Genomic DNA, 55815 nt, shown 5'->3' with positions numbered 1-55815 from the left:
TCCCTCGAAAACCTCTGCCTTGGCCTTGGCGATCTCGTCCAGGTTGCGGAAGAAGCCGAGGTGAGCGGCCGCGATCAACGTGACGATGGCGACATGCGGCCGGACCATCTTGACCAGCGGCCGGATCTCGTCGGGATGGTTCATGCCGATCTCGAAGACGGCATAGTCGCAATCCTGCGGCATGCGCGCCAGCGTCAGCGGCACGCCCCAGTGATTGTTGAACGACTGGGCCGATGCATGCACCGTACCGACCGCGGAGAGAGCGTGGCGTAGCGCTTCCTTGGTGGTGGTCTTGCCCGCCGATCCGGTCACGGCAATGACCCTGGCCTTTGAGCGTGCGCGCGCCGCAACGCCGAGCTTTTCCAGAGCGACAAGCACGTCCTCCACCACGATCATCGGTGCAGTCAGCCGCCCCAGCGACGGCAGCTTGCCCTCGGCGACGACCAGCACGCCGGCGCCCGCCTTGATGGCAGCCGTGACGAAATCATGGCCGTCCATGGCCTCGCCCTTGATGGCGAAGAAAGCGTCTCCCGGCTGCAGGCTGCGGCTGTCGATGGAAATGCCGGCGATGCCTTCAGGCATCGGACCGAGCGGCCGGCCATCCATGGCGGCAACCAGCGCCTCGGAGGTCCACAGATAGCTCACGCCGCTTGCTCCCGCAGCGCCGAGCGAACTTCCTCATGATCGGAAAAATGCAGCGTCTCGGTGCCGATGGTCTGGCCTTCCTCATGGCCCTTGCCGGCCACGATCAGCGTGTCGCCAGCGTGAAGCATCCCGACCGCCTCGTGGATGGCCTTGCGCCGGTCGCCGATCTCGATGGCGCCGGGTGCGGCCTCCAGGATCGCGGCGCGGATCGTCTCGGGTACTTCCGAGCGGGGATTGTCGTCGGTGACGATGACCACGTCGGCCAGTCTTGTGGCGATCTCGCCCATGATCGGCCGCTTGCCTCGGTCCCGGTCGCCGCCGCAACCGAATACGACGATGACGCGGCCGGTGGTAAAGGGGCGCACCGAAGCCAGCACGTTTTCCAGCGCATCCGGCTTGTGCGCGTAGTCGACATAGACCGGCGCGCCGTTGGCGGCCGTCCCGACAAGGTCGAGCCGTCCCGGCGCGCCCTTCAATTTCTCCAGCGCCATCAACGCCTTGGCAACAGATGTTCCAGTCGAAATGGCGAGGCCGGCCGACACCAGCGCATTTGCAATCTGGAAGTCGCCGGCCAGCGGCAAGTCGACTTCATGGAGAACGCCGTCCGCTTCGACCTCGGCGCGCTGGCGGTGGCGCTCGTGCTCGACCCGCTTCAGCCGCAGGAAATCGCCGTGGCGGCCGACCGTCAGCACATTCAGTCCCCCTGCCCGCGCCGCCTTGATCGTCGGCTCCGACCACGGGTCGTCGGCAAAGATGACCGCCGGCGCGCCCTTCGGCAGCAGCGCGTCGAACAGACGCAATTTGGCGCGATGATAGTCCTCGACCGTCGGATGATAGTCCATATGGTCGCGGCCGAGATTGGTGAAGCCGCCGGCCGCAAGCTTGACGCCGTCGAGCCGGCGCTGGTCGAGGCCATGGCTGGACGCTTCCATCGAGGCGTGGGTGACGCCGGCCTCCGCCAGCTCCTTGAGCAGCCTGTGCAGTGCCACCGGATCCGGCGTGGTCAGCGAGCCATATTCGTTGCGGCCCGGCGCCACCACGCCGGTCGTGCCGATCGAGGCGGCGGCGAAACCCGCCTGCTCCCATATCTGCCGGGTGAATGCGGCGACCGAGGTCTTGCCGCTGGTTCCGGTCACCGCGACCATGGTTTGCGGTTGCATGCCGAAAAAACGTGCAGCACTCAGCGCCAGTGCAAGGCGCGGATCGTCTACGACAAGAACCGGGATTGGCAGCCCGGCGACGGCACTGCCCTTGCCGACCACGATCGCTGCAGCGCCTCGGCTCGCGGCATCGGCTGCGTAGGCTGCGCCATCCGCCTTGGAGCCGCTGAGCGCGAAAAAGACGACGCCCCGTGTTACCTGGCGGGAATCCGACGAAATCCCTGTAACCTCCATATCGAAGGAAGCTGTCCCTTCGACAGGCAGGATACCGGCTAGATTTTTCAGCTTCATCGAACCCCGTTCATCGCAACAAAATAGCGCGCAGTTGCCGGCGCGCCCCAAGAATCACTGATAGGAAACCAGCGTTGCACCATTTTCATGGCTGAAATCTGGCTTCACGCCAAGCATGGAAGCCGCACGTCGGATGATGTTTGCAGCCATGATGCCCGCGTTCGAGGCGGCCGTAGCACCCATGCCGGGCTTTTCCGGCCTCGGTTCGTCGGCGATCGTAAGCACTATGTATTGCGGATCGTCCATCGGGAAAGCCGCAACGAAGGCGTTGAAATTCTTTTCCTTCGAGTAACGGCCGTTGACAACCTTCTCCGCCGTTCCCGTCTTGCCGCCCACCCGGTATCCTGGCACCCGTGCATTGCGGCCGGATCCCTTTTCGGCATTGAGTGCATAGAGATAGCGCATGCCCTCGACCGTCTTGTCGCTGACCACTTTCTTGGCCACCGCCATCGCCTGCTCCTGCGTGCGCGGCAGGAAGGTCGGGTCCATCAGATAGCCGCCATTCATCAGCGCGGCGCAGCCGACCGCTGTCTGCAGCGGCGTCGTCGACACACCGTGGCCGAAGGCGATGGTGATCGAATTGACCTGCTTCCAGACCTTGGGCTCGGTCGGCCGAGCGACTTCCGGCAGTTCGGTCTGCATCTTCTCGAGGATTCCCAGGCGATGCAGGAATTCGCGGTGTCCGTCGATGCCAACCGCTTCGGCTTCCTTGGCAGAGCCGATATTGGAGGAGTAGATGAACACTTCCGGCACCGACAGTACCCGGCCCTTGCCATGGAAATCATGGATGGTTTGATGGCCGATCCTGATCGGGCGCGACGCGTCGAAACGGCTTTGCAGCGTTATCTTGCCGGAATCGAGCGCCATGGCAGTGGTGAAGCTCTTGAAGGTCGACCCCATTTCATAGAGGCCGGCCGACATACGGTTGAGCCGGTCCTTGTCCTGCGCGTTATAGGGGTTGTTCGGATCGAAATCCGGAACCGACGCCATCGCCAGCACCTCGCCGGTCTTGACGTTGAGCACGACGGCGCCCGCCGCGATGGCGTGGTACTTTTCCATGCCGGTGGCGACCTCGTCGCGCACGATATGCTGGACGCGCAGGTCGATCGAGAGCTGCACCGGCTTCAAATCCTTGGCCACCGCGAGGCCCGACGCCTGAAGATCGCTCAAGCCCTGTTCGTCGATGTATTTCTCCATGCCGGAGATGCCCTGATTGTCGATGTTGGTGAGGCCGACAATGTAGGACGAGGTTTCGCCGGCCGGATAGAACCGGCGCTTTTCGGTGCGAAAGCCGAATCCGGGGATGCCGAGTTGCATGATGTCGGCCTGCTGCTTCGGCGTCAGTTGCCGCTGCAGCCAGACGAACCCGGCGCCGCTCTTCAGCTTGTTATATGTCTGCTCGTAGTCGATCTCGGGAAGCACCGTCGACAGCTTTTCGATCGCCTCGTCGGCATCGACGATGCGGCGCGGTTCGGCAAACAGCGACGCGGTCTTGATGTCGGTCGCCAGCACTTCGCCGTTACGGTCGACGATGTCGGGTCGCGATGCCGTCACCCGGCTCTGCGGGCCGCCCGACAGGTCGGGATTCTGGAAACCCAGATAGACCAGCCGCCCGGCAATGGTCGAATAGATGCCGAAGAACACCGCCATGGTCATGACGATGCGGGTCCTGCCCTTGCCACCGGTCGCCTTGCGGGCACCTTCGACCACGATCGATCCGCCTGCACCGGCCTGTGAACCGCTCTTCAGCAGCCTGCCAATCTTTGGAAATCTGGCAGCCATTGGAAATCCGGTGATCATTGGACGATGCCTCCGGTCACCACGGGATCTTTGCCGCCGATATCGGCCATGCCGCCCAGCCGCTGCGATGAAAGGTCCTCGATGTTGACGGGTTTCGCCGGCAGATCGTCCAGCCCGACGATCTGCCGCGCATTGACCGGCTCGAGTCCGAGTTGCGATTTGTAGATTTCGGTGAGCTCCTGCAGGCGCGACGGCTGGGTAAGCAGGCTCCAGTCCGCCTTGAGCAGGTCGATCGTGTCCTCCTCATAACGGATCTGCGCCTGGATCTTGTGCACTGCCGCCAGTTGCTCCTCGGCCTCGCGCTTGGTCTTGTAGGTCAGGGCAGCCGCCGAAACCATGACGGCGATCAGGACTATGTCGCTGGTACGAAACACGTGCTCACCTCTCTCCCGGTCGATCGGCGCCGGGAAGCTTTGGGCCAGGCAGTTTTGGCAGGCCGAAAATCGAAAAATCGCCGGCGCGCGCCGGCGCCTCTGTACGGATCGCAGCGCGCAGCCTTGCCGAGCGCGCCCGCGGATTTGCCGTTATCTCGGCATCGCCAGGCGTCACGCCGCCGCCCTTCTTGGTGAAGGTGGCGGTGCGCGCCTGGGCCTCGGGGAGATGCCGCGATCCGGTCGCTGTATCGGCTCTGTCGGCGATGAAGCGCTTGACGATGCGGTCCTCGAGGGAATGGAAGGTCACCACGGCAAGCCGCCCGCCCGGTTTCAGCACGCGCTCGGCGGCAAACAGTGCCTTGGCCAGTTCGCCGAGTTCGTCATTGACGAAGATGCGCAGCGCCTGGAAAACGCGGGTGGCCGGATGGATCTTGTCTTTTGGCGCGCGACCGATATGCGTCTCGATGGCATCGGCAAGATCGAGCGTGCGCTCGAAGGGGCGTTTTTCGCGACGGCTCTCGATCATGCGGGCGATGCGCCCGGCATGGCGTTCCTCACCGAGAAAACCGAAGATGCGGGCAAGATCGCCCACCTTGAAGGTGTTGACGACGTCGGCGGCGCTCAGGCCCGCCTGCGCCATGCGCATGTCGAGCGGCCCATCGGCCCGGAACGAAAAGCCGCGCTCCGGCTGGTCGATCTGCATGGAGGAGATGCCGATGTCGAGCACGACGCCATCGGCACTTTCAACCTGCTCGTCGAGCGTCGAGAACGGTGCCTGGACAAGCCTGAGCTTGCCGCCGGACTGCTGTTCAAGGGCCCGCCCCGCCGCGATCGCATCCGGATCGCGGTCGATGGCGACGACCGAGGCTCCGCTTGCCAGAATGGCCTTGGTGTAGCCGCCGGCACCGAACGTGCCGTCGACGATCACCTCGCCTTTTGTCGGGGCCAGCGCCTCCAGAACTTCGGCAAGGAGGACCGGAATGTGACGGGCTGGTCCGCCAGCGGCATGAACTTCATCGCCGTCGCCCGCCATCATTCCGGCCGCTCCCCGGGCTTCGTCCCCTGCCGAAGCTGCAAAAGCCGGGCGCGTGCTTCCGTCCCGTAGGCGCTGAGCCGTCCCGGCTCCCAGATCTGAAAGAAATTGCCCCGGCCAACGAAGGCCACTTCCGCTGAAATGCCGGTATGCTCGCGAATGAAATCGCTCATCGTGATACGGCCGTCCTGGTCGAGCTTCAGAAACGTTCCATCGCCATGGCAGAAGAACGACATGTCGTCCGCCGTCTGCAGGAACGGGTCTTCCTGGGCGATACGCTGCTCGTAGCGATCGAGCAGGTCGAGCCCACCGACATCCATCGCCGGGCGATCCAGGCAGCGTAGCGCATAAAGTTCCGAATAGCCGCGTTTCTGCACAACGGCACGGAAATGCGCCGGCACGGACACTCGTCCCTTCGCATCGATCCTGTTCACCGCGTTCGACAGAAACCGGTCCATTACGCGTTACGGCCGCTTGCGCCGCCGCACCCCTCTGCATCTTCCTGTCCGCGCCGCCCCAGCCCGGTCGACGTCCAAAACCCGCTTCGTTGTGACGGGCGAACGCAGGCAAACGCGCAGCCGCCGCGGCTGCCCGATTGGCGTACGCTTCACCCTGACACGGAACGAAGGCTTGAGTATCGGAATGGGATATCATGGGGTGTTATGGGCGTCAACGGGAACAGTCTTCAAAACGCGCCTGCCACGACTGGGGAGAGCAGCTTTGACGGCACTCCGGTCTTTATCCTCCATTAAGCCTAACGAAGCGTTTAGGGCCGTCTGGTCCAACCGGAGGCGGCTTGCTGCGGATCGCTGCCGCGCATAGCCTCGGCATCTCCTTTTCCGGTCAGTAACGAGGTTTGAAATCATGTCCGAAACAGCCAAGTCACGCGCCGCGGCACTTCCCCATCTGCGCCGCGGCGGGCTGGCCAAGGGCGACCCGATCCCCTTGCCCCTGACGATGGCCGCCATCTTTCATGCGCCCGGCGACGCCACCGGCTTCGATCAATATGGCCGCTTCAGCAATCCGACCTGGGATGCGGTCGAGCACATGCTGGCGCATCTGGAAGACGCCTCATGCGTCGCCTTTCCCTCGGGGATGGCTGCCATCTCGGCGGTATTTTTCGGCCTGCTCAAAGCCGGCGACCGTATCCTGCTGCCGTCCGACGGCTATCACACGACGAGAGCGCTGGCAGAGCGCTTCCTGAAGTCCTTTGGCGTCGCTTATGATGTCCGGCCAACATCAAGCTTCCTCGACGGCGGCTTCGATAGGTATCGGCTTGCGTTCGTCGAAACGCCCGCCAACCCAGGACTGGATATATGCGACATCGCAGCCGTCGCCGAAGCCGTGCATAGAGCGGGTGCGGTGCTTGTGGTCGACAACACGACGATGACGCCTTTCGGCCAGCGCCCGCTCGATCTCGGCGCAGATATCGTCATTGCCGCCGATACCAAGGCACCAAACGGCCATTCCGATGTGCTGTTCGGCCATGTCGCCAGCCGCGACGCGGACATTATCTCGAGGGTGACCGACTGGCGCGAGACGTCGGGCGCTATCCCCGGGCCGTTCGAGGCATGGCTGGTGCATCGCGGCCTCGAAACGCTGGACGTGCGCTTCGACCGCATGTGCGCTTCCGCCGAAATGATAGCGCGACGGCTGAAAAACCATCGCGCGATCAGCGGCTTGCGCTTTCCGGGACTGGAGAGCGATCCATCGCACAATCTTGCCCGCGCCCAGATGGAGCGCTTCGGCTTTCTCATCTCGTTCGTGCTCGCCTCGGAGGACAAGGCCGAGGATTTCATCAACAATTGCGCCTTGATGCAGGCCGCGACATCGTTCGGCGGCGTGCACACTTCGGCCGAACGGCGATCAAAAAGGGGAGATGCCGTTCCGCCCGGCTTCGTTCGCCTGTCGATCGGCTGCGAGCCGGTGGAAGAGCTTTGGCAGGCGATCGAGGCGTCGCTGGACGCAATCGGTGGCTGAATCGGCAATCACGAACTTAGATCGTCGGCCGCGATCTTGCGCCGGCCGTGCAGCACGCGAACGATTTCGATCGCCTCTTCACTGACGCGGTACAGGGTGAGGTATTCGCCGACGATCAGGTGACGGATGCCGGGCGCGATGTCTTCGCGCGGTGCACCTGAGAAGGGATAAGTGGCCACTTGCTGCCAGCGGGCTTCGATCCGATCGAGCAATCGATCGGCTGCAGCCTCGTTGTCTTGCGCAACATGAAGCCAGATCGCGATTAAATCCTCTTCCGCATTTGCGGTTCGGATGATGGGCAGCAAATTCATGCCGCGCTGTCGGGTTTCAATCGTCTCCGCGCTTCGGCCTTTATTTCGTCGATCGACGCAAACCGTCCCGGTCCGCTGTCGATCCCCTCCTGCACCAGCTTGCGCAATTCCTCGACCGTGTAGCCGAGCAGGTCGCGCCGGTCCTTCCATTGCCTCAGCGCGTCGCGGATCACCTCGCTTGCCGAGGCATATTCGCCGGCGGCGACCACGTCGTCGACCGCCGCCGCCAATTCCGGCGACAGCGTGATGCTGCGTTTATCGACCTGTCCCATGACGCGCTCCTGAATACCGTCATCCAAATGGTACGATTTAATCGCACCATTTTCAAGGAATGCCGCGCTTAATTGCGGGTCGAAAAGTGAATCAACGGCTGCGCCCGAAGACGCACCTGCTGATATCAGGAGATTTCCTTTTATCGGGGAAAACTGCCAGCTGGCCTGTAAGCCGGGTTCTGTATGGCCCTCGCCCCTTACGGGGCGAGAACGTGGCGGCCATTCATCTTGGGCGCATGTTGCCATGCGCCTCACGCAACCTACCCGGACGGTGAGCCGGAAACAGCCCTCGAGGGTTTCCCCTCGCACCGCCCCTATTCGGTCTTGCTCCCGGTGGGGTTTACCGTGCCGCTCCTGTTGCCAGTCGCGCGGTGGGCTCTTACCCCACCCTTTCACCCTTGCCACGATTGGATCGTGGCGGTTTGCTTTCTGTGGCACTTTCCCTGGGGTCGCCCCCGCCGGTCATTAACCGGCACCGTGTCTCCATGGAGCCCGGACTTTCCTCACCCGCAGCCTTTCGGCTTCGCGGGTGCGGCCGCCCGGCCAGCTGGCAAGGCGTATAAAGGGGTTCAGGCCCGAAAACGCAAACGAAAAAGCAAGTTGTCGCTTGTCAGGCGGGCGCTCCAAGTGCTGCCAGCTGCACCTTGACCTTGCCGCAATAGGCTGCGGACACCGGGTTCATCCGTGTGGCGGCGTGGCCGGCATTGTATTTCAGGATCGTGCCGCAGGTCGTGCCGCCGCCGAGATCCCGCGCCATGGCAAGGTACTTCATGCCGTATTTGATGTTGGTATCGGGATCGTAGAGACCCTGAACCGAACCGCTATAGCCCATCATCCTTGCCGTCGCCGGCTTGATCTGCATCAGGCCGATCTCGCCGGCGCTGCCGACCTGGTTCGGCTGGTAGTTGCTTTCGATCTTGATGACGGCGTTGGCGAGCGATACCGGGACGCCATAGCTGGCGGCATAACGCGCAATGATCGCCGAATACTGTCCGCTGCCGCCGACAACCGCCGCCTGGGGCGCTGGCCTGCTCGTCGGAGCGACTGACGCCGTTGCCATGCGGTCGATGCTTTTGCGGTTACGCTTCACATGCAGTTTGGCGATTGTCTTTCTCGCAGCGGTTGGCCTTTTCGCGGAGACTGGCTTTTTCGTCCTTACCGCGGCCGCTTTTTCCACTTTTGCGGTGGCGGTCTTCTCTACTTTTGCACCACCCTTCGGCACGGCGGTTTTGCCGGCTGCGGCACTGAAGCCCTGATCGGCCCGCTGGCTCAGCGGTGCGCTGTTCGCCGCACTGAAGGCAAAAGTCATTACACCGGCAGCAATGGCTGCCGTTAAAACGGTCAATTTCTGCATGTGATCCTGTTCTGTTTGATCTGCACAAAGAACTTCGCGCAGATACCCTCAATCAACATCGGAACATCTGGGGGGATAGACGTCCGACAATCTGTACGGATCGCCTTTGACGACGGAATTGGCGCCAAAGAAGGCGACGCAAGTCACTTTGAGTAACAGATTGTAACTTTTAAGCTGGCAAAAGATTATTTGAGAGAGGCTATCCTTACGGAAGCGAGCAGCCTTTCCAGCGTGCGGATCGTCGATCCGTCAGCCATGCCATCGACCAGGCGCTGCCGGAAATGCCGCTGAAACGCCTCGACCACGATTTCGGTCTGCCGGTCGAAAGTGCTGGTGATCTCGACGCCATAACCATAGAGCGCCAGCATCGACTGCAGCGCCTCTACCTCGGCGCCGGTATCGCCTGGCTTCAGCACGGCGCCGCGCCGGATCGGTGCTGCTGGCACAACATGGCCGATACCGGCGGCAAATAAGGCCTTCCATGGAAATTTCTCGCCTGGATCGACCTTTCGCCCCGGTGCCACGTCGGAATGGGCAAGCACCCGCTGCGCCGGAATGGAATGGCGCTCGACGATGCCGGCGCACAGGCCGATCACCGCGTCGATCTGCGGTTTTGGAAAGTTGCGATAGCCGAGCGTATGCCCCGGATTGACGATCTCGATGCCGATCGAACAGGAGTTGATGTCGCTCTGTCCGAACCACGAGCTCTTACCGGCATGCCAGGCGCGGTCGCTTTCCCTTACCATCTGAACAAAGCGGCCGTCCTCATGGACCAGGTAGTGCGACGAGACCTCGCTTGCCGGATCGCACAACCATGCCTCGGCACCGGCGCCGGTAGCCATGCCGGTGTAGTGCAGCACGATCATATCGGGTCCGAGCGTCCCGCGCCGTGGTCCGAAATTCGGCGATACCCTGACCTCGGCGCTCGGCTCATCGGGCGGAAAGCCGCTCATGCGTGCCGCAGGCCTCGCTCGATCATTTCATAGGCCGCGTTGATCGCCGCCAGCCTGGTCGTCGCGATCTTGATGAATTCCTGCGGCAGGCCGCTTGCGATCAGCCGGTCCGGATGATTGTCGGAGACCAGCTTGCGGTAGCGCCTGCGGACCTCCTCGAACGGCTTGCCACGCTCGATGCCGAGCACAACATAGGGATCGGCGGCACCCAGATCGACATGCCGGGCCAGGATGCTCTGGTAATGCGCCTCATCGATGCGGAATATCTCGGCGATGCGATGCAGGAATTGGCCCTCGCGCTCATGCACCAGCCCGTCGGCCTTGGCGATGTGGAACAGCCCGTCGAGTATGTCCTCGAGCATCAGGCAGTTCGAATGGCCCGAACCGCAAAGCTGCGCCATCCGCTCGGCATAGGTCTCGAAACCGGCAATATCGCGTTTGGCCAAATCGTAGAGCCGCGCCACATTGCGCCTCTGTTCCTTCGGCACCTCGAATATTTCCTGGAAGGCGCGCACCTCGTCTTGCGTGACGATGCCGTCTGCCTTGGCCATCTTGGCCGACAGGGCGATCATCGCCACCGAGAAGGCGACGCGCCGGCGCAGATCGGCATCGCCGGAGAAAACCGTGCGCACGGCCTCGACCACTTCGGCGACGCCTGACGACGCTGAAGATGAAACGCGTGTGACGAAGTCGCCAAGGCGGTCCCAAATCGACATGGGGGCTTCATAGGGCCAACCACCCATCGCTATCAAGCCAAGACAGTGCCGCAGGGGCTGGCCCAATCGATTTGGCGCAATGCCTGAGGCGGCTGGCGCCAGCGCTCACGTCGTCGCACTCGGCCGCCAGGCGCTGGTATCGTAAGCAGCAGAAAGGCCGGCCTGTGAGGCCAGCCTTTCCTTGGTTGTCACATTGACTACTGAGCCGGAGCAGCCGGCGCGGGCGCCGGAGCCGGAGCCGGAGCCGGCTCGGCAGGCTTGTTGGCGTCAGGAGCAGCCGGCTTCATCGTCTGGTCGGATGCCGGCGGGTTGGTGCTCTGCGTCGTGGTGTTGTCGGTGCCGCTGTTGCTGCAGGCGGCAAGGCCAAGCAACGCAAGCGCCGACACCGACGCAAGAATGAGTTTCTTCATGATATCTCTCCTCTAATCACGCCTCCGTTACCGGCGGCGGTCGAGGACACAATGCGTAAGCTGCGCATGAGTTTCGTAACGTTGCATTTCTGCCTGTAACATATTCCAATCATTTGACGATTGCCGGTCAGGGCCTCGCGAGCTAACAGATCGAACAGGGAAAAATCCCGGGAGCCGCCGCAGTGACTGCAAAATGGGATTTCTGGATCGACCGTGGCGGCACCTTCACCGATGTCATCGGCCGTGACCCGCAAGGCGGGCTGCATCCAAGGAAACTCCTTTCGGAAAATCCCGAAGCCTATGCCGACGCTGCCATCCAGGGCATTCGCGATTTGCTCGGCGTCCAACCCGGCGCTCCAATCCCCTCCGCTCTGATCGGCGATGTCAAGATGGGCACCACGGTTGCCACCAATGCCCTTCTCGAGCGCAAGGGCGACCGTGTGCTGCTGCTCATCACCAAAGGCTTCCGCGATGCGCTGAGGATTGCCTATCAGGCCAGGCCCGATATCTTTGCCAAGCAGATCATCCTTCCCGAACAGCTCTATGAGCGTGTCGTCGAGATCGACGAAAGGGTTCGCGCCGACGGCAGTGTCGAGCGCCTGCTCGACATTGCTTCGGTACGCCCGGCTATTGAGCAAGCCAAGGCGGATGGCATCGATGCGGTCGCGATCGTCTTCATGCATGCCTGGAAACATCCCGAGCACGAAAAGGCGGTCGCCAAAGTCTGTCGAAAGCTCGGATTCTCGCAGGTCTCGGTCAGTCACGAGGTCTCGCCTCTGATCAAGCTGGTCGGCCGTGGCGACACCACGGTGGTCGACGCCTACCTGTCGCCGATCCTGGCAAGGTATGTGCAAAGGGTTGCGGCGGAACTGGGTGCCGCGCCAATCTCCTCCCTTGTGGGGGAGATGGCTGCGCAGCAGCCAGAGGGGGTCATCTCAGAAGGCCCCGCCAGAGTGTCGAACCCAGTCGAGCCGACCCCACCCGGCGGCTTCGCCGCCACCCTCCCCTCAAGGGGGAGGGAAAGCCCTCGCCTCATGTTCATGATGTCGTCGGGCGGCCTCACCGCCGCCGACATGTTCCAGGGCAAGGACGCGCTGTTGTCCGGCCCGGCCGGCGGTGTCGTCGGCATGGTTGAGACGGCAAAACTCGCCGGTTTCGGCAAAGTCATAGGCTTCGACATGGGCGGCACCTCCACCGATGTCGCCCATTATGATGGTGACTACGAGCGCGCCTTCGACACCGAGGTCGCCGGCGTGCGCATCCGCGCGCCGATGATGCGCATTCACACCGTTGCTGCAGGCGGCGGCTCGATCCTCCATTACGAGGCCGGCCGCTTTCGCGCCGGGCCGGATTCGGCCGGCGCCAATCCCGGCCCGGCCGCGTATAGGCGCGGCGGCCCGTTGGCCGTCACTGACGCCAATGTCATGCTGGGCAAGCTGCAGCCCGAGTCCTTCCCGGCTATTTTTGGACCGGGCCAGGACGAACCGCTCGACGTCCAGACGGTTCGCGAAAAATTCACCGCACTTGCGGCCGAGATCGGCGACGGCCGCTCGCCGGAAACCGTCGCCGAAGGGTTCATCACCATTGCCGTCGAAAACATGGCCAACGCCATCAAGAAGATTTCGGTGCAGCGCGGCTACGATGTCACCGAATACCTCCTGAACTGCTTCGGCGGCGCCGGCGGCCAGCACGCTTGCCTGGTCGCCGATGGGCTCGGCATGGAGGCGGTGCTGATCCATCCCTTCTCAGGCCTGCTCTCGGCATACGGCATCGGCCTATCCTCTGTATTTGCGTCGCGCCAGCAGGCGCTGCTGAAGCCGCTGGCGGACAATTCCAGGCCAGCGATCGATGAACTCATCGCAACGCTGCGCAAAGCCGTCATCGACGAACTCGCCGCGCAAGGCATCAGCCAAGACGCGGTCGCCTCGAGACCGGTGCTGCAGATCCGCTACGACGGCACCGATACCGCGCTGCCTGTGAACTTCGGGCACGGCTCGATTGCGCAGGCCAAGGCGGACTTCGAACTGGCGCACAAGGCGCAGTTCGGTTTCGTCTACGACGACAAGCCGATGATCGTCGAATCGGTCGGCGTCGAGGGTACCGATACCGGCGGCACCGGCCGTGACGAAAGTGATTCAGTTGTTGAAGACATGGCCGCAAGTCCTTCCGGGAACCGGAAAATCTTTGTCGACGGCGTCTGGCGCGACGCCGGCATCTTCCCTCGCGAAACGCTGAAGCCTGGTAACAAGATCGCCGGCCCTGCTTTGATCATCGAGCCGAACCAGACCATTATCGTCGAGCCGGGCTGGCAGGCCGAGATCACCGCCAAGGACCACGTATTGATGCGGCGCGTCGAGAAGAAGCGCCGACAGGCCGCACTCGGCACCGAAGCCGATCCGGTGATGCTGGAGGTCTTCAACAACCTGTTCATGTCGATCGCCGAGCAGATGGGCGTGACACTGCAAAACACCGCCTACTCGGTCAACATCAAGGAACGGCTCGATTTCTCCTGCGCGGTTTTCGACCGGGATGGCGCGCTGGTCGCCAATGCACCGCATATGCCGGTGCATCTCGGCTCGATGGACCGCTCGGTGGAGACCATCATCCGGCTCAATTCCGGCGACGTTCACCCCGGCGACGTCTTTGCGCTGAATGCGCCTTACAATGGCGGCACCCATCTGCCTGATATCACAGTGGTGACACCGGTGTTTTCCCTCCCCCTTGAGGGGAGGGTGGCCGCGAAGCGGCCGGGTGGGGTCCTCGCAGAAGGCACCACAAGTGCGTCGAGCACTGCCGCAACGACCCCCTCCGGCGGCTTCGCCGCCACCTCCCCCTCGAGGGGGGAGGAGATCCTCTTCTACGTCGCCTCGCGTGGCCATCATGCCGACATCGGCGGCACCGCGCCCGGCTCGATGACGCCGCTTGCCACAACCGTCGACGAGGAAGGCGTGCTGTTCGATAATTTCCGCATCGTCGATCGCGGCCGGTTCCGCGAGAAGGACCTGGAGACGCTGCTCACCAACCACCCCTACCCGGCGCGCAATCCGCACCAGAACATCGCCGACCTCAAGGCGCAGATCGCCGCGAACGAAAAGGGCGTCGCCGAGCTGCGCAAGATGGTCGCGCATTTCGGCCTCGATGTGGTCGAAGCCTATATGGGCCATGTCCAGGACAATGCCGCCGAAAGCGTGCGCCGCGTTCTGGAGCGGCTGCCCGACAGTTCCGAATACGAATATCCGACCGACACCGGCCAAATGATCAAGGTGAAGATATGGGTCGACCGGCGGAAGCGCGAAGCGACGGTCGACTTCACCGGAACGTCGCCGGTGATGAAGAACAATTTCAATGCGCCAGAGCCAGTCGCCCGAGCCGCTGTGCTTTATGCCTTCCGCGTCATGGTCGAAGACAACATTCCGATGAATGCCGGATGTCTGCGGCCGATCAACATCATCATTCCCGACGGCTCGATGCTGAAGCCCGCCTATCCCGCGGCAGTCGTCGCCGGTAATGTCGAGACCTCGCAGCACGTCACCAACGCGCTGTTCGGCGCCATGGGCGCGATGGCCAATGCGCAAGGCACGATGAACAATCTCACCTTCGGCAACAAGCAGTACCAGTATTACGAGACGATCTGCTCGGGCTCGCCGGCTGGCCGGATGAACGACGGCCGCGGTTTTGCCGGCACCTCCGGCGTCCACACCCATATGACCAATTCGCGCCTGACCGATCCGGAAGTGCTGGAACTGCGTTTCCCGGTATTGCTCGAGGATTTTCATATCCGCGAAGGCTCCGGCGGCGAAGGCAAATGGAATGCCGGCGACGGCACTAGGCGCACCATCCGCTTCCTCGAAAAAATGGAATGCGCGATCCTGTCCTCGCATCGCAACCGCCCACCGCGGGGACTGGACGGAGGCGGCGATGGCGAGGCCGGTTCGACCAAGGTCCGCCGCAAGACCGGCGCGATCGAGACGCTGAAAGCCTGCGATCAGACCATCCTCGACGCCGGCGAGGCGGTCATCGTGACGACGCCGACCCCAGGTGGATTTGGCAAGGCCTGAACTCGCGTCAACAGGCTGTCACTGGCCTGTCATCACCCTGCGCTACCCGCTTGCGGCAAAGCAAACGGGGAATCGCCTTGCCATGACGGACATTTCTGGAGAACTGGTTTTTCGCCGCGGCAAGGAAGTCGGCAAGGCCGTCTACCAGAACCGCCCGCTGTCGAAAGCCGGCATCTCCGAGCGCCTGTTCGCCTTCCTGTTCTCCGGCCTCGTCTATCCGCAGATCTGGGAAGACCCCGAAATCGACATGGACGCGATGCAGCTCGGGACGGGCCACCGCATCGTCACCATTGCCTCCGGCGGCTGTAACATCCTTGCCTATCTCACCCGCTCGCCGGAAAGGATCGATGCCGTCGACCTCAACGCTGCCCATATCGCGCTGAACCGGATGAAGCTCGAAGCCGTCCGTCACCTGCCGTCGCAGGGCGACCTGTTCCGTTTCTTCGGCGCGGCTGAGACCGGGCACAATTCACAGGCCTACGATCGCTTCATCGCACCGCATCTCGACCCGGTCAGCCGCCATTATTGGGAGCGCCGCAACTGGCGCGGCCGTCGCCGCATCGCCGTCTTCGACCGCAATTTCTACCAGACCGGCCTGCTTGGCCTGTTCATTGCGATGGGCCATCGCACCGCAAAATTCTTCGGCGTCGACCCGGCCGGCATCATGGACGCTAAGAGCATCGCCGATCAGCGCCGCTTCTTCGACGAAGAGCTGGCGCCGGTCTTCGAAAAACCGCTGCTGAAATGGGCGACATCGCGAAAGGCTTCGCTGTTCGGCCTCGGCATTCCGCCGGCCCAGTACGATTCGCTGATCACCTCGGGTGACGGCACCATGGCCAGCGTGCTGAAGGCACGACTGGAAAAGCTCGCCTGCGACTTTCCGCTGAAGACCAATTATTTCGCCTGGCAGGCTTTCGCCCGCCGCTACCCTAATCCGGGCGAGGCCGCCCTGCCCGCCTATCTCGAAAAGCGCAACTACAAGACGATCCGCAACAATCTCGATCGCGTTGCCATCCACCACGCCAATCTGATCGAGTTCCTTGCCGGCAAGGATGCCGGCTCGATGGATCGCTTCGTGCTGCTCGATGCACAGGACTGGATGACCGACCACCAGCTCAACGGGTTGTGGGCCGAGATCACCCGAACCGCCTCCACCGGCGCCCGCGTCATCTTCCGCACCGCCGCTGAACCCAGTCTGCTGCCCGGCCGCGTCTCGAATTCGCTGCTCGACCAGTGGCGCTACGAGAACGACGCCTCGCGCGAGTTTTCGGCGCGCGACCGCTCGGCCATCTATGGCGGCTTCCATCTCTATGTGAAGCGGTCCGCATGAGCACGACCGACTTGCCGGCCAGCCATGCCGAGCTGATGGACGGCGTCTACCGCTGGCAGCGTCATATCTACGACCTGACCCGCAAATACTATCTGCTCGGCCGCGACCGGCTTATCGCCGGACTGGATGTGCCGGCCGGCGGCACCGTGCTCGAGCTCGGCTGCGGCACCGGCCGCAACATCATCCTCGCAGCCCGCCGCTATCCCGCCGCGCGCTTCTTCGGCCTCGATATTTCGGCCGAGATGCTGGAGACGGCCACTGCCGCCCTCGCGCGCGAAGGCCTCTCCGGCCGCGTCACGCTGGCGCGCGGCGACGCCACGGATTTCGACGCGAAAGCACTGTTCGGCGTCAAAAGTTTCGACCGCATTTTTGTCTCGTATTCGCTGTCGATGATTCCCGGCTGGGAGAAGACAGTGTTCGCGGCTCTTGCTGCCCTGTCACCGGGCGGCTCGCTGCACGTCGTCGATTTCGGCCAGCAGGAGGCCCTGCCCGGCTGGTTCCGCACGCTGCTGCGCGGCTGGTTGAGAAAATTCCATGTCCAGCCGCGTGAAGCCCTGCGCGACGTTCTGGAATCGGAATCTGCGAGAGTTGGTGCATGCCTTCGATTCAGAACACTTTATCGCGGCTACAGCTGGCTCGCCGTGATCAAGATCGCCATCTAATATCAATTTTGGCGTGGAAGGTTTTGGGGCTCCAATCCTAAATGGGGGCCGTGGCTGAAATCAGTTAATTGGCTAAATCACACATTGCCATGTAACCCAAGGAGTGGTACATTATCTCCTCGCCGGAAGCATGGGATGATCATCGGATTTAGAGATGGATGGCTGCGGGCTTTCTTCATGGACGACACCCATTCCCGCAATATTCCGTCCGATCTCGAAAGCCGCTTGTTCCGCAAGCTCCAGATGATTGACGACGCGGCGATCGATCAGGATTTGCGTGTGCCGCCCAGCAACCGTTTCGAGAAGTTGCGCGGCAATCTCGAAGGTTTCCATTCGATCCGTGTCAACAAACAATGGCGGCTGGTCTTCCGCTGGGACGGGGGCCGGGGCGAGGCGTCGGACATCTATCTCGACGACCACAGCTATATATAAGTGAGGTGAGACATGTTGATGACCGCACGCAAGCCAGCAACGGTTGGCGAAATTCTTACGGAAGAATTCATGCAACCACTCGGCCTGACACAGGCGGCTTTGGCCGAAGCTATGAGCGTCCAGCGCAAGCATGTGAACGAATTGTGCAACGGCCGCCGCAACGTGACGGCGGCTACCGCGCTCATTCTGGCGCGGGTGTTTGGCAACAGCCCGGATTTCTGGTTGAACGTCCAGCGCCGTAACGATCTTTGGACGGTTATGAATTCACCCGACGAGCGGGCGCGTGTTGATCGCGCCAAGCCTTTGGCGACAGCCGCATAGACAAGACTGCGACCGCCGCATTCCTCAGTGCAGCGCCTTGATCAGCGCCGCCACCATCGCCTGCGGCCGGTAGCCGAGCCTGGCCGGCGTCAGCCCGAGCCGCACCACAACCAGCTGCTCTGAGGGGATGATGGCAACCGTTTGCCCATCATGCCCCTCCATCCAATAGGTGTCCTTGGGCACGCCGGCGGCAGTGCCGGCGCCGGGGTTTTCTTCGTCGCCCGGTCCTTCTATCCATAATTGCCCCTTGCCGTAGACTTTCGAGGCAGTTGCCGGTTCCCGCATCCAGTCGACGAAGCCGGCGGGCAGCATCTCCTGGCCGTTCCAGACGCCGCCCTGCAGCAGGAACTGGCCGAAGCGCGCCCAGTCGCGTGCCGTGGCATAGAGATAGGACGAGCCGACGAAGGTGCCGTGCTCGTCGGCCTCAAGCACAGCGCTCTGCATGCCGAGCGGATCGAACAGCGCGGTCCTCGGCCACGCCAGTGCCTTGTCCTTGTCGCCGATTGCGTCCTGCCACAGCCTGGACAGCATCACCGCCGTGCCGCTCGAATAGGAAAACACCTTGCCGATCTCGCCGGTCAGCGGCTTGGATCCGGCAAAGCCCGCCATGTCCGGTTCGAGATAGAGCATGCGCGTTACGTCGGCGACGTCGCCATAATCCTCGTTGAATTCCAGCCCGCTCGACATCGCCATCATGTCGGCGAGGCTGATCACGGCGCGGCCATCTCCCTTCCAGGGACCGAACAGACCCTGGTTGGTCATCGCCAGCTTGCCCTCCTTCACCAGCGTGCCGACGATCGCCGCATTTACGGTCTTGGTCATTGACCAGCCCAATAGCGGCGTCTTTTCGGAAAAGCCGTCGCCATAACGCTCAGCGACGATGCGGCCGTTCTTGATCACCACGACCGCCCGCATGCCGGCGCCGGTCATTGCTGGATCGTCGAGGACTTTCGCGACCTCGGGATCCTGCGAGGCATCGGCTTTGTCGCCCTCCGGCCAGATCAGATCGGGCAGCGGCGCCGGCGTCGGTGCAGCTCCGGCGACAGCCTTGGCGGCGGCAATATCGCCGTCGGGAACCGAGGCGCAGCCGAGCCCCTCGCGGGCGACCGCGACACTTTTGCCGGGCGCGCCGAACAGGCCCGCCGAAACCGTTCCCTTCTCCTTGTCCACCGACACTCTCATCAGCTTCAGCAGCGGATGACCCGGCGCCTGCACATCGACGGCGAGCACGTCGTTAGCGTCTCGCCCGGCGATGAAGACGTTCGAGCAGACGATCTTGGCGGCATAGCCGGAACCGACGCGGATCAGTTCCGGCGGCGCGAAATACAGCCAGCCGGCGAGTATCGCGGCGGCCAGCACAGCCAAGCCGAGCAGCCATTTGACGAACTTCAAAAGGATCTGCATTTGAGTTCCCCCGGGCGCGCTCGATCTATGTCATCGATTTGCCGCCATTGTTTCGGCAAAATCGCGGCTCTTGTCGAGCGCCGTCAACCGAATATCAACCATGATCGGCGATCACAGGTGCATGTCGCCCAGAAGTGCGCAGCGGTTTTGGGACAACGACATGCATAGACAAAAGAGCTAAGCGCGTCGAAGCGACGCGCTTAGGACAGACCGGGCGATCCTGTGGGGTGACCGTCCGGCGGGGCTTGAATGCATGCGTCCCAAAACTGCGTAACGGTTTGGGAATGCATGAAACGAAGATCCAGGCGCGTCGCGTAAGTCAGTTTCAAACGCGCCGCGCCCGGTCGAGGGGCCACCCGCGGAAAGACCCATCAGCGGCCGGCTGAAACCGGCTCGGGAAGTAGCGATGCGCCGTTTCGCGGTCCTCATCACGCTGATGCTGCTTGGCGCCTGCTCGACGGTCGAGGATCTGACGCCATCGCTGTCGTCGTCCAGCGCCCCGACGGTTGCGGTACGCGCGCCGCGTTTTGCCGATTCCGACCCGCATGAATGGGACAGCGGCGCACCGTGGAGCTATGCCGTCCACGGCACCGACGTCTCCAAATACCAGACATCGATCGACTGGCCGGCGGCCAGGGCCAGCGGTATCTCCTTCGCCTTTATCAAGGCAACCGAAGGCGGAGACCGTTTCGATGAAGCTTTCAACGAGCATTGGAGCCGCACCAGGGCCTCGGGCATCCCCCGTGCCGCCTATCATTTTTTCTACTTTTGCACGCCGGCCGCTACCCAGGCGCGCTGGTTCATCCAGAACGTGCCCAAAGACGGTTCGGCGATGCCGCCGGTTCTCGACATGGAATGGAACCCGAAATCGCCGACCTGCAAGCTGCGGCCCGATCCCGCCACGGTACGCAGCGAGATGAGCACGTTCCTCGAAATCGTCGAAAAATACTACGGCAAGAAGCCGATCATCTACACGTCTGTCGATTTCTTCGAAGATAACGGTTTATCGGGCTTCCGCAATTACCCCTACTGGCTGCGCTCCGTCGCCGGGCACCCGCGCCAGAAATACGGCAGCCATCCCTTCACCTTCTGGCAGTATACCGGAACGGGCGTCGTGCCGGGCATGACCGGAAACGCCGACATCAGCGTCTTCAACGGCTCCGAAGCCGCGTGGAAGAAGTGGTTGCGGCAGAACACCCGTTGACACCAGGCCTGCCGCCTGCTTTTCGACACAGCCAATGACGGATGCCCGCAACCGCTGGTAATCTTCTCGGAAGGATGGCGATGCGATCGCGCTTTGGACTTCTCGCGGCGCTGCTCCTGAGCGCCGTGCCGGCCGCGGCACAGCAATGCGGCGGCGATTTCGAGGCATGGAAGCAGGGCGTGGCGGCGGAGGCCAGGGCGGCCGGCGTCGGCGCTGCCGGCCTTTCTGCGCTGGAAAACGCCACCCTCGATGAAAAGGCGCTGGCACGCGACCGTGCCCAGGGGGTCTTCACCCAGACTTTCATCGAATTCTCGAACCGCATGATCTCGTCGCATCGGCTGAAGCAAGGTGCGGCCAATCTGCAAAAATTTGCCGAGGTCTTTGTCCGCGCCGATCGCGAATACGGCGTGCAGGCGCCGGTCATCGCCGCTTTCTGGGCCCTGGAGACCGATTTTGGCGCCGTGCAGGGCGATTTTCATACGCTGAACGCGCTGGTGAGCCTCTCGCATGACTGCCGCCGTCCGCAGTTGTTCCGGCCGCAGATCGTGCCGCTGCTGATGTTGATCGATCGCGGCGTGGTGCCGGCCGACGTGACCGGTGCCTGGGCCGGCGAGATCGGCCAGACGCAGATGTTGCCTTCCGACTATCTCGGCCACGGCGTCGACGGCGACGGCGATGGCTTGGTCGACCTGCGCGGCAGCGCGCCGGACGTGATCATGAGCACGGCCAGCAAGATCCAGTCGCGCGGCTGGAAGCGCGACCAGCCCTGGATCGAGGAAGTCCGTGTGCCCGACGATTTGCCGTGGGAGCAGACGGGACGCACCAACAAGCTGCCGTTGACGCAATGGAGCCAGTGGGGCGTTACCAGGCCCGACGGTACGCCGCTTCTCGACAACGGCCTGAAGGCCGGCCTGGCGCTGCCCATGGGTCGCAAGGGGCCAGCCTTCCTGACCTACGACAATTTCGATGTCTATCTCGAGTGGAACCAGTCCTTCACCTATGCCCTGACCGCGGCAAATCTTGCCGCCCGGCTGGGGGGCGCGCCGCGATTCGATCCGCGCAACCCCGAACCCGGCCTCAACGGCGACCAGATGAAGGCGCTGCAGACCAAGCTCGAGGCGAAAGGCTATGACGTCGGCACCGTCGACGGCATACTGGGCACCAACACCCGCGAAGCGATCCGCAAGGAGCAGAAGCGGCTGGGCCTGCCGGTCGACGGCTGGCCGACTCCGGAGCTGCTGGCGAGACTGTGAATGGTGAATGGTGAATGGTGAATGGTGAATGGTGAATGGTGAATGGTGAATGGTGAATGGTGAATGGTGAAAAGGAATAGCACCGGAGCCGCACTGAGCACCAGAGGTTACTACTATTCACTATTCACTATTCACTATTCACCGCCTCGCAAGCAGGAAATCGATGAACGCTCGCAACGGCGCGGGAACCTGGCGGGAGCTCGCGTGGTATAGGTAAAAACCCGGAAATCTCGGCGACCAGGCTTCGAGAAAACGGATTAGCTTTCCCGCTTCGATCCATGGCCGGACCTGATATTCCAGCATGTACGCCACGCCGACCCCATCCAGAACCGCCCCGATCATCAGTTCCGTGTCATTGACCGTCAAGCCGCCGCTGACAGCCACTTCCAGGGCACGTTGGCCCCGGGCGAACTCCCAGCGGTAGAGATTGCCGCCGCTGGGCCACTGGAAATTGATGCACTGGTGCTGATGCAGATCCGCCGGGTGACGGGGTATCGGGCGATGCTCCAGGTAGCTCGGCGCGGCCACTGCGGCCATCTCCAGTTCGTCACTGAGTTTTACCGCCACCATGTCCTTGTGCAGCCGCTCACCCAATCTGATTCCGGCATCGAAGCGGCCCTCGACGATGTCGGTGAGCATGTCGTCGACAATGATTGTGAGGGCGATATCGGGATAGGCCCGGCGGAAATCGCCGAGGATCGGCGCGATGAAACGCGTGGCGGCAATGCGCGGAACATTGATGCGCAGCGAGCCTGCCGGCCGGCCGCGTGATGCATGCGCGTCGGCGACGGCCCCTTCCAGTTCGCTGAACGCCGGTGCGATGCGGGCAAACAGCTTCTCGCCCTCAGCCGTCGGCGACATGCTGCGCGTGGTGCGGTTGAGCAGGCGGACACCGAGACGCTCTTCCAGCCCACGTATCGTCTGGCTGAGTGCTGGAGGCGAAATCCTGAGTTTGGCCGCGGCGCGGACGAAGCTGCCCTCTTCGATGATTGCTGCAAATGCCGTGAGTTCGGAAAACTCGGTTCCGCGCATTATGTACCCCAGCCTTAACAAGTCAGTAAGATAATAGGCTATTCTCTGAGCAATAGCATGCCCATAGCTTTCCCTGGAACGCCCGCTCGATCGAGGCGGCCGTAATCAGACGGAAGGAACAGCCATGCATCGTCCACTCGAAGGCAAAACCGCACTTGTGACCGGCAGCTCGCGTGGCATCGGGCGCGCCATCGCCGAGGGGCTCGCGGCCAAGGGTGCTGCCATGGTCGTCAACTATGTCGGCAACGAGAAAGCAGCCAGGGAAGTGGTTGCCGCCATTGAAGGGATTGGCGGAAAAGCCGTCGCCATCCAGGCGGACGTCTCCAGCATCCCCGACATTCGCAGGCTGTTCGACGAAACCGAACGGCAGATGGGGCCGATTGACATCGTCGTCGCCAATGTCGGCGTCGCTGTCATAAAGCCGCTCGTCGAGGCCACCGAAGCGGACTTCGATCACGTGTTCGGCGCCAATGCCAAGGGCACCTTCTTCACGCTTCAGGAAGCGGCGCGCCGCGTTCGCGACGGTGGCCGCATCATTGCCGTCTCCACCGGCGGAACCAGGATGTTCTTCACGCACACGGCGCTCTATCTCGGCAGCAAGGGAGCCGTCGAGCAGTTCGTCCGCGTCCTCTCGCGCGAACTCGGCCCGCGCTCCGTTACCGTGAATGCGCTGTCGCCAGGCTTCACCGACACCGACCTGCTCCCCGAACGGGACCGGGCCGTGGCCGCCGGCATGTCGCCCTTCGACCGGATCGGAGCGCCGCGCGACGTCGCCGATGTCGCGGTTTTCCTGGCTTCCAATGAAGCTCGCTGGCTAACCGGCGAGAACATCCAGGCTGGCGGTGGCGTGGCCTGACTGAATGGTGAATAGTGAATAGTGAATGGTGAATGGTGAATGGTGAATGGTGACGATTCACGGGAGCGGGACGGAACGCAAGAACTACTTCTATTCACTATTCACTATTCACTATTCCACCATTCACTAATCCGCCATCGTCTCCAGGCTGGCGAACCCCTGCGGCGCATCGCCTTCGTCGAATGGCGTCGCCACCTCGACGAAAGTGTCGGGATAGAAGCCGTTGAACCGTGTTCGGAGCGACAGCGAATAGGCGCCGATATGGCCGATCTCGATCCAATCGCCGGTATCGACGGTTTCGGGCAGCCAGAACGGCCGCGACAATATATCGACGGAATCGCAGGTCGCGCCGCAGACCTTGAACGGCACGATGGTCTTGTCCTCGCCATTGCGCGAGCGGATCGCCGGATCGGGGATGAAGCGTGCCGGCAGCGTGATCTTGCCGGTCCATGAATCCGACAGCGACGCCCAGATGCCGTCATTGATGTAGAGCCTTTTGCCCTTGCGCAGCAGCACGCGCACGATCAGCGACAAGCAGCGCGCCACGATCACCCGGCCCGGCTCGGCCACCAGCGGCATCTGGTCGAACTGGTACTCCTGGAGGTCGCCCGACAACCGCGACATGATCTGGCCGAGCGACGGCATTTCCGGCTTGCGGCTGTTCGGATCATGACCGTATTCGGCCGGAAAGCCGCCGCCGACATCGAGCCCGGCGATGTCGAAACCGACGCGGTTGCGCACCCAGTCGGCGGAGGCAAGCGCCCGCTCGTAGGTGTCGGGATCCTCTATCTGGCTGCCGACGTGAAAGCACAGCCCGACCTTGTAGCCCGTCCGGTTCAGCCGTTCGGCCAGTTCGACCGCATTGGCCGGTCCGGCGCCGAACTTCTTCGACAGTTCGTAGGCCGCCGAGCCTTTCGTCTGGATGCGCACGAACACGGTGATGGCGCCCGGATCGATGTCGAGCGCCCGCACCACCCTGGTCAGCTTGGTGATCTCGTCCTCATGGTCGAGCGAAATGACGCGGATGGCGTATTTTTCCAGCGCCAGCCTGATGTCCGACTGCGCCTTCACCGGGTGCATGTAGAGCATCTCGGCGTCGGGCGAGACGGCGCGCACGGCAGCGAATTCGCCGGGCGAGGCCACATCGAAGGCACCGACGCCGGCCTCGACCAAGGCGTTGAGCACGATCTGCTCGCCATTGGTCTTGACCGCATAGGCGGTCTTGCCGGGAAACATGCCCATGAACTGTTTGGCGTCCGCCTTCAGCACCTGCGGGCGGAAGCAATAGATCGGATCGTCCGGGCGAAGCGCCAGCGCTGCCTCGCGGGCATTTTCGAATCGCTTCATGGACGAATCCCTTGACTGAGGCTGCGCACAATTAATCCAAGCTAGCGGCTAATGAAAACAATTCTATGTCTCGCCGCCCTGGCTTCGCGGCGCTACGCCGGTGCTGCACCCCGGTTATGAGGGAGCTAGGCCATCGCTCAGGTTTCGGGTGGCCCTTGCGGCCGGATCGGGTATGGCGTGAACAGACGCCTGAAGAGCAAGGCATCTCGTCTGGGAGGACGACCAATGGCGATAGCTGCCACCACCACGATGCGCGGTCCGATGGTGCTCAAGGACTGGGCGCAGCTTATGCTGCTCGGCGCCATCTGGGGCGGCTCGTTCTTCTTTGCCCGTATTGCGGTAGGGGAACTTCCGCCGCTGGTGCTGGTGCTGTTCCGCGTCACCATAGCTGCGATCGCGTTGCAGCTCTATCTTGCGGTCCGTGGCCCGTCGTTTCGCCTCGCCTTGCCGCATGCCGGCCTGTTCTTCCTGCTGGCGCTCGCCAACAATGTCATCCCTTTCTCGCTGATCTTTGCCGGCCAGACCGAGCTTGGCGCCGGTGTCGCCTCGGTGCTCAATTCGACGACGCCGTTCTGGACGCTGATCCTCGCCAACGCGCTGACCAGCGACGAAAAGCTGTCGTGGAACAAGCTTGCCGGCATCGCCCTCGGTATCGCGGGAACGGCGGTGATGATCGGCCCCGGCCTCGTCGCCGGGCTCGGCGGTCCGGTCTGGGCGAAATTCGCGCTCATCGGAGCATCGCTGTCCTATGCGGTTGCGCTGATGATCGCCCGCCGCTTCAAGGGTGTGCCGTCACCGGTCATTGCCACCGGCCAATTGACCTGCTCGACCATCATTATGATCCCGGTCGTTCTGTTCACCTATGATGCCGCCAATCTGTTTTCGGCCTCGCCGCCGGTCTGGGCGGCGGTGCTGGCACTGGCTCTGCTGTCGACGGCCTTCGCCTACATCCTCTATTTCAATCTCGTCGCCTCGGCTGGCGCCACCAACGCCTCGCTGGTCACGCTCATCGTGCCGGCCAGTGCCATCCTGCTCGGTTTCCTGTTCCTGGGCGAGCGGCTCGAACTGTTCGAACTCGGCGGCATGGCGCTGATCGCGCTCGGCCTCGTCACCATCGACGGTCGCCTGTTCGGGCGGCATTAGAGATAGCGCAGCGAAGTTGTCGCTCCCGATCGTGCGCTATATGGGTGTGATCGCGGGAACAGATGAACCCTGCCATTCCAGACGCCAGATACCGCCTTGCCGGAGATTCTGAACGAGATCGGGAAGGAAGGCGGCAAGGCAGGTCCCGCCGACATGTCTCACGGAAGGATAGACAAAGCCGCTCGCGGCGTCTTGCTTGCGGAGTTGCTTCGCCAGCGCCTGACCGGCAGGATAGGCTAAGACAGTATCCGGATCGAGCACCGGCTCCTTGCTGAACTCAGCACCGCGCAGATCGTGAAACGAGCCTATGAAGTCGGCAACGAGCTCCGCGTAGTCGGTGACATTTTCGAACCGTTCGATCGCGGCAAGCTCGCGCGTCAGATGAAACGAGACCTCGCCGAGCGCGGTTTCGGCATCGAACCCACAGTACCAGACGCCCCTGGCATCATCGTTGAAACGATTGCCGCCCGGACGGGTGTAAGCGAACGCCGCATTGACGAAGGTGTAGCCCGGCCTCCCGAAAACCAGTTCGCGCGGATCGAGGTCTGGCAATCCCCCTTGCTGCGCCTGAAGACGGCCGCTGGTGGCTCCTTCGAGTTCCGCAAGGTCCTCCAAATCTCCATGATTCCTGGCCAACGGCATCAGGACCGGTTCCTTGAGCCTGCCTGTCGAAATGAGCCGGATCGTATCGCGCTGGGAAATGTCAGCGCGCGGCGGAATCTGCATTCAAAGTCCACCGCGCAAAGCATCGATATGTTGGCGAACCTGCAGCAGCTTCGGAATGCCGCCCTCGATCATTACGTCCAGGGGGCGCCGGCCACCATAGAGAGGCCCTTTGTTCGGCAACCGCACCCATTCATCGGCAAGCGCTTCGGAGAACAGAAGCCGCAGTCCCTTGAAGATGCCGATCAGGGCGCTGATGCGTGTCAGCGAATCCTGGGAGAGAACGCCCTCCCACTCGCCTTTCTTCATGCGGAACCAGGTTCTCTCCGACACGTCGCCGATCAAGGTACAGATCTCGGTGCTGGTCAGATGCCAGATGTCTGCGAGCCTGACGATGCCGGCAACAGCAGCTGGCGTGATCCGCGCCCGTGCCGAGGCATCCGCCAGATTTGCCGGCAAAGCCTGATTTGCAGGATCGCGAACCGCATAAGCGACACTCATTCCGACCTCCATCACTTGGCAGGCAATATACTGCCAATTGGCAGAAATTCAAGTCCGGCTATTGCCCACCGCATTCCTATAGCGTGCAGCATCCGGTTGGATGCGCAAAGGACGCTTCGACGCGTCGAATCTTCAGTCGTCCCGAAAATCGATTCCGATTTCTGCCGCGGTAGCGCTGCCATTCTCGTTACTGCCCCGGCTTTGCCACAAATTATTCACAGGTCCCGAGCCGGCTTTTGATAAAGAGTTTCAATGCCTAACGGCAAACGGCAGGTCGCAAATTCCACAATCTCGTCGCATTGCAGCAAAGTTTCTGCTTGCCTGTGGCACAAATGACCCTAGACTCTCGCCATAGCTCTTTAAGAGGAGGCTATGACATGGGACTGACGAGGCCGATCAACGCATTGATGATTTGTGCTGCGTTTGCATTCATTGGCGCCCTCATTATGGGCGTCCTTCCATAAGGCCGCTGAGCGGGGGAAGACCAGCACCGAATACTCCAAACCATTGAAAAGGCCGGGCATTTTGCCCGGCCTTTTGCATGTCCCCGATCTTTGATATTTCAAAAAGGAGCTTGCCGCCTTACGCCGCGGCGGATCCCGCCGCCTCGACTTCGTGCGACCTGATGCCGATCATGTGGCAGATGGCGAAGACCAGATCGGCCCGGTTCATCGTGTAGAAGTGGAAATCGCCGACGCCGCGCTCGACAAGGTCCAGCACCTGCTCGGCGGCCACGGCAGATGCCACCAGCGCATGCGTTTGCGGATCGTTCTGCAGCCCATCGAAACGCTCGGCCAGCCATGCCGGCACCAAGGCGCCGCACCGCGCCGAGAAGTTGGCGACCTGGGTGAAATTGTGCACCGGCAATATGCCCGGCACGATCGGTATGTAGATGCCGGCCCGCCGTGCCCGCTCGACATAGCGCTCATAGAGATCGTTGTCGAAGAAGAACTGGGTGATCGCCCGCGTCGCCCCATTGTCGGCCTTGCGCTTCAGCATGTCGAAATCGGTGGCGAAATCCGGACTCTCCGGATGTTTTTCCGGATAGGCCGAGACCGATATGTCGAAATCGCCGGCGCCCTTCAGCGCATCAACCAGTTCGGCGCCATTGGCATAGCCTTCTGGATGCGGCCGGTAAGCCGCGCCGACGCCCTCGGCCGGATCGCCGCGCAGGGCGACGAAACGCTTGACGCCCATATCGGCGAACTCCCGGATCACCGCATCGACCTCGTGGCGCGCCGCGTCGACACAAGTCATGTGCGCCGCCGGCGTCAGCGTCGTTTCATTGAGGATGCGCTTGACGGTGCGGGCCGTCCGCTCGCGGGTCGAACCACCGGCGCCATAGGTGACCGAGACGAATTTCGGCTTGAGCGGCTCAAGCCGGGTGACCGTGTCCCACAGCCTTGCTTCCATCTCATCGTTTTTCGGCGGAAAGAACTCGAACGAAACCCTGACCTTGTCGCCGATGTCGGGGCGGCGGGAGAAGCGGAACTGGTTCATCAGGCGGTTTCCCCTATCGGATACGCATTGGCCGGTTGTCTGTCGTTGGAAGGCTCGGCAATCAGCATGCGCCGATCGCGGCCGAGCCAGAGTTTGACGGTGAGCTTGGCCTCGTTGCCGCCGCGCGGCTCGAATTCCTGGCTGTCCTCGAGGTCGAGGCCGGCCTCGGAAAACCAGTCGCCAATCTGCCGGTCGGAAAAGCCGAGACGCATATGCGCGTGCTCCTCGCGCAAGAACTCCAGCGCGTGCGGCGCGAAATCGACGATCACCAGCCGGCCGGCCGGGCGCAACAGACGCGCCGCCTCGCGGATGGCGCGGGCGGGATCGTCGAGATAGTGCAGCACCTGATGGATAGTAACGAGATCGAAGGCGTCGCGTTCGACCGGTGGCGCAAAAATGTCGCCCTGGCGCACTTGCGCATTCGAAACGCCGGCCTTGTCGAGATTGGCGCGCGCCACCGTCAGCATCTCGCGCGACATGTCGATGCCGACACCGCGCCGATAGAGCGGCGAAAAGATCTCGAGCAGCCGTCCGGTGCCGGTGCCGAGATCGAGCATCGACTGGAACGGCCGCTTGCCGACGAGCTTGATGAGAGCTGCTTCGACCGCGCGATCCGGCACATGCAGCGAGCGGATATGGTCCCAGCTTGCGGCGTTTACCGAGAAATATTCGGCAGCCCGGTCCTGCCGCTTGCGCTTGACTGCGGCCAGCCGTTCGAGATCACGCTCGACCTGCGGATCGGCGCCGCGGATGCCGGAGACCAGCCTGAGCACGAAATCGCGCGACGCGTCGGAATCCGATAGCCGGAAGAACGCCCACGAGCCCTCCTGGTAGCGGCCGATCAGCCCGGCCTCCAGCAGCAATTTCAAATGGCGCGAGACGCGCGGCTGCGACTGGCCAAGGATTTCGGTGAGATCGGACACGGTCAGATCGCCGCGCGACAGCAGCGCCAATATGCGCAGCCGGCTGGATTCGGCCGCCGCCTTCAATGTATCTACCATCGTGTCGAGAGCGACATGCATGCGAGCATTCTCTTTGAAAAGATATAAACATATGTTTATGTCGGTTTGGATAGGCTTGCAAGCGCTATGTCGCTTCCGGACAAGAAAATGACGCATGCGTGGCGGATCGCGCAAAAACGGACGCATGATCGGGGCGAGACCCATGTTCGAGACGCGCAGCGGCGAAAAGCTCCTGGAAACCGACCCGGCAACGATGCCGCCGGATGGCCATGTCGTCTTCATCGGCCGCATCGCTTCGCCTTGGATCACGCGGGAGGCTTGCCCCAAAAACATGAAGGCCGCGCGGGAGACGGAACAGCCGGCGCACTTGGTCATCGATCCGCTCTATCGGGACGGCCTGCTTGGGCTGGAACGCGCCAGCCACGTGATCGTCCTGTCCTGGCTGCACCATGCGCCGCGGCAACTGATTGTCCAGAAACCCCGCCATGCGGCTGAACCGAAAGGCGTCTTTTCGCTGCGCTCCCCTGCCCGGCCGAACCCAATTGGGCTGCATGTCGCAAAGCTGGTTGCCGTCGACATCAACACCGGCCGCGTCGATCTCGATGCCATCGACGTGCTCGACGGCACGCCGGTCATCGACATCAAGCCTTATTTCGCCTCGACTGATGCCTTTGCCGATGCGACCATCGCTGGGCGGGACGAGCCAGGGCCGGTGGAGTGATGAGCGCGCCGACCGGCCGCCGCCGCGCTATCGCCAAGGCGCTGACAGCGCTGCTGCCGCTGGCGCCCTATGCCGACATGGAGAAGATCCGTGCCGATGCCGGCGCCGTGCATATGAAGACCTTGCCGCCGAGCATTGCCGTGTGGCTGGCGACAATAGCCCACATCCGCCACGCCCACACCGACTACGAAAAGCTGCTGGCCGAAGGCTATGACCGCGATTCCGCGCGCTTCTTCGTCATCGAACAGACCAACAATGTGCTCACCCGCTGGCGCGCCACCCGTCTGCTCGACGATGAGGATGAGGCGTAGAGAATGGCAGGCTCACGCGTCGAGTTCTACGGCGCCCCCCTCGGTCCTGCCGGACATCTCCCCCTCAAGGGGAGATTGGCCGTCATCGTCGCTTCGCCAATTTTCGAAGGATGCAGGAAAGGCACGGTCCCCGAAGCTGCCAATCTCCCCACTTGAGGGGGAGATGTCCGGCAGGACAGAGGGGGGCGCTGTCCCGCCGACCTCAGGTCGGCAACATCGGAACTTTCAAGGCCTGAAATAAAAAAACCGCCTCGGAGGGCGGATCGTTGGAGCCAATTAGCACCACACCCAAATTAGTAGCATAGCTGCCGGCACAAAGCAAGAACAAAGTTGCTGTGTTTTAGGGAAATCGCTTCAGGTTGGCATCGCGGCTTCATTCCAGGCTTGGGTTCCTCGCCCCACGAAAGTGGGGGAGAGGTGGCTCGGCGAAGCCGAGACGGAGAGGGGGAACCGCGCTCTACGAAGGCCCCCTCTCCGGCCGCTTCGCGGCCACCTCTCCCCCACTTTCGTGGGGGCGAGGAGCCCAAGTTACGCCTTGCCTGGAAAACAACTAGGCCCGGTAAATCCACTGCTCAGGCACGCGCACCGAAATCTCCTCGCCGGCCGCGATCGTGCCGGGCTTCTCGACCCAGGCGACGAGCCCACGCAAGCGTTTCGCCGCTTTCGGGAACAGCGGCGCACCGGCCTCTTGGTCGGCCATCCCGGCATTTTCGGCGACCGACCTGCCCGCGATCCGGCAAGGCCCGTTCTGCGCGTCGACCTTGACGGTCGCCCCGCCTTTGAAGAACAGCAGCGTGCCGGATGGCAGCATCGAGAGGTGCGGCAGGCCTTCGATCAGGAGATTGGCGCCGATCCATTCCGGCTTGATCTCGGCGATGCCCATCCGTTCGGCAACGATTGCCAGTTCGTCCGCAGCCACGATCGACAATTGCCGCTCGTTGCGCATCTCGGTGCCGCGCGGATACCAGGGTTCCCGCCCACCGGAGCGCCGCGTCGTGCCGGCATGGAAATCGCCTTCAATGCCGTCGAAACCGAGTTGCAGCGTATCCATCGCTCGTGTCTCAAAACGATCGAATGATGCGAGATAGAGCGCCGCCACCCTCGCGGCGAGTTTTCGCGACGGGACGATCTCGACCGGAGTTTCGGCTTCGGGAAAAAGGTCCAGCATGGGTTCGTGCCTCGCGTGATACGCGCAATTAGCCGCGGTCAGCTCATCAGGTCCAGTCGAAAGCGCTGATGCTCCGATCAAGCGGACTGATGCGATTTGCCAGGCGCGCTCCGATGCTGGTGCCGTTCGCGCCGAGCTAATGCATGTCGCCCAAAAGCATGCCCTCGGGCTTGAACCGAGGGTGTGCAGCGGTTTTGGGACAACGACATGCGTAAAACAAAAATCTAAAGCATGCGCAATAGCGCGCCGCCGATCGAGTAGCCGGCGCCGAAGGCGCAGAGCAGGCCGTAGTCGCCGGCCTTCATGTCGGCATGGTTCTCCGACAGGGCGATGATGGCACCGGCGGCGGCGGTGTTGCCGAGGCGCTCCAGCACCATCGGGGCGCGGTCGTGGTCGACGTCATGGCCGAACGACAGTTTCAGGATCATGGCGTTCATCCGCGCATTGGCCTGATGCAGCCAGAAGCGCCGGATCGCTTGCGGCGTCAGCCCGTGCTCGGCCAGGAATTCGACGATGAACTTGTGGCCGGCGACGGTGACTTCCTTGAACACCTTGTTGCCGATCTGCTTGATCAGATTGCCTTCCAGATCGATCATGTACGGATCGTCCTGGGCAGCGCGGGTATAATAACCGAGATTGGTGCGGATGCTGTTCGACATCTGCGTCCAGGCGCGCGTGTCGAGCACCTCGAAGCGGCCCGGCCGCTTCTCGCCCTGCGCAAGCCCTTCGACGATCATCGACACGGAAGCGTCGCCGAAGATGAAATGCGTCTGCCGGTCGCGAAAATTGAGGTGACCGGTGATGATCTCCGGCGTCGTCACCAGCACGCGCTTGTGCGCCCCTGTCCGCACCAGATTGACGGCGATGTGCAACGCCGCCGCTGCCGAAGAGCAGCCAAGCCCCATATCGAAGCCGGCGCCTTTCGTCCCCAGCGCCTGCTGCATTTCGATGGCGATCGCCGGATAGGGCCGCTGATGGTGCGAGGCCGAGCAGATCACCAGGTCGATATCCCCCGGCTTCAGCCCGGCATGATCGAGCGCCTTGCTGGCCGAAGCGATGCCGAACTCGGCCTCCAGCGACAGCGCATCGTCGGGCCGAGCCGGGAAGCGCGGCGCCATGCGGGTCGGGTCGAGGATGCCTTCCCGTTCGATGACATGGCGGGTCTGGACGCCCGAGGCATGGACGATGAAGGCACTGTCCGATTTCTGTACCAGCGGCTCGCCCGACACCTCGCGGCGGACGTTCTCCATGTCCACCCAGCTGTTGAAGCTGGCGACGAGTTCCTCATTGGTGATCGAAGCTTCGGGGATTTCAACGCCGATGCCGCTGATGATGACGCGATGCATTTCCAGTTCGTCCCGTGCGCAGGCGTTGCGGCTTCATGTCGACGCCGCAAAAAGCTCGGCGCAACCTCTTTTGCACCTAGCCAGTTTATGCCGGCTTAAATCAAGTCCCTGGGACGGGTCTAAAAGTTTCTAAGCGGAACGCCGCGCCACGATGAAGAGACGGGGAAAGCGCAGCAACACCTTGCCGCTTGCCGTTTTCGGATAGGCTTCGCTGATCCCGGCCGTGTAGCGCTTCAGGAAAAGCTGCCGCTCGTTCTCGTCGAGCGGATCGAGGAACGGCTTCAGCCCCGTCGACTTCACCCATTCGACGATCGCCTCGGCATCGGCCAGCGGATGGTTGTAGATCGTGTGCCAGATATCGAGCCGATCCGAGAATGGCGACAAAAGGTCGTAATAGAACGCGACCGGCGGCAGCGGCGCGCGGGCCGCGCGCTCGAGCTTTTCGGCGAACGGCATCTCGGCCGCGGTCTCCCGCATCAGCCGGTGCGAAGGCTCGGCCATATTGTCCGGCATCTGCACGGCAAGCGCGCCGCCGGGCGCCAAAAATCCCATCAGCCGCTGGAAGACTGCCGGGTGCTCCGGCAGCCACTGAAACACCGCATTGGCAAAGATCACGTCGACCGGTTCGTTCGGCTGCCACGCCGCCGCATCCGCCAGCGCAAGGGTGACGCCGGGCAGGCGCGCCTTCGCCTTCTCGATCATGTCGAGGGAGGTATCGAAGCCGCTGATCTGCGCCTGCGGCCAGCGCTCGACCAGCAATTCGGTCGAATTGCCCGGCCCGCAGCCAATGTCGACCACCCGGCGCGGTTCCGGCACCGGCACCTGCGCAACGAGATCGCGCGCCGGCCGGGTGCGCTCGTCCTCGAATTTCAGGTAGAGGGCGGCGGACCAGTCGGCCATCTTGGTTCCTCAGATCATTTGAGAATTCGCCGCCCTGTAAATGTCTTACCGCGTCAGCCGCTTATACGTCATCCTGTGCGGATTGACCGCCTCAGGCCCAAGCCGGCGGATCTTGTCCTGCTCGTAATCCTCGAAATTGCCTTCGAACCATTCGACGTGGCTATCGCCCTCGAAGGCGAGGATGTGCGTCGCCAGGCGATCGAGGAACATGCGATCGTGCGAGATGATGACGGCGCAGCCGGCGAAGCTCTCGAGCGCGTCTTCAAGTGCAGCCAGCGTTTCGGTATCGAGATCGTTGGTCGGTTCGTCGAGCAGCAGCACATTGCCGCCGGTCTTCAGCATCTTGGCCAGATGCACGCGGTTGCGCTGGCCGCCGGACAGGTTGCCGACCTTCTGCTGCTGGTCGCCGCCGCGGAAATTGAACGACGCGCAATAGGCGCGGGTGTTGGCTTCGAACTTGCCAAGCTTGACCACTTCGGCGCCGCCCGAGATCTCTTCCCAGACCGTCTTGGTCGGGTCGAGCGCGTCGCGGCTCTGGTCGACATAACCGAGCTTGACCGTCTCGCCGACGCGAATGGTGCCGGCGTCCGGCTTTTCCTGGCCGGTGATCATGCGGAACAGCGTCGTCTTGCCGGCGCCGTTCGGGCCGATGACGCCGACGATGCCGCCGGGCGGCAGCTTGAATTCGAGATCGTCGATCAAAAGCGTGTCGCCAAAGCCCTTCGACAGGCCCTCGACCTCGATCACCACATTGCCGAGCCGCTCGCCATGCGGAATGACGATCTGGGTATCGTTCGGACGCCGCTTGTCGGCTGCATCCAGCAGATCCTGGAAGGCCTGGATACGGGCTTTCGACTTGGTCTGCCGGGCTTTCGGGCTGGACTGGATCCACTCGCGCTCGCGGCCGATCGCCCGCTGGCGCGCATCGTCCTCGCGGCCTTCCTGCTTGAGCCGCTTGGCCTTGGCTTCGAGATATTTGGTGTAGTTGCCTTCGTAGGGGATACCGCGGCCGCGATCGAGCTCGAGGATCCAGCCGGTGACATTGTCGAGGAAGTAGCGATCGTGGGTGATGATCATCACCGCGCCCGGATAGGCCCGCAGATGCTTTTCCAGCCACGCCGTCGTCTCGGCGTCGAGATGGTTGGTCGGCTCGTCGAGCAGCAGAAGGTCGGGCTGGCGCAGCAAGAGCTGGCAAAGCGCGACGCGACGGCGTTCGCCGCCCGACAGCTTGGTGACATCGGCCTCCTTGGGCGGACAGCCGAGTGCCTCCATCGCCATCTCGACCTGCTGTTCGAGATCCCAGAGGTTGAGCCGGTCCATCTCGTCCTGCAGCTTGGCCGACTCGTCCGCCGTCTCGTCGGAATAGTTCATCATCAATTCGTTGTAGCGCTCGATGATGGCGGTCTTGGCGGCGACGCCTTCCATGACGTTTTCGAACACGTTCTTGTTCGGATCGAGCGCCGGCTCCTGCGCCAGGTAACCGACGGTAGCACCCTCGGCCAGCCAGGCCTCGCCGCTCCACTCCTTGTCGATGCCGGCCATGATCTTGAGGATCGTCGACTTGCCGGCGCCGTTGGGGCCGAGGATGCCGATCTTGGCGTCCGGGTAGAAGGACAGATGGATGTTCTCGAGCACCTTCTTGGTGCCGTAGGCCTTGTTGAGGCCGGCCATGTGATAGATGAACTGGCGTGCCACGCGCGCTTTCCCTGAAAAGTCGACTGATGTCGGATTGGATGGAAGTTGGGGGCTATGTAAGCGATGCGGCCGCGAACGGCAAACAGTTTTGGCCCTAAAGCAATTCCAGGAAAAGCGTGAAACGGTTTTCCGTCCGGAATTGCGTCAAAACAAAAAAGATGGAGCGGTTCAGCGGTTCCGTGAAACGATGACCCGCTCCAGGCGGATTTGGTCGCACCCGCAAACGCTTAGCCGCTTCATTTCGTGCCGGCGCCCAGGCGAAAGCTCCGGTTAACCATTCCGCGTCAAACAATGTTGGATGGGAAATCGCTGGCAGCCGCGATTTCGGGGAGAGAGATCGGGCCGTGTTGAACAGTTTCCTGCTTTTTGCCGAAGCGGTTCTCTATTTCGGCATCATGGTCACGCTTTTCCGGTTCAGGGGCCGCATCGGCCTCGGCGTCTTTGTTTGCGCCCTTGGCGTCATGCATTTCTTGGAAACCTATCTCGCCAGCGTCTTCTACGTCGCGCTGCCGTTCGGCATGGTATCGCCGGGTTCGGCCGTGCTGTTTTCCGGCAAGCTGGTGATGCTTCTCCTGCTCTACATCAAGGAGGACGCGGCAACTGTCCGGCAGCCGATTTACGGCCTGCTGCTCGGCAATGCCCTGATGGTCGGGCTCGTGCTGATCCTGCGCCTGCACGACATCGCACCGCTGCCCGACGGCAAGCTTCCCGACATCGGCTTCATCGACGAGATGGGCTGGCTGATGGTGTGGGGCACGACGCTGCTGTTCGTCGACGCCATCCTGATCATTCTGCTCTATGAAAAGCTCGGCAAATATCTGCGCAAGGCGCTTTTCACCCGCATCCTGGTCTCCGTCGCCTGCGTGCTCACCTTCGACCAGGCAGGCTTTTTCACGGCGCTGCATTTCGTCACCGGTGCGCCGGTCGCGGTGTTCTTCGGCGGCTGGTTCGCCAAGATGGCAGCGGCCCTGGTCTACAGCACCATGCTGGTCGCCTATATCAGGTGGTTCGAGGCGCGGCAGGTGCCGGCGCCGCGCGGGCTTTCCGACATTTTCGACACGCTGACCTATCGCGAGCGCTATGAGGCGCTGGTCGAGCATGTCGGTCGCGACGGCCTCACCGGCCTCCTGCACAGGGGGCGCTTCGACAGCGATGGCGAGGCCGCCGTCGCCGCCAGCCTGCGGACCGCCAGGCCGCTCAGCCTGCTGATCATCGATGTCGACCACTTCAAATCGATCAACGACCGCTTCGGCCACGCCGAGGGAGACAAGGTGCTGAAAGCCCTGGCGATTTTGCTTGGCGAACTTGTCGGGACCGAAGATCAATTGTTCAGGATCGGCGGTGAGGAATTCGCCATCCTCGGCCGGCGTCCGCAGCCGCTCGCCAGGCTGCTGGGCGAAACCGTCAGGCAAGCGGTCAAGACGTCCGCGAGCACCAGCCGGTTCGACATTACCGTCAGCGCCGGCATCTCGACGGTCAGCGAGACGACCCGTTGCCTTGCCGATCTCTTTGCGCTGGCCGACCAGCGCCTCTACAAAGCCAAATCCACGGGACGCGATCGCGTTGTCGGCGAACCGGGCGGCAACGAAGCAGACGCCCGCAACACATGGACCAGGCCGGAGCGCAGCGCCGGCGCGTAACGCTGCCCAGGCCTGCGATTGGCTCAATCAGGATTGTTTGCGCCGCTGCCATCCGCCGATCGCAACCGAAACCGCCATCAGCGCGATCGCCAGCCATTTCAACGCGGTAATAATCGGGCCGGCTTCGATATCGTAGGCAATGAACAGAAGAATGCCCGGCACCAGCAGGCCGCAGAGCACGAGCGTGATCCGGTTGATCTGCCATGACACTTTTGCCGCAAGCGCCTGGTCGCCGGGCACGGCGACAAGCGCGGCCCGCATTGCCTTCGGCGCCACGAGCGTGGTCGAAAGACGCAGCGAAATCGGCAGGCCGATGCCGATGATCAGCAAGGCGCATGCCGCCAGGAGCAGCGAAAACTTGAGCGCACTGGTTTCGGCCGGTACCGGGAACAGCAGCGCCGCCAGCGGCAGGAAGACACAGAACATCCCGAGCGCGGCGATGGCGATGAAGATCGCCGCGTTGACCAGCGTAAACAATTGGTAGGTGCCGCTGCCGACGGGTTTGGCGAGCGTGGTCATGCGCGCCCACTCCACTTCGGTGTAGGAAAAGCCCGGCCACTCCATATGGCCGTCGCGGATCGCCGTCATGCCCTTGGCCCAAAACGCCAGCCGCGCCAGCGCGCCGCCCGTCATGCCACTCATCGCCACCCCCTATGATGCCCCGGGATCATACCATCCCCGGTGCAAAGCGACAGTCGCGTACGGCCTGTTTACTGGAACCCGACGGCATCGACCGCGCCCTTCGGACAGCCGGCCTTGGCTGTCGGCGCCGAGGCAAGCAGCAGGGCACCGAGCGAAGCGTTCGAAGCGATCGGGCCGGTCAGGCCGAGCGTCAGTTCGCCGATCAGCCGCCTGCCGTTCGAGGGATCGACCACGCAGGACACGCGGACCCGGTCGCCCGCGCCTTTGCCGAAGGCACTGTCGAAGGTGCTGCGGATCTGATCGGATGTCAGTTGCTTGCCGATGTTCTTGATGAAGAGATCGCGCACCGGCGACGCATTCATCGCGCGCATCAGGTTCAAGGCGTCGGCGAAATACTCCTGCTGGCTCTTGCCGTAGCAGGTGCCGTGCTTGATCCATTCATGCCTTTCGAGGGCGGACGCGGTGCCCGGCATCACCTGGTCGAGTTCCGCTCGCGTTTTCGGGTCAAGAGTGACCGACGGCAAATCCCGCCAGTGTGCCGGATCGTCGTTCGCCTTGTCGCTTGCCGCGACCTGGCAATAGAAATTTCCGTTCGGCTGCGGCCACAATCCATGCAAGGTGAAGTGGGTCGCATCGAAACCGGCGGCGGTCTGCGCACGGCATTCGGCCTTGCTGGATTTGGTCTCACAAAAAGCCGGCTGCCAGCTCAGCGCGAAGACATATTCCGGCTTTCCGGACGCCGATGGCTTGTTCGGCTCGGCAGGTGCCGGTGCAGCCGGCATCGTCGACGCGCTGCCGCCCGAAACATGACCGCAGCTGATCTTGACCCAGCGGCGCTCCGGATCGGCGCCCGGCACGCGAATGAGGTAGTGGGTGGGCGCGTCCTTGTTGCCGGCCAGCAGATCATAACTCTGACCAGCCGCGGTCGAGACATTGCCGGGATTCTTGCCGCTCTTGATCGCCTGTGTCGCCGGACAGGCGGCATCGGCGACGAAAGAGCCGGTCATCTTCACATCGGCCCGCGCCGCGCCGGCAAGCAGCACGGCCGCAAGCGCCAATCCGAAAACAAAACCTGTCCGCATAAGGGTCCCTCGGCTGAAAAAGTTGCGGCAACAGACTGCCGTTGTCACCATGTCAGAATTGCGAGCGCGCGGTAAACGTCGGCGCGCAAATCGGTCACGCCGGATTGACGCAAAACCGGTGCCGGCGCAAACAAAACTCGCGTCCGGTATCGTGCCGGGGCGTTGGAGACGACGCGGCGATGCCATTCGACCAACAGCTTGTGCTTCGATCGCCGACCGGCGCCGAGCTCAACCTTTATGTGAAACACGCCATCGGCCAACCGCGCGCCATTGTCCAGGTCAATCACGGGTTGGCCGAGCACGCGGCGCGCTATGCCCGTTTCGCCGATTTCCTTGGCGAGCGCGGCTACCAGGTCTACGCGCACGACCACCGTGGCCACGGCGCCACCAAGGCGCCCGACGCGCCACCTGGCAGGTTCGCCGATGCGGATGGCGGTGCCAAGATCATCGCCGATGTCGCCGCCGTCCATGATCTCATCGCCAGGGAACAGCCGGGCCTGCCGGTCATCGTCTTCGGTCACTCCTTGGGCGCGTCGGTCGCGCTGAACTTTGTCCTCCGCCACTCGGCGCGCATCCATGCCGCCGCGATCTGGAACGGCAATTTCTCGGCCGGACTGCTCGGCCAAATCGCGCTGGCCATGCTTGGTTGGGAAAAGTTCCGGCTTGGCTCAGACGTGCCGTCGCGCCTGCTGCCCCGGCTGACGTTCCGGGCCTGGGGCAAGGCGGTGCCCAATCACCGGACGCCGTTCGACTGGCTGTCGCGCGATGCCGTTGAAGTCGAGAAATACATCGCCGACCCGCTTTGCGGCTGGGACGCATCGGTGTCGATGTGGCAGGACATCGTCATGATGACGCTGCATTGCGGCAGCGACCGCAATTTTTCCGGCGTGCGGCGCGACCTGTTCGTCAATCTGGTCGGAGGCGAGCAAGATCCGGCCTCGGACGGCGGCAAGGCGGTCAGCCATCTTGCCGGCCGGATGCACATGATGGGTTTTTCGAATCTCGTTTCAAAGGTTTACGCCAAAACCCGCCACGAAAGCCTGAACGAGGTCAACCGAGACATCATCATGGAGGATTTTGCCGCCTGGTCCGACCACGTGCTGAGGGCACAGTGATACTGGCCCATTGCAAGGGCCGTGACAGCGGCGCGCGGGATTGATAGAGGCTGCGCTTTCGATCAACCACGGTGATCCATGACTGAGCCTCCGCTCAAAGGCATCCGCGTCATCGAACTCGCACGCATCCTCGCCGGGCCATGGGCCGGACAGCTGCTTGCCGACCTCGGCGCCGACGTGATCAAGGTCGAGAGCCCGGACGGCGGCGACGACACCCGCAAATGGGGACCGCCCTTCGTCATCGGCCATGACGGCGAGAACCTTTCGGCCGCTTATTACCATTCCTGCAACCGCGGCAAGCGCTCCATCGCCATCGACTTCTCGACGCCCGAGGGTGCCGAGACGGTGCGCCGGCTGGTCGCGACATCGGACGTGCTGATCGAAAACTTCAAGGTCGGCGGACTGAAGAAATACGGTCTCGACTATGACAGTCTGAAGAAAATAAACCCGCGGCTGATCTATTGCTCGATCACCGGTTTTGGCCAGTCGGGACCGTACGCCCCGCGTGCCGGCTATGATTTCATCATCCAGGGCATGGCCGGCATGATGTCGATCACCGGCGAAGCCGGCCGCGAACCGCAAAAGGCGGGCGTCGCCATTTCAGATGTTTTCACCGGGCTTTATTCGGTCATCGCCATCCAGGCGGCGCTTCGCCATGCCGAGAAGACCGGCGAAGGCCAGCATATCGACATGGCGCTCTACGACACCCAGATCTCGACGCTCGGCAACCAGAACCTCAACTATCTCGTCTCCGGACAGTCGCCGGTGCAGATGGGCAATGCGCACATGAACATCGCGCCCTACGAAGTGGTGCCGGTAAAGAATGGCCACATCATCCTGGCGGTCGGCAATGACGGCCAGTTCGCAAAGTTCTGCGCTGCCGTCGGCCTCGACGAGCTGGCGTCGAACCCTGACTTCGCCACCAATCCCGCCCGCGTCGCCAACCGGGCGAAGCTGCGCGAGCACATGATCGAGGCGCTGAAAGCCTTCGATCGCGACCCGCTGCTGGCCAGGCTCGAAGCCGCCGGGGTTCCAGCCAGCCCGATCAACAACATCGGCCAGATGTTTGCCGACCCGCAGACCATCGCGCGCGGCATGCGGCTCGACCTCGATGACGGCCATGGCAATCTCTTGCCCTCGGTGCGGGCGCCGATGGTCATGTCCGGCACGCCGCTGGTCTATGAGCGCCCGTCGCCGCGTCTCGGCGAACACACCGAAGAAATCCTTGCCGAACTGGAGAGGTCAGGAAAATGAAGACCGGCGGACAACTCATCGTCGATGCGCTCGAAGCCAACGGAACGGACCGTATCTATTGCGTACCTGGCGAATCCTATCTGGCGGTGCTCGACGCGCTGCATGATTCACCGATCCGCACAATCGTCTGCCGCCAGGAGGGCGGTGCCGCAATGATGGCCGACTGCCACGGCCGCCTGACCGGCAGGCCCGGCATCTGCTTTGTCACCCGCGGCCCAGGCGCCACCAATGCCTCTGCCGGCATCCACATCGCGATGCAGGATTCAATCCCTCTCATCCTGTTCATCGGCCAGGTCGCCAGCCACGCCAAAGGGCGCGAGGCCTTCCAGGAGGTCGACTACGTCAGGTTCTTCGGCGATATTGCCAAATGGGTGGTCGAGATCGACGACGCCGCACGCATACCCGAATTCGTCACACGCGCCTTTGCGGTGGCGACGTCCGGCCGGCCCGGCCCGGTCGTCATCTCGCTGCCCGAGGACATGCTGACCAGCCTCGCCGAGGCACCGGACGCCCGGCATTATACCCCTGTCGAGACGCGGCCTGGCGAAGTCGAGCTCGACGCACTGGAAGTGTTGCTCAACAAGGCAAAGCGGCCCTTCGTCATCCTCGGCGGTACGCGCTGGGACGTGGAGGCCGTTGCACGGATGCGGACGATGGCCGAAGCCTGGTCGCTGCCGGTCGGCTGCTCCTTCCGCCGCCAGATGCTGTTCGACCATCTCCACCCGAACTATGCCGGCGATGTCGGCATCGGCATCAATCTCAAGGTAGCAACCGCCATCAAGCAGGCCGACCTTGTGCTGCTGATCGGCGGCCGCATGGGCGAGATGCCGTCATCCGACTACACGCTGCTGAAGAGCCCCTATCCCGACCAGACGCTGGTCCATATCCATGCCGACGCCGGCGAACTCGGCCGCGTCTACCGGCCGGCGCTGGCGATCAATGCCTCGCCTGCCGCTTTCGTCGAAGCCTTTGCCAGACGCAAGCCGGCCGCAACGCCGGTGTGGGCGGCTGAGGCAGCGAAGCTGCACGCCGCCTATCTTGACTGGTCGACGCCTCCGGAGAGCGGCCCCGGCGCCGTCCAGATGGGGCCGATCATGAATTATCTCGAAACGATGCTGCCGGACGACGCCATCCTCACCAACGGCGCCGGCAACTACGCCACCTGGGTGCATCGCTACCATCGCTTCCGGCGTTTCGGCACGCAGGCAGCACCCACATCCGGCTCGATGGGCTACGGCACGCCGGCGGCGGTCGCCGCCAAGCAGCTTTTCCCCGACCGCGACGTGATCGCCTTCGCCGGCGACGGCTGTTTCCTGATGAACGGCCAGGAATTCGCCACCGCCGTGCAATACGGGCTGCCGATCATCGTCATCGTCGTCAACAATGGCATCTACGGCACCATCCGCATGCATCAGGAGCGCGAATATCCCGGCCGTGTCGTCGCCACGGACTTGAAGAATCCCGACTTTGCTGCTTTGGCCCGTGCCTATGGCGGCCATGGCGAGACGGTGGAAAAGACCGCCGACTTCGCCGCGGCCTTCGAGCGAGCGCGGGCCAGCGGCAAGCCGTCGATCGTAGAGATCAGGCTCGACCCTGAAGCCATCACGCCGACCCGCACGATGACCCAGATTCGCGACAAGGCCTGACAAAACAGGATGATTGCCCTGTTTTGTCGTCGTGATCTGCCTATTTGGCCTTCTCGATCTGGCCGCGGATCTCGCCATCCGCGTGGGCCGCGGTGTGGATGTTGACGTAATATTTGCCTGCCTCAAGATCGGTGGCCTGGGCATCAGTCAATGTCGCCGAACCCTTGATCGGGCTCTTCAGCTTGCCTTCGAACGGCACCACCGGATCGGCGTTTTGACCCTTTGCCGCCGGGCCGTGAATGTGTGCGGCCTTCGCCGGCCCGCTGAGGCCGGAATATCTCACGGTCCAGCCGAGTTTCTTGGTGGCGGTGTTGAACCTGAGCGTGGCGGTGCCCTTGCCCTTCGTGGTGACGGGCGGGTTCTGCTGAGCACCATCGAGCGTCGCCGTCATCTTTATGGTTTCGGCCAAGGCCGGTGAAGCAGAGAAGATGGCTGCAGAAATGGCCAGCGCCGAAAGCATCGGCGTGAAGGACTGGATGCGCATGGAAACCTCCGTTGTGACACCCTTGAGGCGGGTGCACCGGCACAACGATTTTGCGAGCGGATGTTTCCGCCGGTAACGTTCATTTTACCTCCCACTAAAAAGGGGCGGTCGCCCGCCCCTTTTCCGCTACAAGCCAGTTTGACAGCCCTATTTGATGGCCTTGTCGGTGATCGCCGTCGTGTAGGCGCCGGTAGGCTCCTTGCTGATGATCTTCTGGTCGAGCAGCGCCTTGGCGGTGCGCTCGTAGGTCGCCGGATCGAGCTTGCCATCGGCATTGTCGATCAGCTTGGCGACTTCGCCCATCATGCGCTTTTGGTGATTGTCGTCCTGGCCGCCATTGTCCATGACAATGCCGGCCGCTTCGTCGGAATTGTCGACGGCGTATTTCCAGCCCTTCATCGAAGCGCGTACGAACCGCACCATCTTGTCCTCGAAGGCCGGATCCTTGAGCTTGTCCTCCAGGGCATAGAGCCCGTCTTCGAGCAGATCATTGCCCATGGCGGAATAGTTGAAGACGGTCAGCTCTTCCGGCTTGTAGCCGGCGTCGATGAGCTGCCAGTACTCGTTATAGGTCATGACCGAAATGCAATCCGCCTGCTTCTGGATCAGCGGCTGCACGTCAAAGCTCTGCTTGAGCACGGTGACGCCGTCCGGCCCGCCATCGGTCTTGAGGCCAAGCTTGTTCATCCAGGCATAGAACGGATATTCATTCCCGAAGAACCAGACGCCGAGCGTATGGCCCTTGAAGTCGGCTTCCGTCTTGACCGGACCGTCCTTCGGGCAGACCAACTCCATGCCGGCCTTCTTGAACGGCTGGGCGATGTTGACCAGCGGCACGCCCTTCTCGCGCGCAGCCAGCGCACCGCCCATCCAGTCGACGATGACGTCGGCGCCGCCGCCGGCAATAACCTGCTCCGGTGCAATGTCCGGTCCGCCGGGCTTGATGTCGACGTCGAGGCCCTCGGCGTCATAGAAGCCCTTGGCCTTGGCGACATAATAGCCGGCGAACTGTGCCTGGGTGACCCATTTCAGCTGCAGCGTCACCTTGTCCGCGGCCATCGCCTGGAACGCGGCAAGCGACATCGCGCCGGCCAGCATCGAAACAACAAGTCTTTTCATGTTTTACCCTCTGAAGTTAGCGCCCTAAACCCACCGCCCCTATCCACCACGGACAGAGGGATGCCAAAACGTGACTGCTCTCTCGAAAAGAGCGACCACGCCATAAAAGACCGAACCCGCAAGTGCTGCAACTGCGATTTCCGCCCACACCATATCGATGTTCATCCGCCCGACTTCCGTCGAAATGCGGAATCCCATGCCGACCACCGGCGTGCCGAAGAACTCGGCGACGATGGCGCCGATCAGCGCCAGCGTCGAATTGATCTTCAACGCATTGAAGATGAAGGGTGCCGCCGCCGGCAGCCGCAGCTTGAACAGCGTCTGCCAGTAGCTCGAGGCATAGGTGCGCATCAGGTCGCGCTCCATATGGCCGGAGGCGGCAAGCCCGGCGACGGTGTTCACCAGCATCGGGAAGAAGGTCATGATGATGACCACCGCTGCCTTCGACTGCCAGTCGAAGCCGAACCACATGACCATAATCGGCGCGACGCCGATGATCGGCAGCGCCGACACCATATTGCCGATCGGCAAAAGCCCGCGCCGCAGGAACGGCACGCGGTCGGCGGCGATGGCAACGAGGAAGCCGGCGCTGCTCCCCACCACATAGCCGAAGATAACCGCCTTGAAGATGGTCTGCCTGACATCGGCCCCCAGCACCGGCAGCGAGCCGACGATGCGTGCACCGATGGCGCTTGGCGGCGGCAACAGGATGAAGGGAATGCCGGCACCACGCGTCACCGCCTCCCAGATGATCAGGATCCAGGCGCCGAAGATGGCCGGAATGATCAGGCGCAGGGCGGTTGACGCCCAGCGCGATGTCGGGCGAAACGACGACAAGACCGTTACGCAGCGCCAGGCCAAAAACCACGCCGCGACGAGCAGCAGATAGAAGGATGCGCGAGCGCTGCCCTCATTGCCGGTTATGCCGGCGAGCAGCATCCACGCTGCGCCATGCGCGCCAAGGAACAGCAACACCACCCCGATCATCGGTGGAAAGTTGTCGGCCTCGATTGCCACGAGCAGCAAAATGAAAATCAACACCGTAGTCGCCATGCCGTAACCGGGCGTAGCACTGACGAGCGGCCAAAGAAGCAGCGCGCCGACAAGCAGGACAAGCGCGGCATACCCCTGCCAGGATCGAGGCGTGATTGAGGAAAGGCTCAGGATGGAGCTCATGCCGGCCTCCCGCCCATGGCGCGGTCGACAAGGCGCCCGGCGATGCCGACGACCATCACCAGCAGCGCCGCGACCACCGACCCGGCAACCAGAGCCGACCAGATGTCGATGGTCTGGCTGTAGTAGGCGCCGGCGAGCAATTTGGCACCGATGCCGGCGACGGCGCCGGTCGGCAACTCGCCGACGATGGCGCCGACCAGGCTGGCGGCCACCGCCACCTTCATCGAGGTGAACAGGAACGGCACCGACGCCGGCACGCGCAATTTCCAGAAGATCTGCGCGCGGCTGGCATTGTAGGTGTGCATCAGGTCGAGATGCATGATCTCCGGCGAGCGCAGGCCCTTCACCATGCCGACGGCCACCGGGAAGAACGACAGATAGGTCGAGATCAGCGCTTTGGGGATCAGCCCGGTGATGCCGATCGCAGCCAGCACGACGATGATCATCGGCGCCACCGCCAGGATCGGAATGGTTTGCGAGGCGATGATCCACGGCATCAGGCTGCGGTCGAGCGTCGCCACATGGACGATACCGACGGCGATCACAATGCCGAGCGCCGTGCCGAAAGCAAAGCCGAGCAGCGTCGACGACAGCGTCACCCACGCATTGTAGACAAGGCTGCGGTTCGAGGTGATGCTGCGCAGAAAGGTGTTTTCGAAGAAGTTCACCGCCACCTGATGCGGCGCCGGCAGCGTCGGCTTCGGCTGCGCCAGCGTCTTGCCGATGAATTCCACAACACCCGGCGTCTGATTGGCGCGGCGGTCGAGATCGCGCTGGAACGGCGTGTTGAGGATGACGGCCATGACGTACCAGACGACGACGACGCCCAGGAGGATCGAGGTCACCGGAACGATCTTGTCGCGAAACGAGTCCATCTAGCAGGCCTCGCCAGGTAAGCGCCCTCCTCTCCCCGACGGGGAGAGGAGGGCTGGAGCGAAGCGGAGGCCGGGGGAGGGTGACCGCGCTTTTGTCATCCTAGGGCGGAACCGCCGCGAAGCGGCGTGCGTATCGGGAGCGGCCAACCGCGCCTTCGTCATCCTAGGGCGAAGCAAGGAGCGAAGCGACGCGGCGCAGACCCTAGGATCCATGCCGTAACCTCCCCGCTCCGCAACGGTGCTGAAAATGGCTCCCTCCACACCGCTCTGCCCGGCGAATATTCTGAACCGCTTGCGCCTTTCGGCCGACGTCACGGCATGGATCCTAGGGTCTGCGCAGGCCGCTTCGCGGCTGCTCCGCCCTAGGATGACGAAGGCATGGGTGGCCCCGCTAGCCCCGCTGGGGAGAGGAGGGAGCTCATCCCGCTCAATCATCATAGCTGTGCCCTGCCCTCAGCCCGTCCCGCACGCGTGCCGCGATGGCCAGGAACTCCGGCGTCTCGCGGATATCGAGCGGCCGCTTTTTCGGCAGCGTCGATTCTATGACGTCGCTGACGCGGCCCGGACGCGGCGACATGACGACGATGCGCGTCGACAGATAGACCGCCTCGGGGATCGAATGGGTGACGAAGCAGATGGTCTTGTTGGTCCGCTCCCAAAGCTCCAGCAGCTGTTCGTTGAGGTGGTCGCGCACGATCTCGTCCAGCGCACCGAACGGCTCGTCCATCAACAAAAGGTCGGCGTCGAAAGCGAGCGCCCGTGCGATCGAGGCGCGCTGCTGCATGCCGCCCGAAAGCTGCCAGGGGTATTTCTTCTCGAAGCCGCTGAGGTTGACAAGGTCGAGGGTTCGCTTGATGCGCGCCGCCTGCTCCGCCCTGGACAGGCCCATGATCTCCAGCGGCAGTGCCACATTGCGCTCGATCGTGCGCCACGGATAAAGTGCGGCCGCCTGGAAGACATAGCCATAGGCGCGGCTCTGGCGCGCCTGCTCGGGCGTCATGCCGTTGACGGAAATGCTTCCCGATGTCGGCTTCTCCAGATCGGCGATGACGCGCAGCAAGGTCGTCTTGCCGCAGCCGGAGGGCCCGATGAAGGACACGAATTCCCCCTTGCCGATCGTCAGGTCGACATTCGACAGCGCCTGCACCGGACCATCATTGGTCTGGAAGGTCAGGCCAAGCTTGCTTGCCGAAACAACGGCTGGCGATACTCCCGTCATCGGCCGCGGCCTGCCGCTTCCGGCCACTGCGGCGCCGGCCGGAATCCCATTGATTTTACCCAGATGTTGCTTTCCACTCGCCCAGTCCTACTCGCCGCAGTTCTACGCGCCCCAGTTCTATGCGCCCTTGTCCCATCAGATAGACGCCCGGAGTTGCCCCGATGTCGCCCAAACCGACTTGCCATCTTATCCGCCCTGAAAGCTCTTATGAAGGCAAGCAGGGCCTGAGTTATTTCGCCGGTATCGCCGCCGAAACAGTCGGCTCGTCCGGCATCTGCATGCATCTGCTGACCATGCCGCCGGGTGCCCGCGCCAAGGCGCATATGCACGAAAACCATGAAACCGCGATCTACGTGCTCTCCGGCGAAGTCCATACCTGGTATGGCGACCGGCTCGAACAGCATATCGTGGTCAAGGCCGGCGATCTTTTCTATATTCCCCCCGGCGTGCCGCATCTGCCGGCCAATCTGAGCGACAGCCCCGCCTCGGCGGTCATTGCCCGAACCGATCCCAACGAACAGGAAAGCGTCGTCCTGCTGCCGGAACTGGACGGGTTGGTCGCCTGACGCCGGCATCGAGGCGGCGGTCGTCATCGGCACCGTCACGAACATGATTTCAGCGGCCCGATCTCCTCAAGGCCGGGAATGGTCACGAAGAAACCGTCCCCTCCTCTGTTGATGACCTTGACGACATCCGTGGTCGTGCCCTTCTCGCCCTCGGCGAAACAGGTGGAGCTCAACAACAGGGTGCCAGGCGCCGTCGTCAGTCGCTGTGCGAACTGGCAGCCGCTGCCATAGGTTTCGACGCCGTCGGCGGTCAGCACGACATAATCGTCGCTGTCCCGATAACCGAGCCGTACACCAGCGCAACCGACCTCATTGCCAAAGGAGCCGGCAAGGACGTCAGCCGCCGCCGGCCCGGCGGCAAGGATCACCGCGGCCATTGAGATAATCGCTCCGTGGCTCGCCAAGCTCAAACGCCCGTCGCCGGGATGCCCGTCCGTTCCACCTTGCGCGGCGCCGAAATTTCCTTCCACGTCGACAGCGCCCGGTTGACCGCCGCGTTCGGCTCGCGAGCGACGAATTCGCCATGGCCGGGCTTCGCCTTGACCTCGTTTTCCTCGATCGACAGTTCGCCGCGCGAGAAGACGAAGCGCGGCAGGCCGGTTACCTCAAAACCTTCGAAGACATTGTAGTCGATCACCGACTGCTGCTTCTTGGCCGTGATCTTCTTCTTGCGCTTCGGGTCCCATACGAGGATGTCGGCGTCCGCGCCTTCGACGATGGCGCCCTTCTTCGGGTACATGTTGAGGATCTTGGCGATGTTGGTCGAGGTCACCGCGACGAACTCGTTCATCGTCAGCCGGCCGGTGTTGACGCCGGTCGTCCACAGCACCGGCAAACGATCCTCGAGCCCGCCCGTGCCGTTCGGGATCTTGGTGAAATCGCCGACGCCGTTGCGCTTTTGTTTGGTGGTGAAGGCACAATGGTCGGTCGCCACCACTTGCAGCGACCCGGCCTGCAGGCCGGCCCACAGCGAATCCTGGTGCCATTTGTTGCGGAAGGGCGGGCTCATGACACGCCGCGCCGCATGGTCCCAGTCCTTGTTGAAATATTCGCTCTCGTCCAGCGTCAGGTGCTGGATCAGCGGCTCGCCGAATACCCGCATGCCTTTCTGGCGCGCCCGGCGGATGGCTTCGTGCGCCTGCTCGCAGGAGACATGCACGACATAGAGCGGCACACCGGCCATGTCGGCGATCATGATGGCGCGGTTGGTCGCCTCGCCTTCGACTTCAGGCGGGCGCGAATAGGCGTGTCCCTCCGGGCCGCTGTTGCCCGCCGCCAGCAGCTTCTGCGACAGGGCGGCCACGACGTCGCCATTCTCGGCATGGACCAGCGGCAGCGCGCCGAGATCGGCACAGCGCTGGAACGACGAATAGAGCTCGTCGTCATCGACCATCAGCGCGCCCTTGTAGGCCATGAAATGCTTGAACGAGGTAATGCCCCTGTCGACGACGGTGGCCATCTCGTCGAACACCTGCTTGCCCCACCAGGTGATCGCCATGTGGAAGGAATAGTCGCAGGACGCTTTCGAGGTCTTGTTGTCCCACATCTGCAGGGCCTCGAGCAGAGACTGCTGCGGCGCCGGCAGACAGAAATCGACGACCATCGTCGTGCCGCCGGCAAGGGCCGCGCGGGTACCGGATTCAAAGTCGTCGGCCGAATAGGTGCCCATGAACGGCATTTCGAGATGGGTATGCGGGTCGATGCCGCCCGGCATCACATAGCAGCCGCTGGCGTCGAACTCATGGTCGCCATGCAAATCCGAGCCGATGCCGATGATCTTGCCGTGCTTGAACAGCACGTCGGCCTTCCACGTGCGGTCGGCGGTGACGATGGTGCCATTCTTGATGACTTTGGACATTTTCTTGTTCCCTTATTCTCTTCGCGCTTCTTGTGAGCGCCTTGCTTGATCAGGTCGGTTCAGCGTCGAGGAACCCTGAACGGCCTCTACATGACTCCAACTTCCCGCAATATCTCCTCGACGCAACCATCGAAGGAATTTGCCAAGTCTCCAGTCGAAAACCTGAGCACACGATAGCCCTGTCGGCCAAACCATGCATCACGTATGCGGTCCTTCTCCATTTGCTCCGGCATAAAGTGATGCTCTCCATCCACCTCGATGACGAGGTTCTTCTCGTGCAGAACGAAGTCCGCAATATAAGGCCCAATCGGCGCCTGCTTCCTTGCATGTAACCCGTAGAGGCGACGGAACTCCTTCAGCTCGGACCAGAGCTTACGCTCGCCCTCTGTCATGTTCCGGCGCAACATTCTTGCACGTTTGATGGCGGCTGGATCGATCGCGGTCGGTGCCAAGACGAGTACCCCCACCCTCAATTCCTCCCCACAAGGGGGAGGGAGGCTTGGTGCCGCGCTGTCACAGCTGAACCCATCAAAGCTTTCGCCATAGAAAAAGACGTCGGCATTGCTAGTCCCCCTCCCCCTTGTGGCAGGGCAATCGCATTTGGATTCTTACGAAGATGGACCCCCACCCTAACCCTCCCCACAAGGGGGAGGGAACGCTGCCGCATGCCCTTACTTCCCCTTTTGGCGCCGAAAGGCAGGCAATTTCCCGAGGTCAGTGCCAACGGAAGTCTCCCTCCCCCTTGTGGGGAGGGGTTAGGGGTGGGGGTACGGCGCCAACATCTCACCCCACAATCCCCGCCGTGTCCACCACCGCATGGAACAGCACGTCGGCGCCGGCCGCTGCCCATTCCTTGGTGATTTCCTCGGCCTCGTTGTGGCTGAGCCCGTCGACACAGGGGCACATCACCATTGCTGTGGGTGCGACGCGGTTGATCCAGCAGGCGTCATGGCCGGCGCCGGAGACGATGTTGCGATGCGTATATCCCAGGCGCTCCGCCGCATCCCGCACAGCCTTGACGCAGCCCGCGTCGAAAGTGACCGGATCGAAATGGCCGACCTGATCGATTTGATATTTGATGTCGAGCGCGTCGCAGATTGTGTCGATGCCGTCGCGGATGCGGCCGTCCATGGCGTCCAGCACCTCCTTTTCCGGCGAGCGGATGTCGATGGTGAAGACGGTGCGCCCGGCAATGATGTTGCGCGAGTTCGGATAGACCTCCATATGGCCGACCGCGCCGACGGCGTCGGGTTGGTAGTCCATGGCGATCTCGTGCACCAGTTCGATCACCCGCGCCATGCCGAGCCCGGCATTGCGCCGCTTCGGCATCGGCGTCGAGCCGGTGTGCGCCTCCTTGCCGGTCAGCGTCACCTGCAGCCATTTCAGTCCCTGGCCGTGGGTGACGACACCGATGTCGATGCCCTCGTCCTCGAGGATCGGGCCCTGCTCGATATGCAATTCGAAGAAGGCGTGGATCTTGCGTTCGCCGACCTTTTCGGTGCCCTTCCAGCCGATCCGTTCGAGCTCCTCGCCGAATTTCTTGCCGTCCTTGTCGACATGTGAATAGACGTCGGCCTGGTCGAGCACGCCGGCGAACACCCCGGACGCCATCATCGCCGGCGCAAAGCGGGCGCCTTCCTCGTTGGTCCAGTTGGTGACGACGATCGGGTGCTTGGTCTTGATGCCGAGATCGTTGAGCGAGCGCACGACCTCCAGGCCGCCGAGCACGCCGAGCACGCCGTCATACTTGCCGCCGGTCGGCTGGGTGTCGAGATGGCTGCCGACATAGACCGGCGGCAGGCTGGGGTCGCTGCCCTCGCGACGGGCAAACATCGTACCCATCTCGTCGATGCCCATTTCGAGCCCCGCCTCATCGCACCAGCGCTTGAACAGATGCCGCCCTTCGCCGTCCTCGTCGGTAACGGTCTGGCGATTGTTGCCGCCGGCAATGCCGGGGCCGATCTTCGCCATCTCCATTATCGAATCCCACAAACGGTCTGAATTGATTCGCAGATTCTCGCCGGGGGCGGCCATATTCTAAACCTCATTGGTTGCGGCACGCCAGCGTCGCCCTCCCCCTCGAGGGGAGGGTGGCCGCGAAGCGGTCGGGTGGGGTCGGCTGACATGCGCGACCTTATCCTTGACCACTTGTGCGACATGCCAAGCGCTGTTTATGACATCGGGCTCATCGACGCGAAAGATATCGAACCCGAGCGATCGCAGATAGGCATCACGGACGGCGTCGTGCCGTTTGCCCTTCTCCTGTTCGTGCAGATCACCATCGACTTCAACGACCAGCTTTACCGCAAGGCAGGCAAAGTCGACGATATAAGGCCCGATCGGACACTGGCGCCGGAATTTCATCGCAGCCGATTTCAATTCGCGCCGTTCATACCAAAGCAGCGATTCGCCTTTGGTCGCATGTACATGTACTCGAAGCGCGCGCGCCTTCTGGCGCATTTCGAAGCTCACGCGGGTCCGGGGCATCACAGGCACCTATGCGGCCGAAGGTCAGGCTGGCGCGCTGCCGCGCCGACCCCACCCGGCCGCTTCGCGGCCACCCTCCCCTCGAGGGGGAGGGAAAGCTGCGGCGCGTTCCTCAATCCACCGCCCTCAGCACTTCGCGCACGTGGTCGATCAATTCGTTGATCTGGCCCTTGGTGATGATCAGCGGTGGCGACAGCGCGATGATGTCGCCGGTGGTGCGGATCAATGCACCGCGCTCGAACGCCTTGACGAAAGCCGAGAAGGCCCGCTTCGTTGGCTGGCCGGCGATCGGCGCCAGCTCGATCGCGCCGATCAGGCCGATGTTTCTGATATCGATGACGTTCGGCTCGCCCTTCAGCGAGTGCAGCGCGTCCTCCCAGTACGGCGCCAGTTCCTCGCCGCGCGTCAGCAGCCCTTCTTCCTTGTAGGTGTCAAGCGTGCCCAGCGCTGCCGCGCAGGCGATCGGATTGCCCGAATAGGTGTAGCCGTGGAAGAACTCGATCATGTGCTCGGGGCCGGTCATGAAGGCGTCGTGGATTTCCTTCTTCACGAACACCGCGCCCATCGGGATGACGCCGTTGGAGACGCCCTTCGCCGTGGTCATGATATCCGGCGTGACGCCGAAATAGTCGGCGGCAAACGGCGTACCGAGACGGCCGAAACCGGTGATGACTTCGTCGAAGATCAGCAAGATGCCGTGCTTGGTGCAGATCTCGCGAAGCTTCTGCAAATAGCCCTTCGGCGGCAGGATGACGCCGGTGGAACCGGCAACCGGCTCGACGATGACGGCGGCGATGGTCGAGGCGTCGTGCAAGGCGACGATGCGCTCCAGCTCGTTCGCCAGTTCCGCGCCATGCTCCGGCACGCCCTTGGTGAAAGAGTTCTTTTCCGGCAGATGCGTGTGGGGCATGTGATCGACGCCGCCGAGCAGCGTGCCGAACATCTTGCGGTTGGTGACAATGCCGCCGACGGAGATGCCGCCGAAATTGACGCCGTGATAGCCGCGTTCGCGGCCGATCAGACGGGTGCGCGAGCCCTCGCCTTTGGCGCGGTGATAGGCGATCGCCATCTTCAGCGCGGTCTCGACCGATTCCGAGCCGGAATTCGTGAAGAACACATGGTCCATGCCCTTCGGCGCGATGTCGACCAGCCGGTTCGCCAGCTCGAACACGATCGGATGGCCCATCTGGAACGCCGGCGCATAGTCGAGCTCGGCCGCCTGGCTCTGGATCGCCTCGGTGATCTTCGGGCGGCAGTGGCCGGCATTGACGCACCACAGGCCGGCAGTGCCGTCGAGAACCTTGCGCCCGTCGCTGGTCGTGTAATGCATGTCCTTGGCCGACACCATCATGCGCGGCGCCTGCTTGAACTGCCGGTTTGCCGTGAACGGCATCCAGAATGCGCTGAGATCGTTCGGCGTGACTTTCAGCCGGTTGGACATGACCAAGACTTCCCCTTGTAACCTGTTTCGGTGCGGCTAACGCTTGGTCTTACCAACGCTTGGTCTTCGCGACGTTTTCGTGCTACGCAAATTTTTGACCGGTTGGACAAACGTTAGCACCGCCTTATCAGCGGTCAAGGGATTACTAGCGGAAATGCGGCTTTCGAAGTGCGCTCCACAGGGCGAGGAAAAACTGGTCCAGAGAATTGGTCCAGACACTCCTCGCGGCGAAAGTTTTTCGGGGTGACGGGGGCGGTCGAAAGCTCCGCTCCTCGCCGCACCCGCATCCAGCTGGAAAAGCGCGAGCTCATCCTCGAGGCGGCGCTCGAAGTCTTCTCGACCAACGGTTTTCGCGGCTCGACCATCGACCAGATCGCTGAAGCCGCCGGCATGTCGAAGCCGAACCTGCTCTATTATTTCCGCCGCAAGGAGGACATCCACAAGACGCTGATGCAGCGGCTTCTCGACACCTGGCTGGCGCCGCTGCGCGAACTCGACGATATCGGCGACCCCTTGACCGAACTGCGCAGCTACATCAGGCGCAAGCTCGAAATGGCGCGCGATTTCCCGCGCGAGAGCCGCCTGTTCGCCAACGAGATCCTGCAGGGCGCGCCGCGCATCATGCCGATGCTGGAAGGCGAGTTGAAGACGCTGGTCGACGAGAAAGCCAACGTCATCAAGGGCTGGATGCGCGCCGGCAAGATTGCCCGCACCGACCCCTGGCACCTGATCTTCTCGATCTGGGCGACGACCCAGCATTATGCCGATTTCGACGTCCAGGTCCGCGCCGTGCTCGGCCCCGACCGCGGCGGCGACGGCCGCTTCGAGGATGCCGCAAGGTTTCTCGAGCAACTGTTCATCGACGGGCTGAAGCCGAAGGGCTGAGGCAGCTCGGCTGTCGCAAACCTCCCCCATTGCTTCGTCATCCTGGGGCGCAGCAAGGAGCGGAGCGACGCAGCGCAGACCCCAGGATCCATGCCGTGACGTCAGAGCGTTGCTGCGGGGCAGGATTCTGCTCCGCTGCATTCTTAGGCGACCATCACGGCATGATGGGGTGGACGGCGCCCGACGGCATCGGATGTGCCAGAATGAGTTCGTTGAGA

54 protein-coding genes and 1 other RNA gene (1 of these 55 only partly in view) are annotated in these 55815 nt (G+C 62.7%); 18 read left to right on the top strand and 37 right to left on the bottom strand.

Annotated features, from left to right (window positions below; genetic code table 11):
- The 6 genes in view from NKI24_RS26385 to mraZ are tightly spaced (at most 54 nt apart) and all read right to left on the bottom strand, a layout consistent with a single transcriptional unit that may run on beyond the window.
- Window positions 1-645 carry the 5' portion of a UDP-N-acetylmuramoylalanyl-D-glutamyl-2,6-diaminopimelate--D-alanyl-D-alanine ligase gene (locus NKI24_RS26385; protein ID WP_352589457.1) on the bottom strand. 789 nt of this gene lie to the left of the window's left edge, so the window shows 645 of its 1434 coding nt (coding positions 1-645); its start codon is at window positions 643-645; its stop codon lies beyond the left edge, outside the window.
- Window positions 642-2096: a UDP-N-acetylmuramoyl-L-alanyl-D-glutamate--2,6-diaminopimelate ligase gene (locus tag NKI24_RS26380; protein WP_352453153.1), complete on the bottom strand. Its 1455-nt coding sequence runs from the start codon at window positions 2094-2096 to the stop codon at window positions 642-644. The genes NKI24_RS26385 and NKI24_RS26380 overlap by 4 nt, the downstream gene beginning before the upstream one ends.
- A 54-nt stretch (window positions 2097-2150) precedes the next feature.
- Complete coding sequence (locus tag NKI24_RS26375; protein ID WP_352453152.1) at window positions 2151-3878, bottom strand: peptidoglycan D,D-transpeptidase FtsI family protein; 1728 nt, start codon at window positions 3876-3878, stop codon at window positions 2151-2153.
- A 14-nt stretch (window positions 3879-3892) separates the two neighbouring features.
- Window positions 3893-4270 carry a cell division protein FtsL gene (gene ftsL, locus NKI24_RS26370; protein ID WP_352749624.1) on the bottom strand — a complete coding sequence of 126 codons (378 nt, stop codon included), beginning with the start codon at window positions 4268-4270 and terminating at the stop codon, window positions 3893-3895.
- Between the two features lie 4 nt (window positions 4271-4274).
- Window positions 4275-5306 carry a 16S rRNA (cytosine(1402)-N(4))-methyltransferase RsmH gene (gene rsmH, locus NKI24_RS26365; RefSeq protein WP_352453150.1) on the bottom strand — a complete coding sequence of 344 codons (1032 nt, stop codon included), beginning with the start codon at window positions 5304-5306 and terminating at the stop codon, window positions 4275-4277.
- Window positions 5303-5761, bottom strand: coding sequence for a division/cell wall cluster transcriptional repressor MraZ (gene mraZ, locus NKI24_RS26360; protein WP_254818997.1), 459 nt, complete (start codon window positions 5759-5761; stop codon window positions 5303-5305). Before mraZ ends, rsmH begins: the two co-directional genes overlap by 4 nt.
- A 406-nt stretch (window positions 5762-6167) precedes the next feature.
- On the opposite strand from mraZ, the gene NKI24_RS26355 reads away from it, so the two are divergent.
- The gene (locus tag NKI24_RS26355) at window positions 6168-7283 is read left to right on the top strand and encodes a cystathionine gamma-lyase (protein WP_352453149.1); all 1116 of its coding nucleotides are present in this window, start codon (window positions 6168-6170) and stop codon (window positions 7281-7283) included.
- An 8-nt stretch (window positions 7284-7291) separates the two neighbouring features.
- Here NKI24_RS26355 and NKI24_RS26350 read toward each other — a convergent pair whose 3' ends face one another.
- The 7 genes from NKI24_RS26350 to NKI24_RS26320 form a co-directional block, all read right to left on the bottom strand.
- Window positions 7292-7594 carry a type II toxin-antitoxin system RelE/ParE family toxin gene (locus tag NKI24_RS26350; RefSeq protein ID WP_352453148.1) on the bottom strand — a complete coding sequence of 101 codons (303 nt, stop codon included), beginning with the start codon at window positions 7592-7594 and terminating at the stop codon, window positions 7292-7294.
- Window positions 7591-7866 carry a type II toxin-antitoxin system ParD family antitoxin gene (locus NKI24_RS26345; protein WP_352453147.1) on the bottom strand — a complete coding sequence of 92 codons (276 nt, stop codon included), beginning with the start codon at window positions 7864-7866 and terminating at the stop codon, window positions 7591-7593. Before NKI24_RS26345 ends, NKI24_RS26350 begins: the two co-directional genes overlap by 4 nt.
- 152 nt (window positions 7867-8018) lie before the next feature.
- Window positions 8019-8417, bottom strand: an RNA gene (gene rnpB, locus NKI24_RS26340) — RNase P RNA component class A.
- A 59-nt stretch (window positions 8418-8476) separates the two neighbouring features.
- Window positions 8477-9220 (bottom strand): lytic transglycosylase domain-containing protein, encoded by a 744-nt coding sequence (locus tag NKI24_RS26335; RefSeq protein ID WP_352453146.1) that lies wholly within the window; start codon window positions 9218-9220, stop codon window positions 8477-8479.
- Window positions 9221-9405: 185 nt separating this feature from the next.
- Window positions 9406-10173, bottom strand: a complete 768-nt coding sequence (locus tag NKI24_RS26330) for an N-acetylmuramoyl-L-alanine amidase (protein ID WP_352749617.1) — start codon at window positions 10171-10173, stop codon at window positions 9406-9408.
- Entirely contained in the window at window positions 10170-10889 is a 720-nt protein-coding gene (locus NKI24_RS26325) for a TerB family tellurite resistance protein (protein ID WP_352749614.1), read from the bottom strand. Before NKI24_RS26325 ends, NKI24_RS26330 begins: the two co-directional genes overlap by 4 nt.
- Before the next feature lie 197 nt (window positions 10890-11086).
- A complete protein-coding gene (locus NKI24_RS26320) occupies window positions 11087-11299 on the bottom strand; it encodes a hypothetical protein (RefSeq protein WP_352453143.1) in 213 nt (70 codons plus the stop codon).
- Window positions 11300-11481: 182 nt separating this feature from the next.
- Here NKI24_RS26320 and NKI24_RS26315 point away from each other — a divergent pair, with 182 nt between their 5' ends.
- The 5 genes from NKI24_RS26315 to NKI24_RS26295 all read left to right on the top strand — a co-directional run bounded on the left by NKI24_RS26315 (window position 11482) and on the right by NKI24_RS26295 (window position 18102).
- Entirely contained in the window at window positions 11482-15357 is a 3876-nt protein-coding gene (locus NKI24_RS26315; RefSeq protein ID WP_352749610.1) for a hydantoinase B/oxoprolinase family protein, read from the top strand.
- 82 nt (window positions 15358-15439) lie between these two features.
- Window positions 15440-16687 carry a BtaA family protein gene (locus tag NKI24_RS26310; protein ID WP_352453141.1) on the top strand — a complete coding sequence of 416 codons (1248 nt, stop codon included), beginning with the start codon at window positions 15440-15442 and terminating at the stop codon, window positions 16685-16687.
- On the top strand, window positions 16684-17349 hold the full coding sequence (locus NKI24_RS26305; protein ID WP_352453140.1) for a class I SAM-dependent methyltransferase: 666 nt from the start codon (window positions 16684-16686) through the stop codon (window positions 17347-17349). Before NKI24_RS26310 ends, NKI24_RS26305 begins: the two co-directional genes overlap by 4 nt.
- Before the next feature lie 135 nt (window positions 17350-17484).
- On the top strand, window positions 17485-17781 hold the full coding sequence (locus NKI24_RS26300) for a type II toxin-antitoxin system RelE/ParE family toxin (protein WP_352749606.1): 297 nt from the start codon (window positions 17485-17487) through the stop codon (window positions 17779-17781).
- Between the two features lie 12 nt (window positions 17782-17793).
- A complete protein-coding gene (locus tag NKI24_RS26295; protein ID WP_352453138.1) occupies window positions 17794-18102 on the top strand; it encodes a HigA family addiction module antitoxin in 309 nt (102 codons plus the stop codon).
- Between the two features lie 24 nt (window positions 18103-18126).
- Here the strand turns inward: NKI24_RS26295 and NKI24_RS26290 are convergent, their stop codons facing one another.
- Window positions 18127-19506 carry a serine hydrolase domain-containing protein gene (locus NKI24_RS26290; protein WP_352749602.1) on the bottom strand — a complete coding sequence of 460 codons (1380 nt, stop codon included), beginning with the start codon at window positions 19504-19506 and terminating at the stop codon, window positions 18127-18129.
- 406 nt (window positions 19507-19912) lie between these two features.
- Between NKI24_RS26290 and NKI24_RS26285 the strand changes: the two genes are divergently transcribed.
- Window positions 19913-20710, top strand: a complete 798-nt coding sequence (locus tag NKI24_RS26285) for a glycoside hydrolase family 25 protein (RefSeq protein ID WP_352749599.1) — start codon at window positions 19913-19915, stop codon at window positions 20708-20710.
- An 80-nt stretch (window positions 20711-20790) separates the two neighbouring features.
- A complete protein-coding gene (locus NKI24_RS26280) occupies window positions 20791-21963 on the top strand; it encodes a lytic murein transglycosylase (protein ID WP_352749596.1) in 1173 nt (390 codons plus the stop codon).
- A 138-nt stretch (window positions 21964-22101) separates the two neighbouring features.
- Here NKI24_RS26280 and NKI24_RS26275 read toward each other — a convergent pair whose 3' ends face one another.
- Complete coding sequence (locus NKI24_RS26275) at window positions 22102-22995, bottom strand: LysR family transcriptional regulator (protein WP_352453135.1); 894 nt, start codon at window positions 22993-22995, stop codon at window positions 22102-22104.
- A gap of 124 nt (window positions 22996-23119) precedes the next feature.
- On the opposite strand from NKI24_RS26275, the gene NKI24_RS26270 reads away from it, so the two are divergent.
- Window positions 23120-23851, top strand: coding sequence for an SDR family oxidoreductase (locus NKI24_RS26270; RefSeq protein WP_352749593.1), 732 nt, complete (start codon window positions 23120-23122; stop codon window positions 23849-23851).
- Window positions 23852-23977: 126 nt separating this feature from the next.
- On the opposite strand, the gene NKI24_RS26265 is transcribed toward NKI24_RS26270, so the two are convergent.
- Window positions 23978-25198, bottom strand: coding sequence for an alanine racemase (locus NKI24_RS26265; RefSeq protein ID WP_352749590.1), 1221 nt, complete (start codon window positions 25196-25198; stop codon window positions 23978-23980).
- Between the two features lie 225 nt (window positions 25199-25423).
- Here NKI24_RS26265 and NKI24_RS26260 point away from each other — a divergent pair, with 225 nt between their 5' ends.
- A complete protein-coding gene (locus NKI24_RS26260) occupies window positions 25424-26341 on the top strand; it encodes a DMT family transporter (protein ID WP_352749587.1) in 918 nt (305 codons plus the stop codon).
- A 36-nt stretch (window positions 26342-26377) separates the two neighbouring features.
- Here the strand turns inward: NKI24_RS26260 and NKI24_RS26255 are convergent, their stop codons facing one another.
- From NKI24_RS26255 to NKI24_RS26240, 4 genes are all read right to left on the bottom strand, one after another.
- Window positions 26378-27067: an RES family NAD+ phosphorylase gene (locus NKI24_RS26255; RefSeq protein WP_352749584.1), complete on the bottom strand. Its 690-nt coding sequence runs from the start codon at window positions 27065-27067 to the stop codon at window positions 26378-26380.
- Window positions 27068-27505: an antitoxin Xre/MbcA/ParS toxin-binding domain-containing protein gene (locus NKI24_RS26250; RefSeq protein ID WP_352749581.1), complete on the bottom strand. Its 438-nt coding sequence runs from the start codon at window positions 27503-27505 to the stop codon at window positions 27068-27070.
- 582 nt (window positions 27506-28087) lie between these two features.
- Window positions 28088-29005, bottom strand: a complete 918-nt coding sequence (gene metF / locus NKI24_RS26245) for a methylenetetrahydrofolate reductase [NAD(P)H] (RefSeq protein WP_023676795.1) — start codon at window positions 29003-29005, stop codon at window positions 28088-28090.
- The gene (locus NKI24_RS26240) at window positions 29005-30027 is read right to left on the bottom strand and encodes an ArsR/SmtB family transcription factor (protein WP_023676796.1); all 1023 of its coding nucleotides are present in this window, start codon (window positions 30025-30027) and stop codon (window positions 29005-29007) included. Before NKI24_RS26240 ends, metF begins: the two co-directional genes overlap by 1 nt.
- Window positions 30028-30169: 142 nt before the next feature.
- On the opposite strand from NKI24_RS26240, the gene tsaA reads away from it, so the two are divergent.
- The gene (gene tsaA, locus NKI24_RS26235; protein ID WP_352749578.1) at window positions 30170-30688 is read left to right on the top strand and encodes a tRNA (N6-threonylcarbamoyladenosine(37)-N6)-methyltransferase TrmO; all 519 of its coding nucleotides are present in this window, start codon (window positions 30170-30172) and stop codon (window positions 30686-30688) included.
- Window positions 30688-30999, top strand: a complete 312-nt coding sequence (locus NKI24_RS26230) for a DUF2293 domain-containing protein (protein WP_352456194.1) — start codon at window positions 30688-30690, stop codon at window positions 30997-30999. The genes tsaA and NKI24_RS26230 overlap by 1 nt, the downstream gene beginning before the upstream one ends.
- 550 nt (window positions 31000-31549) lie before the next feature.
- On the opposite strand, the gene NKI24_RS26225 is transcribed toward NKI24_RS26230, so the two are convergent.
- From NKI24_RS26225 to ettA, 4 genes are all read right to left on the bottom strand, one after another.
- Entirely contained in the window at window positions 31550-32167 is a 618-nt protein-coding gene (locus tag NKI24_RS26225; protein WP_352749574.1) for an MOSC domain-containing protein, read from the bottom strand.
- Between the two features lie 224 nt (window positions 32168-32391).
- Window positions 32392-33513, bottom strand: a complete 1122-nt coding sequence (locus tag NKI24_RS26220) for a beta-ketoacyl-ACP synthase III (RefSeq protein WP_352749570.1) — start codon at window positions 33511-33513, stop codon at window positions 32392-32394.
- A 129-nt stretch (window positions 33514-33642) separates the two neighbouring features.
- Window positions 33643-34413, bottom strand: a complete 771-nt coding sequence (gene tam / locus NKI24_RS26215) for a trans-aconitate 2-methyltransferase (protein ID WP_352453384.1) — start codon at window positions 34411-34413, stop codon at window positions 33643-33645.
- Between the two features lie 45 nt (window positions 34414-34458).
- Entirely contained in the window at window positions 34459-36108 is a 1650-nt protein-coding gene (ettA, locus tag NKI24_RS26210; protein WP_352749567.1) for an energy-dependent translational throttle protein EttA, read from the bottom strand.
- Window positions 36109-36452: 344 nt separating this feature from the next.
- On the opposite strand from ettA, the gene NKI24_RS26205 reads away from it, so the two are divergent.
- On the top strand, window positions 36453-37748 hold the full coding sequence (locus NKI24_RS26205; RefSeq protein ID WP_352749564.1) for a GGDEF domain-containing protein: 1296 nt from the start codon (window positions 36453-36455) through the stop codon (window positions 37746-37748).
- A gap of 27 nt (window positions 37749-37775) precedes the next feature.
- Here the strand turns inward: NKI24_RS26205 and NKI24_RS26200 are convergent, their stop codons facing one another.
- A complete protein-coding gene (locus NKI24_RS26200; RefSeq protein ID WP_352749561.1) occupies window positions 37776-38390 on the bottom strand; it encodes a hypothetical protein in 615 nt (204 codons plus the stop codon).
- A 68-nt stretch (window positions 38391-38458) separates the two neighbouring features.
- Complete coding sequence (locus tag NKI24_RS26195; RefSeq protein WP_352749558.1) at window positions 38459-39472, bottom strand: ribonuclease T2 family protein; 1014 nt, start codon at window positions 39470-39472, stop codon at window positions 38459-38461.
- A 179-nt stretch (window positions 39473-39651) separates the two neighbouring features.
- Between NKI24_RS26195 and NKI24_RS26190 the strand changes: the two genes are divergently transcribed.
- The 3 genes from NKI24_RS26190 to NKI24_RS26180 all read left to right on the top strand — a co-directional run bounded on the left by NKI24_RS26190 (window position 39652) and on the right by NKI24_RS26180 (window position 43487).
- Window positions 39652-40587: an alpha/beta fold hydrolase gene (locus NKI24_RS26190; protein ID WP_352749555.1), complete on the top strand. Its 936-nt coding sequence runs from the start codon at window positions 39652-39654 to the stop codon at window positions 40585-40587.
- A 78-nt stretch (window positions 40588-40665) separates the two neighbouring features.
- Window positions 40666-41841, top strand: a complete 1176-nt coding sequence (locus NKI24_RS26185; RefSeq protein ID WP_352749553.1) for a CaiB/BaiF CoA transferase family protein — start codon at window positions 40666-40668, stop codon at window positions 41839-41841.
- Window positions 41838-43487 (top strand): thiamine pyrophosphate-binding protein, encoded by a 1650-nt coding sequence (locus NKI24_RS26180; protein ID WP_352749550.1) that lies wholly within the window; start codon window positions 41838-41840, stop codon window positions 43485-43487. Before NKI24_RS26185 ends, NKI24_RS26180 begins: the two co-directional genes overlap by 4 nt.
- Window positions 43488-43527: 40 nt before the next feature.
- On the opposite strand, the gene NKI24_RS26175 is transcribed toward NKI24_RS26180, so the two are convergent.
- From NKI24_RS26175 to NKI24_RS26155, 5 genes are all read right to left on the bottom strand, one after another.
- The gene (locus tag NKI24_RS26175; protein WP_352453392.1) at window positions 43528-43971 is read right to left on the bottom strand and encodes a CHRD domain-containing protein; all 444 of its coding nucleotides are present in this window, start codon (window positions 43969-43971) and stop codon (window positions 43528-43530) included.
- 147 nt (window positions 43972-44118) lie between these two features.
- Window positions 44119-45090 (bottom strand): ABC transporter substrate-binding protein, encoded by a 972-nt coding sequence (locus NKI24_RS26170; protein ID WP_352749547.1) that lies wholly within the window; start codon window positions 45088-45090, stop codon window positions 44119-44121.
- Between the two features lie 39 nt (window positions 45091-45129).
- Window positions 45130-46266 (bottom strand): ABC transporter permease, encoded by a 1137-nt coding sequence (locus tag NKI24_RS26165; RefSeq protein WP_352453394.1) that lies wholly within the window; start codon window positions 46264-46266, stop codon window positions 45130-45132.
- Entirely contained in the window at window positions 46263-47141 is an 879-nt protein-coding gene (locus NKI24_RS26160) for an ABC transporter permease (RefSeq protein WP_352749543.1), read from the bottom strand. The genes NKI24_RS26165 and NKI24_RS26160 overlap by 4 nt, the downstream gene beginning before the upstream one ends.
- A 427-nt stretch (window positions 47142-47568) precedes the next feature.
- Complete coding sequence (locus NKI24_RS26155; RefSeq protein ID WP_023675872.1) at window positions 47569-48360, bottom strand: ABC transporter ATP-binding protein; 792 nt, start codon at window positions 48358-48360, stop codon at window positions 47569-47571.
- A 161-nt stretch (window positions 48361-48521) separates the two neighbouring features.
- On the opposite strand from NKI24_RS26155, the gene NKI24_RS26150 reads away from it, so the two are divergent.
- Window positions 48522-48926, top strand: a complete 405-nt coding sequence (locus NKI24_RS26150; protein ID WP_023720850.1) for a cupin domain-containing protein — start codon at window positions 48522-48524, stop codon at window positions 48924-48926.
- Between the two features lie 35 nt (window positions 48927-48961).
- Here NKI24_RS26150 and NKI24_RS26145 read toward each other — a convergent pair whose 3' ends face one another.
- The 6 genes from NKI24_RS26145 to aptA all read right to left on the bottom strand — a co-directional run bounded on the left by NKI24_RS26145 (window position 48962) and on the right by aptA (window position 54712).
- Window positions 48962-49303 (bottom strand): hypothetical protein, encoded by a 342-nt coding sequence (locus tag NKI24_RS26145; RefSeq protein WP_352749540.1) that lies wholly within the window; start codon window positions 49301-49303, stop codon window positions 48962-48964.
- 29 nt (window positions 49304-49332) lie between these two features.
- The gene (hydA, locus tag NKI24_RS26140) at window positions 49333-50784 is read right to left on the bottom strand and encodes a dihydropyrimidinase (protein WP_352749538.1); all 1452 of its coding nucleotides are present in this window, start codon (window positions 50782-50784) and stop codon (window positions 49333-49335) included.
- Between the two features lie 86 nt (window positions 50785-50870).
- The gene (locus NKI24_RS26135) at window positions 50871-51251 is read right to left on the bottom strand and encodes an endonuclease domain-containing protein (RefSeq protein ID WP_352453399.1); all 381 of its coding nucleotides are present in this window, start codon (window positions 51249-51251) and stop codon (window positions 50871-50873) included.
- A gap of 316 nt (window positions 51252-51567) precedes the next feature.
- Window positions 51568-52818, bottom strand: a complete 1251-nt coding sequence (locus NKI24_RS26130) for a Zn-dependent hydrolase (RefSeq protein ID WP_352749534.1) — start codon at window positions 52816-52818, stop codon at window positions 51568-51570.
- Window positions 52819-52821: 3 nt separating this feature from the next.
- A complete protein-coding gene (locus NKI24_RS26125; protein WP_352749531.1) occupies window positions 52822-53271 on the bottom strand; it encodes an endonuclease domain-containing protein in 450 nt (149 codons plus the stop codon).
- A gap of 112 nt (window positions 53272-53383) precedes the next feature.
- Window positions 53384-54712, bottom strand: coding sequence for an omega-aminotransferase AptA (gene aptA, locus NKI24_RS26120; protein ID WP_352471500.1), 1329 nt, complete (start codon window positions 54710-54712; stop codon window positions 53384-53386).
- A 243-nt stretch (window positions 54713-54955) separates the two neighbouring features.
- On the opposite strand from aptA, the gene NKI24_RS26115 reads away from it, so the two are divergent.
- Complete coding sequence (locus NKI24_RS26115; protein ID WP_352491100.1) at window positions 54956-55597, top strand: TetR family transcriptional regulator C-terminal domain-containing protein; 642 nt, start codon at window positions 54956-54958, stop codon at window positions 55595-55597.
- The last annotated feature ends 218 nt before the right edge of the window (window positions 55598-55815 follow it).

The organism is Mesorhizobium sp. M0701, assembly GCF_040320365.1.
Lineage (GTDB): Bacteria > Pseudomonadota > Alphaproteobacteria > Rhizobiales > Rhizobiaceae > Mesorhizobium.
This window is presented reverse-complemented; position numbering and strand designations above follow the sequence as displayed.

What these genes read in the sequence shown, in the direction of transcription:
- NKI24_RS26290 (WP_352749602.1), bottom strand. Translation starts at nt 19,506, where the DNA reads ATGCAGATCCTTTTGAAGTTCGTCAAATGGCTGCTCGGCTTGGCTGTG.
- NKI24_RS26220 (WP_352749570.1), bottom strand. Translation starts at nt 33,513, where the DNA reads ATGCATCGCGTCATCATCAGCGGCATCGGCGTTGAAATCCCCGAAGCT.
- NKI24_RS26260 (WP_352749587.1), top strand. Translation starts at nt 25,424, where the DNA reads ATGGCGATAGCTGCCACCACCACGATGCGCGGTCCGATGGTGCTCAAG.
- NKI24_RS26350 (WP_352453148.1), bottom strand. Translation starts at nt 7,594, where the DNA reads ATGAATTTGCTGCCCATCATCCGAACCGCAAATGCGGAAGAGGATTTA.
- NKI24_RS26285 (WP_352749599.1), top strand. Translation starts at nt 19,913, where the DNA reads ATGCGCCGTTTCGCGGTCCTCATCACGCTGATGCTGCTTGGCGCCTGC.
- NKI24_RS26280 (WP_352749596.1), top strand. Translation starts at nt 20,791, where the DNA reads ATGCGATCGCGCTTTGGACTTCTCGCGGCGCTGCTCCTGAGCGCCGTG.
- NKI24_RS26330 (WP_352749617.1), bottom strand. Translation starts at nt 10,173, where the DNA reads ATGAGCGGCTTTCCGCCCGATGAGCCGAGCGCCGAGGTCAGGGTATCG.
- NKI24_RS26310 (WP_352453141.1), top strand. Translation starts at nt 15,440, where the DNA reads ATGACGGACATTTCTGGAGAACTGGTTTTTCGCCGCGGCAAGGAAGTC.
- NKI24_RS26270 (WP_352749593.1), top strand. Translation starts at nt 23,120, where the DNA reads ATGCATCGTCCACTCGAAGGCAAAACCGCACTTGTGACCGGCAGCTCG.
- NKI24_RS26180 (WP_352749550.1), top strand. Translation starts at nt 41,838, where the DNA reads ATGAAGACCGGCGGACAACTCATCGTCGATGCGCTCGAAGCCAACGGA.
- NKI24_RS26160 (WP_352749543.1), bottom strand. Translation starts at nt 47,141, where the DNA reads ATGGACTCGTTTCGCGACAAGATCGTTCCGGTGACCTCGATCCTCCTG.
- NKI24_RS26130 (WP_352749534.1), bottom strand. Translation starts at nt 52,818, where the DNA reads ATGGCCGCCCCCGGCGAGAATCTGCGAATCAATTCAGACCGTTTGTGG.
- NKI24_RS26155 (WP_023675872.1), bottom strand. Translation starts at nt 48,360, where the DNA reads ATGACGGGAGTATCGCCAGCCGTTGTTTCGGCAAGCAAGCTTGGCCTG.
- NKI24_RS26240 (WP_023676796.1), bottom strand. Translation starts at nt 30,027, where the DNA reads ATGCATGTCGCTCTCGACACGATGGTAGATACATTGAAGGCGGCGGCC.
- NKI24_RS26225 (WP_352749574.1), bottom strand. Translation starts at nt 32,167, where the DNA reads ATGCTGGACCTTTTTCCCGAAGCCGAAACTCCGGTCGAGATCGTCCCG.
- NKI24_RS26200 (WP_352749561.1), bottom strand. Translation starts at nt 38,390, where the DNA reads ATGAGTGGCATGACGGGCGGCGCGCTGGCGCGGCTGGCGTTTTGGGCC.
- NKI24_RS26165 (WP_352453394.1), bottom strand. Translation starts at nt 46,266, where the DNA reads ATGAGCTCCATCCTGAGCCTTTCCTCAATCACGCCTCGATCCTGGCAG.
- rsmH (WP_352453150.1), bottom strand. Translation starts at nt 5,306, where the DNA reads ATGATGGCGGGCGACGGCGATGAAGTTCATGCCGCTGGCGGACCAGCC.
- NKI24_RS26295 (WP_352453138.1), top strand. Translation starts at nt 17,794, where the DNA reads ATGTTGATGACCGCACGCAAGCCAGCAACGGTTGGCGAAATTCTTACG.
- NKI24_RS26195 (WP_352749558.1), bottom strand. Translation starts at nt 39,472, where the DNA reads ATGCGGACAGGTTTTGTTTTCGGATTGGCGCTTGCGGCCGTGCTGCTT.
- tsaA (WP_352749578.1), top strand. Translation starts at nt 30,170, where the DNA reads ATGTTCGAGACGCGCAGCGGCGAAAAGCTCCTGGAAACCGACCCGGCA.
- tam (WP_352453384.1), bottom strand. Translation starts at nt 34,413, where the DNA reads ATGGCCGACTGGTCCGCCGCCCTCTACCTGAAATTCGAGGACGAGCGC.
- hydA (WP_352749538.1), bottom strand. Translation starts at nt 50,784, where the DNA reads ATGTCCAAAGTCATCAAGAATGGCACCATCGTCACCGCCGACCGCACG.
- NKI24_RS26335 (WP_352453146.1), bottom strand. Translation starts at nt 9,220, where the DNA reads ATGCAGAAATTGACCGTTTTAACGGCAGCCATTGCTGCCGGTGTAATG.
- aptA (WP_352471500.1), bottom strand. Translation starts at nt 54,712, where the DNA reads ATGTCCAACCGGCTGAAAGTCACGCCGAACGATCTCAGCGCATTCTGG.
- metF (WP_023676795.1), bottom strand. Translation starts at nt 29,005, where the DNA reads ATGAACCAGTTCCGCTTCTCCCGCCGCCCCGACATCGGCGACAAGGTC.
- NKI24_RS26125 (WP_352749531.1), bottom strand. Translation starts at nt 53,271, where the DNA reads ATGCCCCGGACCCGCGTGAGCTTCGAAATGCGCCAGAAGGCGCGCGCG.
- NKI24_RS26265 (WP_352749590.1), bottom strand. Translation starts at nt 25,198, where the DNA reads ATGAAGCGATTCGAAAATGCCCGCGAGGCAGCGCTGGCGCTTCGCCCG.
- NKI24_RS26380 (WP_352453153.1), bottom strand. Translation starts at nt 2,096, where the DNA reads ATGAAGCTGAAAAATCTAGCCGGTATCCTGCCTGTCGAAGGGACAGCT.
- NKI24_RS26275 (WP_352453135.1), bottom strand. Translation starts at nt 22,995, where the DNA reads ATGCGCGGAACCGAGTTTTCCGAACTCACGGCATTTGCAGCAATCATC.
- NKI24_RS26190 (WP_352749555.1), top strand. Translation starts at nt 39,652, where the DNA reads ATGCCATTCGACCAACAGCTTGTGCTTCGATCGCCGACCGGCGCCGAG.
- mraZ (WP_254818997.1), bottom strand. Translation starts at nt 5,761, where the DNA reads ATGGACCGGTTTCTGTCGAACGCGGTGAACAGGATCGATGCGAAGGGA.
- NKI24_RS26175 (WP_352453392.1), bottom strand. Translation starts at nt 43,971, where the DNA reads ATGCGCATCCAGTCCTTCACGCCGATGCTTTCGGCGCTGGCCATTTCT.
- NKI24_RS26255 (WP_352749584.1), bottom strand. Translation starts at nt 27,067, where the DNA reads ATGCAGATTCCGCCGCGCGCTGACATTTCCCAGCGCGATACGATCCGG.
- NKI24_RS26230 (WP_352456194.1), top strand. Translation starts at nt 30,688, where the DNA reads ATGAGCGCGCCGACCGGCCGCCGCCGCGCTATCGCCAAGGCGCTGACA.
- NKI24_RS26300 (WP_352749606.1), top strand. Translation starts at nt 17,485, where the DNA reads ATGATCATCGGATTTAGAGATGGATGGCTGCGGGCTTTCTTCATGGAC.
- NKI24_RS26305 (WP_352453140.1), top strand. Translation starts at nt 16,684, where the DNA reads ATGAGCACGACCGACTTGCCGGCCAGCCATGCCGAGCTGATGGACGGC.
- NKI24_RS26375 (WP_352453152.1), bottom strand. Translation starts at nt 3,878, where the DNA reads ATGGCTGCCAGATTTCCAAAGATTGGCAGGCTGCTGAAGAGCGGTTCA.
- NKI24_RS26150 (WP_023720850.1), top strand. Translation starts at nt 48,522, where the DNA reads ATGTCGCCCAAACCGACTTGCCATCTTATCCGCCCTGAAAGCTCTTAT.
- NKI24_RS26320 (WP_352453143.1), bottom strand. Translation starts at nt 11,299, where the DNA reads ATGAAGAAACTCATTCTTGCGTCGGTGTCGGCGCTTGCGTTGCTTGGC.
- NKI24_RS26145 (WP_352749540.1), bottom strand. Translation starts at nt 49,303, where the DNA reads ATGGCCGCGGTGATCCTTGCCGCCGGGCCGGCGGCGGCTGACGTCCTT.
- NKI24_RS26170 (WP_352749547.1), bottom strand. Translation starts at nt 45,090, where the DNA reads ATGAAAAGACTTGTTGTTTCGATGCTGGCCGGCGCGATGTCGCTTGCC.
- NKI24_RS26250 (WP_352749581.1), bottom strand. Translation starts at nt 27,505, where the DNA reads ATGAGTGTCGCTTATGCGGTTCGCGATCCTGCAAATCAGGCTTTGCCG.
- NKI24_RS26185 (WP_352749553.1), top strand. Translation starts at nt 40,666, where the DNA reads ATGACTGAGCCTCCGCTCAAAGGCATCCGCGTCATCGAACTCGCACGC.
- NKI24_RS26355 (WP_352453149.1), top strand. Translation starts at nt 6,168, where the DNA reads ATGTCCGAAACAGCCAAGTCACGCGCCGCGGCACTTCCCCATCTGCGC.
- NKI24_RS26345 (WP_352453147.1), bottom strand. Translation starts at nt 7,866, where the DNA reads ATGGGACAGGTCGATAAACGCAGCATCACGCTGTCGCCGGAATTGGCG.
- NKI24_RS26325 (WP_352749614.1), bottom strand. Translation starts at nt 10,889, where the DNA reads ATGTCGATTTGGGACCGCCTTGGCGACTTCGTCACACGCGTTTCATCT.